This window comes from Buttiauxella massiliensis (genome assembly GCF_902500225.1).
Lineage (GTDB): Bacteria > Pseudomonadota > Gammaproteobacteria > Enterobacterales > Enterobacteriaceae > Buttiauxella > Buttiauxella massiliensis.
This window is the reverse complement of the sequence record NZ_LR722654.1, coordinates 168,905-226,575: the sequence shown is the minus strand read 5'-3', so window position 1 is coordinate 226,575 and position 57,671 is coordinate 168,905. Positions and strand designations below refer to the sequence as shown.

General features: G+C 49.3%; 52 protein-coding genes and 2 pseudogenes (2 of these 54 running past the window's edge). 40 read left to right on the top strand and 14 right to left on the bottom strand.

The features are described 5' to 3' along the window. Both GC128_RS13390 and GC128_RS13385 read left to right on the top strand, forming a co-directional pair. On the top strand, positions 1–51 hold the end of the coding sequence (locus GC128_RS13390) for a UPF0149 family protein (RefSeq protein WP_151994722.1). It extends 534 nt beyond the left edge of the window; the window shows 51 of its 585 coding nt (coding positions 535–585); its start codon lies beyond the left edge, outside the window; the stop codon is at positions 49–51. A gap of 53 nt (positions 52–104) precedes the next feature. Then, positions 105–1,060, top strand: a pseudogene (locus tag GC128_RS13385) (IS3 family transposase); the annotation flags it as partial. A gap of 196 nt (positions 1,061–1,256) precedes the next feature. On the opposite strand, the gene ftnA reads toward GC128_RS13385, so the two are convergent. Together ftnA and yecR are read right to left on the bottom strand one after the other, a co-directional pair. Next, complete coding sequence (gene ftnA / locus GC128_RS13380) at positions 1,257–1,754, bottom strand: non-heme ferritin (RefSeq protein WP_151994721.1); 498 nt, start codon at positions 1,752–1,754, stop codon at positions 1,257–1,259. Positions 1,755–1,981: 227 nt separating this feature from the next. Continuing rightward, on the bottom strand, positions 1,982–2,275 hold the full coding sequence (gene yecR / locus GC128_RS13375; protein ID WP_325063691.1) for a YecR family lipoprotein: 294 nt from the start codon (positions 2,273–2,275) through the stop codon (positions 1,982–1,984). Positions 2,276–2,667: 392 nt separating this feature from the next. On the opposite strand from yecR, the gene GC128_RS13370 reads away from it, so the two are divergent. Together GC128_RS13370 and GC128_RS13365 are read left to right on the top strand one after the other, a co-directional pair. Continuing rightward, positions 2,668–3,822, top strand: coding sequence for a methyl-accepting chemotaxis protein (locus GC128_RS13370; protein WP_151994719.1), 1,155 nt, complete (start codon positions 2,668–2,670; stop codon positions 3,820–3,822). 162 nt (positions 3,823–3,984) lie between these two features. After that, positions 3,985–4,623, top strand: a complete 639-nt coding sequence (locus GC128_RS13365; RefSeq protein ID WP_034455054.1) for an RpiB/LacA/LacB family sugar-phosphate isomerase — start codon at positions 3,985–3,987, stop codon at positions 4,621–4,623. A 77-nt stretch (positions 4,624–4,700) separates the two neighbouring features. Here GC128_RS13365 and GC128_RS13360 read toward each other — a convergent pair whose 3' ends face one another. Further along, positions 4,701–4,967 (bottom strand): hypothetical protein, encoded by a 267-nt coding sequence (locus tag GC128_RS13360; protein WP_151994718.1) that lies wholly within the window; start codon positions 4,965–4,967, stop codon positions 4,701–4,703. Between the two features lie 54 nt (positions 4,968–5,021). Next, positions 5,022–6,440: an MFS transporter gene (locus GC128_RS13355; RefSeq protein WP_151994717.1), complete on the bottom strand. Its 1,419-nt coding sequence runs from the start codon at positions 6,438–6,440 to the stop codon at positions 5,022–5,024. A 215-nt stretch (positions 6,441–6,655) separates the two neighbouring features. Between GC128_RS13355 and azuC the strand changes: the two genes are divergently transcribed. The 6 genes from azuC to GC128_RS13325 all read left to right on the top strand — a co-directional run bounded on the left by azuC (position 6,656) and on the right by GC128_RS13325 (position 12,372). Continuing rightward, the gene (azuC, locus tag GC128_RS13350) at positions 6,656–6,739 is read left to right on the top strand and encodes a stress response protein AzuC (RefSeq protein ID WP_115628089.1); all 84 of its coding nucleotides are present in this window, start codon (positions 6,656–6,658) and stop codon (positions 6,737–6,739) included. Positions 6,740–6,939: 200 nt separating this feature from the next. Beyond that, positions 6,940–8,532 carry an ABC transporter substrate-binding protein gene (locus GC128_RS13345; RefSeq protein ID WP_151994716.1) on the top strand — a complete coding sequence of 531 codons (1,593 nt, stop codon included), beginning with the start codon at positions 6,940–6,942 and terminating at the stop codon, positions 8,530–8,532. A 96-nt stretch (positions 8,533–8,628) separates the two neighbouring features. Continuing rightward, positions 8,629–9,582 carry an ABC transporter permease gene (locus GC128_RS13340; RefSeq protein WP_151994715.1) on the top strand — a complete coding sequence of 318 codons (954 nt, stop codon included), beginning with the start codon at positions 8,629–8,631 and terminating at the stop codon, positions 9,580–9,582. Positions 9,583–9,586: 4 nt separating this feature from the next. Then, positions 9,587–10,432, top strand: a complete 846-nt coding sequence (locus tag GC128_RS13335) for an ABC transporter permease (RefSeq protein WP_151994714.1) — start codon at positions 9,587–9,589, stop codon at positions 10,430–10,432. After that, complete coding sequence (locus GC128_RS13330; RefSeq protein WP_151994713.1) at positions 10,425–11,408, top strand: ABC transporter ATP-binding protein; 984 nt, start codon at positions 10,425–10,427, stop codon at positions 11,406–11,408. The genes GC128_RS13335 and GC128_RS13330 overlap by 8 nt, the downstream gene beginning before the upstream one ends. Next, the gene (locus GC128_RS13325; RefSeq protein WP_151994712.1) at positions 11,395–12,372 is read left to right on the top strand and encodes an ABC transporter ATP-binding protein; all 978 of its coding nucleotides are present in this window, start codon (positions 11,395–11,397) and stop codon (positions 12,370–12,372) included. The genes GC128_RS13330 and GC128_RS13325 overlap by 14 nt, the downstream gene beginning before the upstream one ends. A 14-nt stretch (positions 12,373–12,386) precedes the next feature. Here the strand turns inward: GC128_RS13325 and GC128_RS13320 are convergent, their stop codons facing one another. Continuing rightward, positions 12,387–12,959, bottom strand: a complete 573-nt coding sequence (locus GC128_RS13320) for a sugar O-acetyltransferase (protein WP_151994711.1) — start codon at positions 12,957–12,959, stop codon at positions 12,387–12,389. A 169-nt stretch (positions 12,960–13,128) separates the two neighbouring features. On the opposite strand from GC128_RS13320, the gene GC128_RS13315 reads away from it, so the two are divergent. Continuing rightward, entirely contained in the window at positions 13,129–13,380 is a 252-nt protein-coding gene (locus GC128_RS13315; protein WP_034496127.1) for a DUF2766 family protein, read from the top strand. Between the two features lie 42 nt (positions 13,381–13,422). Here GC128_RS13315 and GC128_RS13310 read toward each other — a convergent pair whose 3' ends face one another. Next, positions 13,423–14,766, bottom strand: a complete 1,344-nt coding sequence (locus GC128_RS13310; RefSeq protein WP_151994710.1) for an anaerobic C4-dicarboxylate transporter — start codon at positions 14,764–14,766, stop codon at positions 13,423–13,425. Positions 14,767–14,965: 199 nt separating this feature from the next. After that, positions 14,966–15,697, bottom strand: coding sequence for a hypothetical protein (locus GC128_RS13305; RefSeq protein WP_151994709.1), 732 nt, complete (start codon positions 15,695–15,697; stop codon positions 14,966–14,968). A gap of 42 nt (positions 15,698–15,739) precedes the next feature. Between GC128_RS13305 and GC128_RS13300 the strand changes: the two are divergent. Beyond that, positions 15,740–16,072: pseudogene (locus GC128_RS13300) on the top strand (alginate lyase family protein); the annotation flags it as partial. A 74-nt stretch (positions 16,073–16,146) separates the two neighbouring features. Here GC128_RS13300 and GC128_RS13295 read toward each other — a convergent pair. Further along, on the bottom strand, positions 16,147–16,650 hold the full coding sequence (locus GC128_RS13295) for a non-heme ferritin-like protein (RefSeq protein WP_151994707.1): 504 nt from the start codon (positions 16,648–16,650) through the stop codon (positions 16,147–16,149). A gap of 347 nt (positions 16,651–16,997) precedes the next feature. After that, complete coding sequence (locus GC128_RS13290) at positions 16,998–17,864, bottom strand: AraC family transcriptional regulator (protein WP_151994706.1); 867 nt, start codon at positions 17,862–17,864, stop codon at positions 16,998–17,000. Between the two features lie 228 nt (positions 17,865–18,092). Here GC128_RS13290 and GC128_RS13285 point away from each other — a divergent pair, with 228 nt between their 5' ends. From GC128_RS13285 to otsA, 10 genes are all read left to right on the top strand, one after another. Beyond that, the gene (locus tag GC128_RS13285; protein WP_151994705.1) at positions 18,093–19,928 is read left to right on the top strand and encodes a DUF2264 domain-containing protein; all 1,836 of its coding nucleotides are present in this window, start codon (positions 18,093–18,095) and stop codon (positions 19,926–19,928) included. Then, positions 19,925–21,205 (top strand): oligosaccharide MFS transporter, encoded by a 1,281-nt coding sequence (locus GC128_RS13280; protein WP_151994704.1) that lies wholly within the window; start codon positions 19,925–19,927, stop codon positions 21,203–21,205. The genes GC128_RS13285 and GC128_RS13280 overlap by 4 nt, the downstream gene beginning before the upstream one ends. A 13-nt stretch (positions 21,206–21,218) precedes the next feature. Then, positions 21,219–22,424 carry a glycoside hydrolase family 88 protein gene (locus GC128_RS13275; protein ID WP_151994703.1) on the top strand — a complete coding sequence of 402 codons (1,206 nt, stop codon included), beginning with the start codon at positions 21,219–21,221 and terminating at the stop codon, positions 22,422–22,424. Between the two features lie 45 nt (positions 22,425–22,469). Beyond that, entirely contained in the window at positions 22,470–23,027 is a 558-nt protein-coding gene (locus tag GC128_RS13270; protein ID WP_151994702.1) for a DJ-1 family glyoxalase III, read from the top strand. Positions 23,028–23,360: 333 nt separating this feature from the next. Beyond that, on the top strand, positions 23,361–24,350 hold the full coding sequence (locus GC128_RS13265; RefSeq protein WP_151994701.1) for an arabinose ABC transporter substrate-binding protein: 990 nt from the start codon (positions 23,361–23,363) through the stop codon (positions 24,348–24,350). Positions 24,351–24,404: 54 nt separating this feature from the next. After that, positions 24,405–25,919 carry an L-arabinose ABC transporter ATP-binding protein AraG gene (gene araG, locus GC128_RS13260; protein WP_151994700.1) on the top strand — a complete coding sequence of 505 codons (1,515 nt, stop codon included), beginning with the start codon at positions 24,405–24,407 and terminating at the stop codon, positions 25,917–25,919. Between the two features lie 14 nt (positions 25,920–25,933). Next, entirely contained in the window at positions 25,934–26,920 is a 987-nt protein-coding gene (araH, locus tag GC128_RS13255) for an L-arabinose ABC transporter permease AraH (RefSeq protein WP_151994699.1), read from the top strand. 274 nt (positions 26,921–27,194) lie between these two features. Then, a complete protein-coding gene (locus GC128_RS13250; protein ID WP_151994698.1) occupies positions 27,195–28,460 on the top strand; it encodes an HAAAP family serine/threonine permease in 1,266 nt (421 codons plus the stop codon). A 147-nt stretch (positions 28,461–28,607) separates the two neighbouring features. Next, the gene (gene otsB, locus GC128_RS13245; RefSeq protein WP_151994697.1) at positions 28,608–29,411 is read left to right on the top strand and encodes a trehalose-phosphatase; all 804 of its coding nucleotides are present in this window, start codon (positions 28,608–28,610) and stop codon (positions 29,409–29,411) included. Beyond that, positions 29,386–30,810 (top strand): alpha,alpha-trehalose-phosphate synthase, encoded by a 1,425-nt coding sequence (gene otsA / locus GC128_RS13240; RefSeq protein ID WP_151994696.1) that lies wholly within the window; start codon positions 29,386–29,388, stop codon positions 30,808–30,810. Before otsB ends, otsA begins: the two co-directional genes overlap by 26 nt. Positions 30,811–31,107: 297 nt before the next feature. Here the strand turns inward: otsA and uspC are convergent, their stop codons facing one another. Beyond that, positions 31,108–31,530: a universal stress protein UspC gene (uspC, locus tag GC128_RS13235; protein WP_151994695.1), complete on the bottom strand. Its 423-nt coding sequence runs from the start codon at positions 31,528–31,530 to the stop codon at positions 31,108–31,110. An 806-nt stretch (positions 31,531–32,336) separates the two neighbouring features. Between uspC and flhD the strand changes: the two genes are divergently transcribed. From flhD to cheW, 6 genes are all read left to right on the top strand, one after another. Next, on the top strand, positions 32,337–32,687 hold the full coding sequence (flhD, locus tag GC128_RS13230; protein WP_034455083.1) for a flagellar transcriptional regulator FlhD: 351 nt from the start codon (positions 32,337–32,339) through the stop codon (positions 32,685–32,687). A gap of 4 nt (positions 32,688–32,691) precedes the next feature. Further along, on the top strand, positions 32,692–33,270 hold the full coding sequence (gene flhC, locus GC128_RS13225) for a flagellar transcriptional regulator FlhC (RefSeq protein WP_151994694.1): 579 nt from the start codon (positions 32,692–32,694) through the stop codon (positions 33,268–33,270). A 127-nt stretch (positions 33,271–33,397) separates the two neighbouring features. Continuing rightward, positions 33,398–34,291, top strand: coding sequence for a flagellar motor stator protein MotA (gene motA / locus GC128_RS13220; protein ID WP_151994693.1), 894 nt, complete (start codon positions 33,398–33,400; stop codon positions 34,289–34,291). Continuing rightward, positions 34,288–35,217 (top strand): flagellar motor protein MotB, encoded by a 930-nt coding sequence (motB, locus tag GC128_RS13215; RefSeq protein WP_034455086.1) that lies wholly within the window; start codon positions 34,288–34,290, stop codon positions 35,215–35,217. The genes motA and motB overlap by 4 nt, the downstream gene beginning before the upstream one ends. A gap of 10 nt (positions 35,218–35,227) precedes the next feature. After that, positions 35,228–37,228: a chemotaxis protein CheA gene (cheA, locus tag GC128_RS13210; protein WP_151994736.1), complete on the top strand. Its 2,001-nt coding sequence runs from the start codon at positions 35,228–35,230 to the stop codon at positions 37,226–37,228. Positions 37,229–37,257: 29 nt separating this feature from the next. Further along, on the top strand, positions 37,258–37,758 hold the full coding sequence (cheW, locus tag GC128_RS13205; RefSeq protein WP_151994692.1) for a chemotaxis protein CheW: 501 nt from the start codon (positions 37,258–37,260) through the stop codon (positions 37,756–37,758). Between the two features lie 80 nt (positions 37,759–37,838). Here the strand turns inward: cheW and GC128_RS13200 are convergent, their stop codons facing one another. Then, positions 37,839–39,101, bottom strand: a complete 1,263-nt coding sequence (locus GC128_RS13200) for a dicarboxylate/amino acid:cation symporter (RefSeq protein WP_151994691.1) — start codon at positions 39,099–39,101, stop codon at positions 37,839–37,841. 349 nt (positions 39,102–39,450) lie between these two features. Here GC128_RS13200 and tar point away from each other — a divergent pair, with 349 nt between their 5' ends. The 6 genes from tar (at position 39,451) to cheZ (ending at position 45,905) form a co-directional block, all read left to right on the top strand. Further along, positions 39,451–41,112: a methyl-accepting chemotaxis protein II gene (tar, locus tag GC128_RS13195; RefSeq protein ID WP_151994690.1), complete on the top strand. Its 1,662-nt coding sequence runs from the start codon at positions 39,451–39,453 to the stop codon at positions 41,110–41,112. Positions 41,113–41,154: 42 nt separating this feature from the next. Further along, positions 41,155–42,759 carry a methyl-accepting chemotaxis protein gene (locus GC128_RS13190; protein ID WP_151994689.1) on the top strand — a complete coding sequence of 535 codons (1,605 nt, stop codon included), beginning with the start codon at positions 41,155–41,157 and terminating at the stop codon, positions 42,757–42,759. Between the two features lie 19 nt (positions 42,760–42,778). After that, on the top strand, positions 42,779–43,645 hold the full coding sequence (gene cheR / locus GC128_RS13185) for a protein-glutamate O-methyltransferase CheR (RefSeq protein WP_134186766.1): 867 nt from the start codon (positions 42,779–42,781) through the stop codon (positions 43,643–43,645). Continuing rightward, the gene (locus GC128_RS13180) at positions 43,642–44,691 is read left to right on the top strand and encodes a protein-glutamate methylesterase/protein-glutamine glutaminase (RefSeq protein ID WP_151994688.1); all 1,050 of its coding nucleotides are present in this window, start codon (positions 43,642–43,644) and stop codon (positions 44,689–44,691) included. The genes cheR and GC128_RS13180 overlap by 4 nt, the downstream gene beginning before the upstream one ends. A 169-nt stretch (positions 44,692–44,860) precedes the next feature. Continuing rightward, positions 44,861–45,250, top strand: a complete 390-nt coding sequence (gene cheY, locus GC128_RS13175) for a chemotaxis response regulator CheY (RefSeq protein ID WP_034455094.1) — start codon at positions 44,861–44,863, stop codon at positions 45,248–45,250. Between the two features lie 10 nt (positions 45,251–45,260). Continuing rightward, on the top strand, positions 45,261–45,905 hold the full coding sequence (gene cheZ / locus GC128_RS13170; RefSeq protein WP_151994687.1) for a protein phosphatase CheZ: 645 nt from the start codon (positions 45,261–45,263) through the stop codon (positions 45,903–45,905). A 220-nt stretch (positions 45,906–46,125) separates the two neighbouring features. Here cheZ and GC128_RS13165 read toward each other — a convergent pair whose 3' ends face one another. Together GC128_RS13165 and dgt are read right to left on the bottom strand one after the other, a co-directional pair. Beyond that, on the bottom strand, positions 46,126–46,716 hold the full coding sequence (locus tag GC128_RS13165) for a hypothetical protein (protein ID WP_151994686.1): 591 nt from the start codon (positions 46,714–46,716) through the stop codon (positions 46,126–46,128). Between the two features lie 152 nt (positions 46,717–46,868). Beyond that, positions 46,869–47,999, bottom strand: coding sequence for a dGTP triphosphohydrolase (gene dgt / locus GC128_RS13160; protein ID WP_226812106.1), 1,131 nt, complete (start codon positions 47,997–47,999; stop codon positions 46,869–46,871). Between the two features lie 261 nt (positions 48,000–48,260). On the opposite strand from dgt, the gene flhB reads away from it, so the two are divergent. From flhB to lpxA, 6 genes are all read left to right on the top strand, one after another. Then, positions 48,261–49,412 carry a flagellar biosynthesis protein FlhB gene (gene flhB, locus GC128_RS13155; protein WP_151994685.1) on the top strand — a complete coding sequence of 384 codons (1,152 nt, stop codon included), beginning with the start codon at positions 48,261–48,263 and terminating at the stop codon, positions 49,410–49,412. Beyond that, positions 49,405–51,486, top strand: coding sequence for a flagellar biosynthesis protein FlhA (gene flhA, locus GC128_RS13150; protein ID WP_151994684.1), 2,082 nt, complete (start codon positions 49,405–49,407; stop codon positions 51,484–51,486). The genes flhB and flhA overlap by 8 nt, the downstream gene beginning before the upstream one ends. Then, positions 51,486–51,878 (top strand): flagellar protein FlhE, encoded by a 393-nt coding sequence (gene flhE, locus GC128_RS13145; RefSeq protein WP_151994683.1) that lies wholly within the window; start codon positions 51,486–51,488, stop codon positions 51,876–51,878. The genes flhA and flhE overlap by 1 nt, the downstream gene beginning before the upstream one ends. Before the next feature lie 268 nt (positions 51,879–52,146). Then, positions 52,147–53,739 carry an MFS transporter gene (locus GC128_RS13140; RefSeq protein WP_151994682.1) on the top strand — a complete coding sequence of 531 codons (1,593 nt, stop codon included), beginning with the start codon at positions 52,147–52,149 and terminating at the stop codon, positions 53,737–53,739. Next, positions 53,739–54,878, top strand: a complete 1,140-nt coding sequence (gene bglB / locus GC128_RS13135; protein WP_151994681.1) for a beta-galactosidase BglB — start codon at positions 53,739–53,741, stop codon at positions 54,876–54,878. Before GC128_RS13140 ends, bglB begins: the two co-directional genes overlap by 1 nt. 295 nt (positions 54,879–55,173) lie before the next feature. Further along, positions 55,174–55,965 (top strand): acyl-ACP--UDP-N-acetylglucosamine O-acyltransferase, encoded by a 792-nt coding sequence (gene lpxA / locus GC128_RS13130; RefSeq protein ID WP_151994680.1) that lies wholly within the window; start codon positions 55,174–55,176, stop codon positions 55,963–55,965. A gap of 214 nt (positions 55,966–56,179) precedes the next feature. Here the strand turns inward: lpxA and argS are convergent, their stop codons facing one another. Then, positions 56,180–57,671, bottom strand: the 3' portion of a protein-coding gene (argS, locus tag GC128_RS13125; protein WP_151994679.1) for an arginine--tRNA ligase. It continues 242 nt past the right edge of the window; the window shows 1,492 of its 1,734 coding nt (coding positions 243–1,734); the start codon falls outside the window, past its right edge — the gene reads right to left on this strand; it ends in the stop codon at positions 56,180–56,182.

The window sequence follows — 57,671 nt, the reverse complement described above, 5'->3', positions numbered from 1 at the left end:
CATCATTACTGGCAAGAAATGCGTGAGGCTGGGTCGGAAGTTTTACATTAATTACTCGCCACAAAATCTTTCTTTTAATAACCAGGCAGCATTCGGCGTGCTGTCTGGCTACTGAAAATGCCCGCCTTAAGCAGTAACTGGCTGAACGGGACGAGGAGACGGCTATCCTCCAAAAGGCCGCGACATACTTCGCGAAGCGCCTGAAATGAAGTATGTCTTTATTGAAAAGCATTGGGCTCAATTCACCGTCAAAGCCATGTGTCGCGTATTGCGGGTTGTCCGCAGCGGCTGGTATGCCTTGCGTCTGCGTCATCAGCAGATAACACCACGTTAGCATTTCCGGCTCGTCTGTGATGCTGCTGTCCGTAAGGCATTCACTGAGGCAAAACAGCGTTATGGAGCTCCACTGCTTGCGGATGAACTTCCGGCGTACAACGTCAAAACCATTGCCGCCAGCCTGCGGCGTCAGGGACTTCGCGCAAAAGCTGCCCGTAAGTTCAGTCCGGTCAGCTACAGCGAGCACGGTATGCCAGTGTCTGACAATCTGCTGAAGCAGGTTTTTTACGCCAGAGGCCCGAACCAGAAATGGGCGGGTGACATCACGTATTTGCGCACGGACGAAGGCTGATTGTATCTGGCGGTGGTCATTGACCTGTGGTCCCGAGCCGTCATCGGCTGGTCGATGTCTTCACGGATGACGGCACAACTGGCCTGTGATGCACTGCAAATGGCACTCTGGCGGTGTAAACGACCAGATAATGTTATCGTTCACACCGACCGTAGCGGGCAGTACTGCTCAGCGGATTATCAGGCATTAATGAAACAGCATAATCTGCGTGGGAGTATGAGTGCGAAACGCTGCAGTTATGACAATGCCTGCGCGGAAAGCTTCTTTCATTCGCTGAAAGTGGAATGTATCCATGGGGAACACTTTATCAGCCGTGAAATAATGCGGACGACGGTGTTTAATTATATCGAGTGTGATTACAATCGGTGGCTTCGTCACAGTGCCTGTGGCGGCCTCAGCCCGGAACAGTTTGAAAACCAGAACCTCGCTTAGGGCCGAGTCCACATTACGTGGGTAGGATCAACTGACATAAGATGGTGCTGATTTGGAGTATAGACGCTTAACTTATATCCGCCACAGTGTAAGGTTTTTAGCAGAAAAGTGATTGTCAGGGATTACAGAAGGGAAAGGGAGAGTTTTAGTTAAGGAGAACCGGCAAGTGCAAAATATACTTGCCGGAAATATTTTATTAAGCTTGAGTATCGAGGGTAGAAAGCTCTTTATCTACGAAATACAGACCTTCACCGCTTTTTCCAACCAGACTTAATTTATCCAGTACGGACTTGAACAGCTTCTCTTCTTCATGCTGTTCAGAAACATACCACTGGAGGAAGTTGAAAGTTGGATAATCCTGAGATGTCATTGCAGCATGAGCCAATTCATTAATCTTGCGCGTAATTAACTGCTCATGTTCGTAAGTGGCGTTAAACAGGTTATCTAAAGATGAGTAATCATGGTCTGGTGCCGAGACCGCATTAATGCGTGGCAAGCTTCCAGTATCAGTCAGGTAAGCAAACAGACGCTGCATATGCTCCATCTCTTCCTGAGCATGGCGACGCAGGAAAGCGGCGGCCCCTTCAAAGCTATGGTAGCTGCACCAGGCACTCATTTGTTGATAAAGCAGGGAGGAATAAAGCTCAAGATTCATTTGTTCGTTAAGTTTTTCGATCATTTCAGCTTTTAGCATGGTGCGCTCCACAAGAATGTATATTTAACAATGTCGCTACTTTAATTTTATTATTTCTATAATGCAAAGGAATTGTTAATTATATTATTGTAATGAGAATGGTTGTTAATATTATTTCTCTTTATAATTAATTCGTTCTGGAAATAAGAATTATTACTGTTTGTTTGAGGGCCAGAAGATAAATCTCAACCAACCCTAATGTTAATGACGTAAAGATAATTGTTCTATTATTGAACGACACTCTCATCTTTCAGATACCGCTCCATTCCCACACCGCGACACTGGTACTCAAGCGTCACTTTTTGGCTCAGGCAGACGGAGCCGCTGGTCAGGGTACAGGTTTTGATTGGCTCTCCGTAAGGGTATGCGGCGATGTAACCCCACTGCTGGCACTGGTGGCTGGCTGCTGATTGCGAAACATAAGTATCCACTTTTGCCGTTTGTAATGGCGCGAGGTCAAATCCCAAACGAACCACGCCCACCACTTCACTACTTTTTACGGGCACAGGTGTTTTATTCACCGTACATCCAGCTAATAACGCCGTGGCTAAAAATAAATAAACAGTTTTCATTATGCTGATGCTCGAATGACTTTTTAATGATTTTAGCACGCACAAAAATGAAAAATGACCAACAGCATAATGCTGTTTAATTTCAATTAGGGCGAGGTAAATGAATTTTCCTAACATAAATTTTAGTGCTTTGTAATATTGAAAATGGGCATCACCAATATTTGTAGGGTGATTAAATTTTGATCACAACTGCCATCAAGTTTGGCTGAATCGTGCCGACAATACTGGTAATGCACGGTCTACTCTCAGTATTGGTATACAAAAACCGAATAAACGGAGCTGAGGTGACTACAGCTGGTGCAGGAAATACTTTTTATTATTTCACCAGGAAAATACAAAACATGAGGTTTATTCGTAATATCAAAATCCGCGTCATGGTGGTGCTGATACTGATCTTCTCGTCAGTGGCGTGGCTGGGTGTTTCCGGACTAGCGCTGTGGTTTTTACATGATTTGCAGCAAAACCTGGTACTGAATGCGCAACAAGAAAAGTGGATCGGTATCGTTCGTTTCTTGCTCGGGGCTTCGGTGTTAGCAAGCATTGCCATTACCTTGTTAACTGAACGCTATCTTTATTTCTGCCTGGTGAAGCCGGTCGAGAGCATTCGCGCACATATGCATATTCTTGCGCGTGGTGAACTCGAAACCCAATTACCTGATTTAGGCAGTAACTGCATTGGTTTGATGGTTTCACCGATCCAAAAAATGCAGTCGAATTGGGAAAAAGCCGTTTCCAACATTCGTTCCAGCGCTCACACCATTCGCGGGAATGCCACGGAAGTGGCTGGGGTGAACAACGAATTGTCTTCTCGTTCTGAGCAACTCTCCGCAGCGTTAGAAGAAACGACTGCCAGCATGGAACAATTGAGCAGCACCGTTACGCTGAATGCGGAAAATGCCAGCCACGCGAGCGTACTTGCAAAAAATGCGACTAAGACGGCAGTAAACGGCGGGGAGTCGGTGAAAAAAGTGATGTCCACGATGGAGACAATAACCAGTAGCTCTCACAAAATTGTCGATATCACGACCGTGATTAACAGCATCTCCTTCCAGACCAATATCCTTGCGTTGAATGCTGCCGTTGAAGCAGCACGGGCTGGTGAGCAAGGGCGAGGTTTTGCCGTTGTAGCGAGTGAAGTGCGTAATCTCGCGCAACGTAGTGCAGTGGCGGCGAAAGAGATAGAAACCTTGCTCAAAGAGTCGGTTGATAACATTCATACTGGTTCTGAACAGGTGAAGAAGGCGGGGGAAGCGATGGGGGAGATTCTCAATGCGGTCACTCAAGTGAACAATATTATGGGCGATATTGCCAATGCTTCGGGTGAGCAGAGTCAGGGTATTGGGCAGGTGGGGGTTGCAGTAAGACAGATGGATGCGGTCACTCAGCAAAACGTCAATCTGGTTCATCAATCTGCACTGTCGTCAGTGGAGCTGGAAAAACAAGCGCACCAGCTTAACGATATTGTGGCGATGTTCCGCATCGCTAAACCCGCCTGAAAATGTGGGAATGCTCTCAGTCGAATGCAGAAGTGTGAGCGCACCTTAATTTTTTAAAACAAAATTTCATTAAATTTGAAAGTGTGTTTGTGAGCTAGTATCGTTAGTACATACCAAAGCTATTCACCGCGGGAAATCCCGTGACCCAATCAGGAGACGGAAATGAAAATAGCACTGATGATGGAAAACAGTCAGGCTGGCAAAAATGCAATCATTCTTAATGAGTTGCAAGCGGTTGCTGCTGAGAAAGAGTACCCGGTTTACAACGTAGGTATGAGCGATGAGCAGGATCACCACCTGACCTACATCCACCTCGGTATTATGGCCAGTATCCTGTTGAACTCTAAAGCTGTAGATTTCGTTGTGACCGGTTGCGGCACAGGTCAGGGCGCAATGATGTCTCTGAACATCCACCCGGGTGTGGTTTGCGGCTACTGCCTGGATCCTGCTGATGCTTTCCTGTTCTCACAAATCAACAACGGTAACGCGTTGTCATTGGCATTCGCTAAAGGCTTCGGCTGGGGTGCTGAGCTCAACGTTCGTTACATGTTTGAAAAAGCATTTACTGGCCGTAAAGGCGAAGGCTACCCGATTGAGCGTAAAGAGCCACAGGTTCGTAACGCCGGTATCCTGAACCAGGTTAAAGCTGCAGTTGTTAAAGAAAACTACCTGGATACCCTGCGTTCTATCGACCGTGAACTGGTGAAAACCGCGGTGACCGGCGAACGCTTCCAGAAATGTTTCTTCGAAAACTGCCAGAACAAAGAGATTGAAGCGTTCGTACGCGAAATCCTTGCTTAATCTCTTTTAGTCATGCTTACGGCCAGCCTTTGCTGGCCGTATTTTTTGTGCCAACACCGCTTTAACTCGTGGCGCTTTTAGCGCCATCCTTCGATTCGCCCGCTAAAATGTGGAACTGGCTCTTGTGGCCATCTTTGATGTTCGGCAGCCATATGCTGCTCATCCCAATGCTTACTGTTTATTCCTTGCTCCGGCATCAGCTCCGGCCAGTCTCGCTGCACAGCACTGGTTTTTGGATAAGGGTTATGCAAAGAAGGGTTGTTAAGAGGTTGGATCTCAACAGCAAAAGCTTGAGACCCTATCAGTGACAACATCATAAGTAAGTATATCGATAAGCGTTTCATAGTGGCCTCACACACCTGACCTATCGTTAAGTGTAATTGAGGCCAGCGACCGGGTTAGTGTTTTTTCGACACACTGCTGCCCGCATTGTGTGGTAAACGCAGCAGGTCAAACAAACCTGCCAGGCAAATGAGCGTAATCATCACAAACGAAATCTTAATAGAAATGCCAGGGATTGCGGTTAAATCGAGCCACTGACTGACTTTCTCCCCCAGACGAATCCCTATCGCACCAAGCGTAATCCCAAGCCCTACAGAAAGCTGCGTTGCGGTACTAAATAGCGTGTTGGCGTAGCTCATTTGCGTGGATGGCACATCTGAAAAGGCGAGGGTGCTTATGCCTGTAAACTGCATCGAACGGAACATCCCGCCAAAGAAGAGTATCGCTATGGTCACCCATATTGCGGTGTGCGGGGTAAGAAACGCACAAGCCAGCAGAGAAGCGACGTTCAGAAGGCCGTTAATAATGAGTAATTTCTTGAACCCTAATGCGCGAATTAATGATGTCGTTGCAGGTTTCATCGCGAGATTTCCGGCGAAGACTGCCAGCACCAGTAAACCCGAATGAAAAGCATCCATTCCGAAACCGACCTGGAATAGTAACGGCAATAAAAAAGGCACTGCGCTGATGGATGTACGAAATAAAGAGCCTCCATACATTGTCACACCAAAGGTCTGCACCTTTAAAGCATCAAGGCGAATCATCGGGTGCTTAGCGTGTTTAAAGTGCCACAGTGAGAACCACAGCGCCGCTGCACCTAATACCAGCAAGCTCACAGTTGGCAGCACATTAATTTGCGATTGCCCAAGCATTTCCAGGCCGTACACCAGGCTAATCATTGCCACTGCAGTGCCGGTAAAACCAATGCCGTCAAATGGACGACGGTCGTCGTCATGAATATCGGGAATCAATCGCCACGCCAGCGCCATGGCAATTAACCCAAGTGGCAAATTGATATAGAAAATCCAACGCCACGAGGCGTAGCTGGTGATAAACCCGCCCAATGGTGGGCCAATAATGGGGGCAACCAGGGCGGGCCAGGTGAGAGTGGCAATCGCGGTGATCAGTAAATGTTTAGGGGTTGTACGCAGCACAGCCAACCGCCCGACAGGCACCATTAGCGCTCCACCGACTCCCTGTAAAATGCGCATCGCGACAAACTGCTCAATCGTATTGGCAATGCCGCACAGTACCGAGGCGAAAGTGAAGATCCCGAGCGCCAGGGTGAAAACTTTACGTGCGCCAAATCGGTCTGCAATCCAGCCGCTGGCGGGTATTAATACCGCAAGAGTCAACAAGTAGGCACTCATACCGATATTCAGATCAACGGCATCAACACCAAAAGTTCGGGCCATTTCCGGCAGCGCGGTGGCAATGACCGTCCCGTCGAGAAATTCCATAAAAAAAGCGCCAGCGACCAGGAGTGCCATTCCTGAAATGCCACGTTTTGCTGCTGGAGAAGGGGAGTTAGTCATGAGTGAAATTCAAAATTAAAATAATGTTTTAAAAAATTGTTGAGCCAATTAACCAGTTAAGTCGTGGATATGCAAGCCATTTTGTGTGAAGAAGATGTAAAATCCACAAGAAAAATGTGTGATGTGCATCACAAAACTATTGATTTGTGTGACGGATGTCATATTATTAGTCGCATAACGAGCAACACCTGCAAAACAAAAAACTGGAGCACACAATGAAAATGCGCAAAATCCTGAAAAGCATGTTCGAGCAATACTGCAAGACTTTTAAAGATGTACCACCGGCTGGCATGTTTTAATCTGCCCGCTTGAAAAAAACCTGCTGCGGCAGGTTTTTTTATGTCTGAAATTTGCCTTTTTAACCACGATATTAATCTTTATATCCACAATTTCTTCTTTAGCACTTTTTCGCATAACGTTATGCGTTTTACACTTATTTACATTGTGGGTATGGCTGGTGCACTATGCGGTCTCTAATTGAGACGGAGTCCGTGAATAAATGCGTAAACCCCTGTTGTTATCTGCGCTGTTTGCCTCTTTGGCCCTGGCCCTTTCTGGCTGTGATAATGCAAAAACTGAAACTGCGGCTGCTCCTGCACCGGCTAAACAAGCAGCCCAGGATGGCGGCAATTTAATTGTTGGCGTGACCACTGGCGATCCGCTAGCGATGAACCCACTGTATGCCAGCGACCGTACTACGCTGACTATCATGCAGACGCTATACGCACCGCTTTATAGCTTCAATGGCGATAAAATTGAATGGGCTCTGGCTGAGAGTCTGACGCCTTCAGAAGATAACCTCTCATACATCTTAAAACTCAAACCGAATCTGAAATGGCAAGATGGCAAGCCTATTACCGCAGGCGACGTGGTGTTCACTTTCAACAAGTTGCTTGATGAGAAACAGCACAGCTTCTTCCGCAGCATGTTTGTGTACGGCGACAAGCCAATTCAGGTCAGCAAAGTTGATGACCTGACAGTGAAATTTACTCTGCCACAGGTGAGTGCTGCGTTTGTAGGTACGCTGGTACAGATTTACCCAATACCAGAACATGTGTTTGCTGATGACAGTGGCGATCTTGAAAAGAGCACCAAAAACGATACTCCAGTTGGTTCTGGCCCGTTCAAATTCAAAGAATATCGCGCCGGGCAATATTACTCGCTGACACGTTTTGATGATTACTGGAACGGCAAGCCGAAGCTGGACACGGTGACTTACCGTTTCGCTAAAGACAGCAACTCTGCCAATCTTGCGCTGCAAAATGGCGAAATCAATATGAAGATGATTGACCCACAGGATGTCAATCGTTTGAAAAGTAGCGGTAAATTTGACTTCGTTATCTACCCGGAAGGGCGTCTGGCGTATATGACGTTTAACCAGAATATTGACAGTATGAAGAACAAGGCGCTGCGCCAGGCCATTGCTTATGCCATCAATAAAGATGAACTGGTTCAGGCGGCATTCTCTTCACTGGAATATGCGCAACCTGCCGCATCTATTCTGACGCCAGATACGCTGTATCAGACTAACGATGTTGAAACCTACAAGTACGATGTGGAAAAAGCGAAAGCATTGCTGAAAGAAGCGGGCACTCCTGCGGATCTGAAACTGCGCCTCGCCTACATCAATAGCAATAAAACTCAGGAAAGCATGGGGCTGTATATTCAGCAGCAGCTGAAAAACGTGGGTATTGCTGTTGAGCTGATGCCACTGGATGCCAACGCCATGTCGCAACGCAGCCTGGATATGAAAAATACCTCTTATGAGCTGAGTCTGGGTGGCTACATCATGGGTATGGAACCTGATGGCTATAAGTCTTTGTACCTGAGCAACGAAGCTTATAACTATGCCCACTACAAGAACCCAGCGTTCGATGCGTTGTGGAACCAGGGCGCCACTGAAACTGACAAAACCAAACGTGCTGAAATCTATAAGCAAATCCAGCAGACCGTTGCAAACGACATGGCATGGTACCCAATTGCTTATACCAATGCGGTGGTTGCGGTAGATAAACGTTTTGCCGGAACCAAAGAGGCTGAACCTAAGCCTGTTTATATGTTCCAGGATTGGTCGAAGATCTATCAACAATAATTAGCACACTGCCCTGAGGTAGTCGTAGGGCGGGTAACGTAAGCTGCCCGCCCTACAGTTTTCCCCCTTCCGGGGGCTTATTTTTTGGAAAGCAGTATGAACAATGTGTTAGTACGACGCCTGGCCCAACTGGTGCCGATGCTGTTCTTCATCTCGCTGGTGTCGTTTCTGCTGGTCAAACTGGCACCCGGCGACCCGGTGCAGGCTTATATTACTCCGCGTATGAGCCCGGAGGATATCGAGCGTATCCGCCATAGCATGGGGCTCGATAAGCCCATGTTTATGCAATACCTGTTGTGGCTAAAAAACGTGCTGCAAGGGGATTTGGGTTACTCACTAATTTACCATCGCCCGGTGTTAACTATGATTGCCGAGCGCATTCCCGCAACTCTTGGCCTGATGGGGGCATCACTAGTTCTGGCTATGGTGTTGGCTATCCCGCTGGGTTTAGTGGCAGGTGCTTTCAAACACCGCTGGCTTGATCACTTCCTGAATATGTTTGCTTATATCGGTATTTCAGTGCCTATCTTCTGGTTTGGAATTCTGCTAATAACCGTGTTTTCGGTGCAGCTAAACTGGTTGCCGAGTATGGGCATGCGAACAATTGGTATGGAAGACTCGTGGCTTGATGTGGTTCGTCACGGTATTTTGCCGTGCATTGCACTGAGTTTTTATAACCTTTCCAATTACGTGCGTTATATCCGCTCCAACACCATTACGCAGTTGTCGGCTGATTATGTGCAAACGCAACTGGCGTACGGTGCGACACGTCGTTCAATCCTTTTCCGTCATGTCCTTAAAAACGTACTGCTGCCAGTTATTACACTCTTTGGTATCTCTTTTGGCGAGCTGGTGGTGGGGGCGTATGTGACTGAGAGCGTCTTCTCATGGCCAGGCATGGGGCTGTTGGGGATCCAGTCGATAACCTCCCTGGATTACCCGTTAATCATGGCGATGATCATGCTCTCTTCAACGATGCTTATCGTCGGCAATTTATTGGCTGACATGTTATATCGCGTGGCAGACCCGCGCATTAAGGCGTTGAGGTAAGACGATGAGTAGACGTTGGCAACAAGTTAAACATGGCCTGAAACGTAATCGTCCGGCTCAATTATCACTTCTGGTTCTGGTCATTTTCAGCATTGCAGCATTACTGGCAACATTCAGTCCCTGGGACCCAAACCAGATGTCACTGACCGCAAGGCTCACACCGCCAGATGCGCAACACTGGTTCGGAACTGATGACTACGGACGTGACTATTTCACTCGCGCTTTATATGGCGGCCAGATTTCGTTAATGGTCGGTTTTCTGGCAATGATATTTTCAACGTTGATTGGCACGCTGGTAGGCACTGTCAGTGGCTATTTTGGCGGGCGAATCGATAACCTGATGATGCGTGTGGTCGATATTTTGATGTCGATCCCAGCCTTCTTCCTACTGTTGGTATTGAACGCATACCTCAAGCCCGGTATTGCCAATATCATCCTGATTATCAGTGCATTGACCTGGATGAATATGTCGCGCCTGGTGCGTGCTGAAACTTTATCGGTGAAAGAGCGTGAGTATGTGGTGTACGCCCGTGCGTGTGGTGAGCATCCGTTAATCATCATTGCGCGCCATATCATCCCGAATATTTTGCCGACCATTATGGTTGCGGCAACGCTGAATATCGCCTCTGCAATCCTGATGGAGTCGACGTTGAGCTTCCTCGGACTTGGTGTGCAGCAGCCAAATGCCTCATGGGGAAGCATGCTCAACAATGCGCAATCCTTTATTGGTGAAGCAACATGGCTTGCGATGTTCCCGGGTGTCCTTATTTTGCTGACGGTGCTGAGTTTTAACGTATTGGGGGATGTATTACGTACTGCCTTTGAGCCCGGAGCTAACCGCGATGAATAACTTACTGGAACTCGATAACCTGCAAACGTCCTTCTTCACCCGTGAAGGGGAAGTTAAGGCGGTGCGCGGTGTAAGCTTTGCAGTCAAACGCGGTGAAGTGGTAGGGATTGTGGGTGAATCAGGCTGCGGCAAGAGTGTTACCTGTAAATCAGTGCTCAAACTGCTGGGTAGCAACGGTAAAGTCGTAGGCGGCCATGTCCATTTTAAGGGCGAAGATTTAGCCCGTAAAACACCCGAGCAAATGCGCCAAATCCGTGGCAACGATATTGCCATGATCTTCCAGGATCCCATGACGGCACTTAACCCGGTGTTGACCATTGGCAAGCAGATGAGCGAAATCCTGATTCGCAATCAGAACCTCAGCAAAAAAGCGGCCAAAGAAAAGTCGATTGCCATGCTGCAACAGGTGGGGATTGGTAATGCGGAGCAGCGTTACAACCAGTATCCGCACGAGTTCAGTGGTGGTATGCGCCAGCGCGTGATGATTGCTATTGCACTCTCATGCCACCCGGCGTTACTGATTGCCGATGAGCCAACAACCGCACTGGATGTCACCATTCAGGCGCAGATTTTACGCCTGCTAAAACAACTACAACAGCAAACCGACACCGCAATTATGCTCATCACACACGATCTTGGGGTTGTAGCCCAGGTTTGTTCACGTGTGGTAGTGATGTACGGTGGGCTTGTGATGGAGCAGGGGAGCGTGGAGGATATTTTCTACCGTCCAGCGCACCCTTATACCCGCGGGCTTTTGGCATCATTGCCGCGGCCAGGCGAGGCAAGCGCTCGTTTGTCACCTATCGAAGGCTCGCCACCAGGGCTACTCAACCCACCACCTGGTTGCCCATTTGCAGAACGTTGCCCGCAGCGCATGGAGCGTTGTAGCAGCCTGCCTCCGATGTACCAAGCCGGAGAGGGTCATCAGGCAATGTGCTGGTTATGGAATTCGGAGGTGAATAATGCAGGACGTTAAGCCATTAGTCCGTGTAAAGGGCTTACGCAAATATTTCCATAGCCAACAGGGATGGTTTAATAAAACGCCACCGGTGAAAGCTGTTGATGGCGTGAGTTTCGATATCTATCCAGGTGAAACCTACGGGCTGGTTGGCGAGTCTGGGTGTGGGAAATCAACACTTGGGCGCAGCGTACTTCGCCTGTTTGATATTACCGATGGCGAAATTGAGTTTGCAGGCCAGGACATTGCAAAGATGAGCGACAAACAACTTAAACCGTTGCGCCGCCGCATGCAGGCAATTTTTCAGGACCCATACTCATCGCTTAACCCGGGCATGACTGTCGCGCAGTTAATTGCCGAGCCGATGAAAATCCACGGTTATGGTAAACAACAGCGCGCAACCCGCACACTTGAATTGCTCGAAAAAGTGGGGTTAAAAGCGGAACACTTAAACCGTTTCCCGCATGAGTTTAGCGGTGGCCAGCGGCAGCGTATAAGTATTGCCCGAGCCCTGTCAGTAAACCCTGAGTTCGTGCTTTGCGACGAACCACTGTCGGCACTGGATGTATCCGTACAGGCGCAGGTGGTCAATATCTTGCAGGATTTGCAGCAGGCATTGGGGCTGACATATCTGTTTATTGCACACGACCTGTCGATGGTGCGCCATATTTCAGACCGAATTGGTGTGATGTATCTTGGCACTCTGGTTGAGGAAGCACCGGCTGAAACTCTATATACAGAGCCGGCGCATCCCTATACCAGGGCACTGCTTGCCTCAATCCCGGTGGCCGATCCGCATGTGCAAATGCTTGATCAAGGTGGCATTAAAGGCGAATTACCAGGTGCTATGAGCGACTGGCCAGGCTGCAAATTCTGCAATCGCTGCCCAAGAGCGATGGATAAATGCCAAAGCCAAATCCCGGTGATGCAAGAGATTTCACCCGGCCATCGCGTGGCTTGCTGGTTATTTGAAGATAAGTGATTAATCGCGGGGGCTTATTCAAGCTCCCGCACTACTTTGCATGGTTGCCCCATTGCCAGCACACCCGCAGGGATATCTTTGCTGACAATGCTTCCCGCGCCAATGGTGGTGTTATCACCAATTGTCACACCGGGTAAAATAACCACATTGCCGCCAATCCAGACATTGCTGCCAACAACAATCGGTTTGGCGCTGGTCAGAAAAGGATAATCGGGATTTCCGGTCAGGCGCTCTTTCGCCGACAGCGGATGTACAGGGGTGTAGAACTGAACATTTGGCCCCACCAACGTGTTATCGCCAATTGTCACGGTATTGCAGTCAAGAAACACCACATTGGTATTAATAAAACAATTACGGCCAATGGTGACGTGCTTTCCGTAGTCACACCAGAACGGTAATTCAATCCAACTTTCATCACCAAAACCACCCAGCATTTCACGCAGCAGCGTAAGTTTGGTTTCAAAATCATGAGAATCCAGCAGTGCCAATTGTTTGGTTACCGCCCGTGCGTTGTGATACATCCCGAGCAATTCAGGATCCCGGGTGTTGTATTGCAAACCCGCCAGCAATTTTTCATGTTCAGTCATTGTTCTGCCCTTATGTCTATTGGCAGCATTCTAATCTTGTGACCATAAAAATACTGTTGTAAAAGCCACAAAATTCTCTGCGCGAATAAAGTAATGAATGTCGATTACCGATACCGTTTCAGCGTACAGAAATGTACTATGTTGCCCATTGCGAAACAGGAGAGAAATGATGTCTGAACAATTATCTGCCGACCAGGAACTGGTTTCCGATGTGGTGGCATGCCAGCTGGTGATTAAGCAAATTCTGGATGTAATTGATGTGATTGCACCGGTAGAAGTGCGCGAAAAAATGGCTAATCAATTGAAGACCATTGATTTCGCCACTCATCCGGCAGCGGCAGATCCGGTGACCCGCCGCGCAATTCAGAAAGCGATTAGCTTGATTGAGTTGAAGTTTACGCCCCAGAACGAAGCGCATTAATTCCATCCGTTAAATCGCCCATTTATAATGGGTGATTTACGCTTAAAAGAACGTCATCACCAGCAAATAACTCGCCGCGCACGCACAGCTCACGCCAATCAACCCAGGTAAAATGAAGCTATGGTTGATGATGAATTTGCCAATCTTCGTGGTGCCAGAACGGTCAAAGCCGATACACGCCAAATCGCTAGGGTAAGTCGGTAATACGAAGTAGCCGTAAGACGCTGGGAAGAAGGCAATCAGCATTTTCGGCTCAACACCCAGCATCAATCCCATCGGTGCCACAGCTGTTAATGCAGCCGCCTGGCTATTTACCAGTTTAGAAACCAAAAACAGTACGATGGCATAAGTCCACGGGTGGCTTTTCACCACGCCTTCCAGTGCCATTTTCAGCTCTTCAAGGTGTGCTTGAAAGAAGGTATCACTCATCCATGCGACACCAAACACCGAGAAAATCGCCACCATCCCGGCTTTAAATACCGCGCCATTAGAGATAGCGGATGCATTTACTTTGCAGACGATCAGCATCACTGCGCCCGCAATCAACATCATCATCTGAATAACCAGATTCATTGATAGTGGCTTTAGCGCACCTTTAATTTCAAACGCTGGACGCAGTGTCGGAATAGCGCCCAATAAGACCACCACCAGGATCCCAGCAAAGAAAATCCACGTAGACCAGTAGGCTTGTTTTGGGAACACCTGGTCCATCAGCGTTTCGCTACTGCCGTAAATAAATTCACGCTGTTTAGGGTCTTTGAGCTTCTCCTGAAACTCTTTATCGTCTTGCAAATCTTTACCGCGACGCAAACTCCAAAGCGCAGCAATTAACACGCCAAATAAAGATGCCGGCACAGAAACGCAGAGAATATCGAGAATGCTCCACGCCTGACCCACGCCGTGATTAGCCCCAATAATGGAAATCAGCGAAACCACCGCCACCGAAACCGGAGAGGCCGTAATCGCCATCTGCGAAGCAATAGATGCCACCGCCATTGGGCGCTCCGGGCGAATCCCTTTTTTAAGCGCAATATCGGCGATAATCGGGAACATGGTGTAGACCACATGCCCGGTTCCACACAGGAACGTCAGCATCCAGGTAGTGAAAGGAGCAAGCAGTGTGATGTGTTGCGGGTGTTTACGCAGTAGGCGTTCAGCAAACTGCATCATGACATTCAGGCCGCCCGCAGTTTGCAATGTAGCTGCACAACCGATTACGGCAAGAATGGTGAGCATTACATCAACGGGCGGCTTTCCTGGCTCAAGGCCAAAAATGAAAGTCAGGATAAACAACCCAATTCCACTGATTAAACCAAGCCCCATCCCGCCAAAGCGAGTCCCGACCAGCAGGCATAAAATAATGACAATAAATTCAATAGTAATCATGACAATCCCTTTTAAAATTCCATCGCATAAAGCATTGCAGATTGTAAGGATTACCATTGAGACGCAGATCGGATTTGTTAAAACTCAATGAAAACAATTGATTATAACAAAAAATTAACAATTTAATGGACGAGGTTTATGCCGACTGAGCAAATTAAGCGATTAATTGAGTTGGGCGGAGAAGCATCCGCCCAAAGATTTAAAAGGGAATATGCGAGGTTTTAAGTTGCGGGAGCACTGCATATTCTTCGCAAAGATCAACTAGTACCGTTCTTTCTCCACGCCTGAGTTGGATAGTCATACCGTTAGAATCCGGCGTGACGTGCATATCGGTTATCGGTTGTTGATGGTCAAAATCCCAAACGCAAATGAACTGAGAAGATTGTTCTTTGTTACGCAGAACCAGATAGCTCAGATCTTGAACCGCCGGGTTATCCGGAGCATTTCCTTGCCATAACTCAGCATGGCCGTACAGCCATAACGCTTGCCCATTATGAGGGGTGGCAAAGTGACGTGGCTGGCTATTGGTTAACTGTACGCAACGGGCATCCTTCATAATCACCAGCGGGCCTTGAGAGCTAAATTGCGCACATTCTCCCTCGCTATCCAGCGCTTTTCCCTGAAGATGCAACGTCCAGTCGATTTGTTGGCTATGCGGGTTTTGCACATTGCTGATATCAATAATCGCGTTATCCAGCCAAAGTAAACGACGGCGAAAACGCACATCGCGCCAGGCCTCACTATCCCACTGCACACGCGTGTGGCTATCGAGAACCGGGGGAATTTGCCGCCAGTCTACTCCGGTATCCAGCCAGCAAAATGCATCACTTTCGTAATAATGATGCACCATAGGGACAGCAGGCGGTTGGTTGGTTTGATTTACCGTGATCGTATTGTGGGTGGCGCTATTTTTGTAATACGCGTAATGCATGGGCGCGCCGTAACCAGTGTCCCCAGATCGGGGAGGATCTCTGAACGTCCGGTGCCATTCCATTACTCCTTATTTAACCTTGAAGCCCATCTGCTACTTAATCGTTATGCGGAACATGTCGAATTTGACCGCTGGAATGCCGTACAAGATGGCAGGAGCGTGAAGCTTGGTATCGATTATCTGATGCCATTTATCGCAGACCCCGATTTGTGGCCTTACAGTGATTTGCAGGGTATCGTCTGGGACAGCGCGTTGCGGCTGTTACTGCAATCCATGAGGGGATATCCAAAGGATATGGCACGTTATAAAGTCGTGCTGGCTAGTTTCCCGGAAGACACGCTCAGTTTACGTGAACAGTTGATGTGGTGTGCATGACTAAGGCGGATTAGCGCCAGCAACATTTATTGTCGCTCGGGTAATCAACGCTGTATTACCCGATACAATGAGACTTAGTGTTGTTGATGATTCACTAAATTTGTCAGGTGCTCATCTGTTTGGCTCATACACAATCCGGCTTTATGAGCACTACGTACTTCTTCAAGAATAGTGTTGAGCAACAGGCCTTCGTCTTGTTGTTCCTGATCCATAGTTTTCAGGAAAGTGAGGGTTGAATAATCTTTCAATGCTGTTGCTTCATTGGTCAATTTAGTCAGTGTGGCGCAGCGCTGCTGATAATCTTCAACTGTTTTTTCAAATAGTGTTTCTAAAGAGTCACATTCGCTTTGTGGCGCTTCAATCGCCCTTACAATGGGAGTGCCGCCTGCTTGTTTCATAAAATTAAATATACGCATCATCTGCGTAACATTACATTGAGCCTGGTTTCTTAAAAAATTAGCCGTGCCCGTTAAACTGTTTTCTGAGCACCAGTGACTCAACTGTAAATACAGATTTGAGGAATAAAAATCACGATTTATCTGTAAGTTGAGACTTTGAACCATGCCGGAAGTTGCCATGATAATTTCCTTATTTAACCGGAACATCGGGTTAGGATTAGAATTTTGTATTACATGAAATATGACGGGTATAGAGATAAAACATTAAAACCGTATCCATGTCATGTCCTGTGAATCCGCGTCCTGACTGCGTTGTAAAAAATAATACCCCTTTAGAGTTACCAATAAAACAGTTGATTCTCGCGTTTCATTCTTATTTACAAAGTTATTCAACAGGAAATATTAAAAAAGACTAATTAAATAATTGCCTCCTGATTTGTCTATTTTAAATAATTTAAATGAAATGACCAAAACTGTGATTCAACACGGAATAATTAATCCACTATGAGGTGGTTTATTGTGTCAGATCATATTTTTAGCCCTTCAGTTGAATGAGCCCGTGACCGTTTACGATACTGCAATGGTGTCTGGGACATCATTTTTTTAAAACAGGTGATGAAGTAGGTAACTTCTATAAAGCCTACCTCCAGGGCGATAGCTTCAATGCTTAATGGTGAAGTGCGCAATAGATCACAACTTTTCTTTATGCGCCGCGTCAGCAAATACTCATGAATACTGCCGCCGGTTTGTTGACGAAAAATCCTGGAGGTATAGCTGCGTGATAAACCAATGGATTGCGCTAACTCATCCAGTGAAAACTTCTCACTATAGTTACTCTCAACCCACTGCATGATACGTGATGCAACAGTCTGTTGTTGCGGGATAAATAGCTGCGGTTGAGCGGGCAGGAAGGCCATAATTTGCATCACCATAAACGCAACATCGCTGGCGGTGGAGTGCTCCGTGGGGTCGAGTTTGTCGAACTGCTCGAGAATCACTTCCATGTAGCCGGCCTGCTCACTTAAATCGTAAATTTGTGCTGGGACGTTGCTTGCAGCCAGGGCTGAAAATTGAGCTTGTTGGCGGGGAAAGCCATGCAATGTACTGATAACAGAAGAGTGTTCAATGTGCATGGTTGTGCGGTGATACTGGTTTTTGTCATTGGCATCGACATGAACCTTATGCAAACGGAAGGGCGGGAAGATAAATAAGCGCCCGGGCCGTGCGGTGTAATGCTGATTATCGACCACCACAATGCCATATCCTTTTGAAATATATAAAAACTCAACGCACTGATGCCAGTGATAATATTGCGCGCTGGAGGCTCGCAAACGATGAAATGAGATAACCTGGCTATCAAGCGTAATCCGCTCCATAAATTGCTGTTCGCTCATTTCCCCTCCAGGACAATAAATTTAAGTTTTTACGCCATGATTTGTAATTTATTGCCCCCGCCAATAGAAAAATCCAGTGAAATTGAAATAACGGTTTAGTTTTGTGATGCGGCTCACTCTGAGCCAGGAATAAAAGCGACTACTCTTTGCATCAACGCGCTGAACTAGCGTGCACAAATTATTAATAACAATAACTTAGATTATTCTCGTGTCTGGCGGGAGGACATTGTGCAACCTGAACATATTACCCTCAACAACCCTCTAAAATGCAGGGGTGATCTGCATAAACTGGTGAATGAATTATTGAATGCCGTTTCGCCATTCTTTAAAAAAGAGGCCAGTGGTGTCGACCTGGCAAATTTCACCGCTCATTACGGGCAACAAATTGCCAATATGGAAACTTTCTCGCGCTTGTTGTGGGGCGTGACGCCACTTTTGGCGGGAGGGTACGAGCCTGAGCAACTCTCTTTTTATATCCAGGCCATAAAAAACGGTACTAATCCTGACCACGCAGAATATTGGGGCGAAGTGGCTCCTTACGATCAGCGCATTGTGGAAATGGCGGCCTACGGATTGATGCTGGCGGTGGCGCATAAACCGCTGTTGGCGCACTTTAACGAACAGGAGAAACACCATCTCTGGCAATGGTTAAAGCAGAGTGAAAACCACGATATCCCGGATAACAACTGGCATTTCTTCCCGATTCTGGTGCAGGTCGGCTTCCATCATTGCGGTATGCCAAACAATGCCGATGCGCTGGATAAGCATTTTGCTGCAATGGAGCCTTATTACCTCGGCGACGGCTGGTATTCCGATGGTCCAGGTCGCCCACGTGATTACTATATTTCGATGGGCTTCCATTTCTACGGGCTTATCTATTCCAAATTAATGGCCGATGTTGACCCGCAGCGCTGCAAAATATTGCGCCAGCGTGCCACGGAATTTGCCGCTGATTTTATTCATTTCTTCGCGGATGACGGTGCCGCGATTCCGTTCGGTCGCAGCCTGACTTATCGCTTTGCCCAGGCCGCCTTCTGGAGTGCCGCCGCCTTTGCGGGCCTCGAAGTCTACGAACCAGGTGTGGTGAAAGGCATTGTGCTGCGCCATTTGCGCTGGTGGTTGCAACAACCGCTGTTTGACCGCGATGGCGTATTGAGTGTGGGTTACAGCTATCCGAACCTGATTATGGCGGAAGATTACAACGCACCTGGCTCGCCATACTGGGGGCTGAAAACCATGCTGGTGCTGGCATTAGGCGAAAACGATACGTTCTGGCAGGCGCAAGAATTACCGTTACCGACCCGTGAAGCTGAACACAGCATTCCTCACGCTGCGCAAATTTTGGTTCACCAGGATAACCATTTGTGGATGCTGACATCCGGGCAACTCGAGCTGAATAACTTCGTTAATACCGAAGCCAAATACTGCAAATTCGCCTATTCCACACGCTACGGTTTCACTATTGAACGTGGGCGCTACGGGCTGAACCATGCGGCACCTGACTCGATGTTGCTGTTATCCGAGAAAGATAACTATTGGCGTGGACGTCGCGAATGCCAGCACGTCACCACCGTCGACGGCATGATTTTCAGCCGTTGGCTGCCGTGGAATGACGTCATTATCGACACCTGGCTGGTGCCGCTTGGCGACTGGCAGGTACGGGTGCATCACATCAAAACCGCGCGGGAACTCGATTGTGCCGAAGGCGGTTTTAGTTTGCCCAATCGCCCGCTGCCGCACGCCGATCTCTCGTTGGCAAACAGCGTTCTCAAAACGGCTACCGATACCAGCGCTATCACCTGTTTAAGCCCGCAATCCCGGAACGGAGAGCAGGTTTTAACTCCACCAAACAGCAACTTATTGTTCGCCGAACGCGCAGCCATTCCGCTGCTGCGCGGTGAATTAAACGCAGGAACGCATCTCTTAATCAGCGCCGTTTGGGCAGGGGATTCTGAAGGATTTGATGAACACGCTTGCCCGCAAGCCATTATCAGCGAGGGCGCAGTACGCCTGGTGATGGGCCACCACCAAAAGCATGTATTGTTTCTGGAGAACCATGAATGAATAGTTCAACACCAACGCGTACCGCTCAAATAAAAATGAGCACCTTTATCTTCCTCTACTTTTTCACCTGGTCTTCGAGCTTCGGGTTATATGCCCTGTGGTTGAGCCAAAAAGTAGGATTAGACAGCATAACCATCGGCAGCGTTTTTGCGATTAACGGCGTTTTTGCCGTGGTGATGAAACCGGTCTACGGCTACATCATGGACAAAATCGGCATGAGCAAATGGCTGCTCTATTTTGTCTGCGCCATCTCGGCATTAATGGCCCCGTTTTTCGTCACGGTTTATCAACCGCTGCTGCTTTCGCATACCACCATTGGCATTGTGATTGGCGCGTTTTATCTGAGCCTCGGCTGGTATGCAGGCGTTGCGGCGTCAGAATCTTATGCCGACAGATTCAGCCGCTTATATGGCCTGGAATTTGGCCGTATCCGCATGTGGGGTTCGCTCGGTTGGGCGATGGCTGCATCGGTTTCCGGTTTGCTGTTTAACTACACGCCGCTGGCAAACTTCCTCGTCAGCAGCACGACCTCCGTATTGATGTTGCTGGTGCTGATCAGCCTGAAAATTGGCGATGAACAACTGCGCAATAACAATGTGATTTCAGCGAATAAAATCGTCTTTTCCGATGTTCTGATGCTGCTGAAAAACCGTAAGTTCTGGATGTTCAGCCTGTATGTCGCAGGCGTGGCATGGATGATGTTTGTTGCTGAACAGCAATTCCCACGCTACTTCGTCTCTTTCTTCGATACCAAAGAGCAGGGCAACGCCTGGTACGGCTACCTCAGCACGCTGCAGTCCGGCATGGAATTCGTAATGATGATGTTCATCCCGGTGCTGGTAAACCATTACGGTGCCAAAAAAGGGTTGTTGCTCTGCGGCTGCGTCGTCGGTTTGCGCCTGATAGCGTCCGGCCTGACCACCGATCCGCTGGTGATTTCCATTATCAAACCGTTCTACGGCGTCGAAATTGCCCTGCTGCTGATCTCTGTGTTCAAGTACATCGCCGAGCATTTCCACCAGAAGGTCAACGCCACCATGTATCTGCTGGGTTATCAGGCGATGATTTATGTCGGCTCGGTAGTAGTGGCACCGCCTGCAGGCTATCTGTACGACAAAATCGGCTTCGCACACACCTACTTAATGATGGGCTGCTGCGCGCTGGTCTTCACCCTGATTTCCGCTTTCACACTCTCGCGTTGCCAGTCAAAACGCGCTGAATCTCAGACATTCTCACCCGCTTTAGACACTTCACCGGTCGAACCGGTAAAACATTAATTAAGGAGACGTTATGACCCGTTCTGTAGTCACTGAAAAAGTTGTGACCGAGCCACTGCGCCCTATTGAATTGCATCAAGTAGACCGCCTGGCCCTGAAACGCAAGCTGGATGCGGCTTTGCAAAGTGTCACTAAAAAGCTGGATAAGACCATTGTTGCCATCGGAGACAAATTCCCTAACGAAGCCTGTGAAGGCGGCAAATGGAAACCTTCGGAGAATAATGAGTGGACCACCAGTTTCTGGCCAGGGCAACTGTGGCTGGCATGGGAGATGACCGGCGATGAAAAATATCGCCAGGCGGCAGAGCGTTATCTGCCTTCTTTTAAAGAGCGTTTAGACAAGCGCATCGAAACCGCGACCCACGATTTGGGCTTCCTTTACACGTTGTCGTGCGTTAACGCCTGGCGTTTAACCGGCAATGAAACCGCTCGCCAGACCGCGCTGCAAGCGGCGGATATTCTGATGGAGCGTTTTAACCCGGTGGCAAAAATCATTCAGGCGTGGGGCGATTTGAATGATCCAGAACAACAGGGGCGGATGATTATTGACTGTAATATGAACCTTCCGCTGCTTTATTGGGCAAGCCAGCAAACGGGCGACGAACGCTACGCGCAGGCTGCCACGGCACATGCGGAACAGGCGGCGAAGTACATTGTTCGCCCGGACGCTTCGACATTCCATACTTACTATATGGATGTAAAAACCGGCGAGCCGCGGTTTGGCAATACGCATCAGGGTTACAGCGACAGCTCATGCTGGTCGCGCGGGCAGGCGTGGGGCATCTACGGTTTTTTGCTAACGTATTTGTATACCGGCGACAAGAGCATGGTGGATCTCACCCGCAGCCTGGCGCATTACTTTATCAACCGCCTCCCGGAAGATGACGTGTGCCACTGGGATCTGGCGTTGCTGGGCACCGATGCGGTGCGCGACAGTTCAGCCGCGGCGATCACCGCTTGTGGATTGCTGGAACTGGTGAAAGTACTGCCGGTGCTGGACGAACATCGCGCCCACTACGAAGAGATGGCGCTGCGTATTATCCAGTCGCTGACCGATAACTATCTGGCGCGTGACGATGAGCCATGTGAAGGTCTGCTGAAACACTCGGTCTACCACATGGCGAGCGGCAAAGGGGTGGATGAATGTTGCAGTTGGGGAGACTATTTCTACCTGGAAGCGCTGGCACGTGTGCGCCAGGTGTGGAGTCTCTACTGGTAAGTTTCTCGCCCCCGTAATGTTGCGGGGGCAACATGGAGAGTGATGATGAAAACCGTTGCAGTGTTACTGGCACCAGGTTTTGAAGAAGCTGAAGCCATTGTTACTATTGATATTCTGCGTCGCCTTAAAATAGAAGTGCGCACACTTTCTTGCGTCGATACCCGTGCGGTGGTGAGTTACCACGATATTCCGATGGTGGCAGACGCTACGCTGAGTGAATGTTTTGATGAAACATTCGATGCCGTTGTGCTGCCTGGCGGCCCAGACGGCAGTGTCTTTCTGGCCCAAAGCGCTAACGTGATTGCTTTCGTGCGTCGTCATGACGATCTTGGCAAGTTTATCTGCCCGATTTGCTCTGCTGCAGCACGCGTCCTGGGTGGTAACGGTTTGCTTAAAGGCCGCCGCTATGTCTGTTCTGGTGATTTGTGGCAACAGGTGACGGACGGTGAATATGTTGATGCTGACGTAGTCGAAGATGGCAATCTGATAAGCGGTAAAGGGTTAGGGAAAGTATTTGATTTTGCCCTGACCATTGCCGCGCGACTCGAAGGCGACGAAGCCCCAGCGCGAGATCACGCGGAGCATATCTATTATCAATGGTAATAGGTCAGGAATAGCGGTGGGTGAGCGCAATACTTACCCGCCTTCTTCAATCTGTATTTCTATAAATCAGCTTATCCACCTTAGCGCTGAATTTATGGATAAATCTGCTAGTCCATATTTCATTTGTCCGACATAACGCCCTATTTTTATGTCTTTTATTGCTGAATACATGCACGGTCTTACTGTATTTCTGCCATGTGATTGCGCTCTCCTATGGACTATTAATTTCCCGCTACAACTATCTCCAGCCCAGAAGCAAAAAGCTCATACGGCTAATGGCTTGTTTTAACTAAACCTTACCCTACAGAAAATAAAATCGAGCTGGAGAATACCATGCACAAATTTACTAAAGCGCTAGCGGCAATTGGCATTGCTGCAATTATGTCACAATCCGCTATCGCAGAAACAATGAAGCTGGGTTTCCTGGTGAAGCAACCAGAAGAACCATGGTTCCAGACCGAATGGAAATTTGCTGATAAAGCCGGGAAAGATCTTGGCTTTGAAGTGATTAAAATTGCCGTTCCCGACGGCGAAAAAACTCTTAATGCTATCGATAGCCTGGCCGCCAGCGGCGCGAAAGGCTTTGTGATTTGTACTCCCGATCCAAAACTGGGTTCGGCAATTGTGGCGAAAGCCAAAAGCTACGACATGAAAGTCATTGCCGTTGATGACCAGTTCGTCAACGCGAAAGGCAAGCCAATGGATACCGTGCCATTAGTGATGATGGCGGCGACCAAAATCGGTGAACGCCAGGGGCAAGAGCTGTACAAAGAGATGCAAAAACGCGGTTGGGACGTGAAAGAATCCGCGGTAATGGCGATTACGTCTGACGAGCTCGATACTGCCCGCCGCCGTACTTCTGGTTCAATGGAAGCTCTGAAAGCGGCTGGTTTCCCGGAAAAACAAATCTATAAAGTACCGACCAAATCTAACGACATCCCAGGGGCTTTCGATGCCGCTAACTCCATGTTGGTTCAACACCCTGAAGTGAAACACTGGCTCATTGTTGGCATGAACGACAACACCGTGCTGGGTGGTGTGCGCGCCACTGAAGGGCAGGGCTTTAAAGCCCCGGATGTTATTGGTGTAGGGATTAATGGTGTGGATGCCGTCAGTGAACTGTCGAAAGCGCAGGCCACTGGCTTCTACGGTTCACTGCTCCCAAGCCCGGATGTACACGGTTATAAAAGTAGCGAAATGCTCTACAACTGGGTCACCAAGGGTGCAGAGCCACCGAAGTTCACTGAAGTTACCGACGTGGTGCTGATCACTCGCGACAACTTTAAAGAAGAGCTGGCTAAAAAAGGCCTCGGCGGCAAGTAATCTCTTTGGCGGATGAGGTTTATGCCCATCCGCCCTTCAACATTGGGGTATGTCATGCAACATAAGACACCGTATCTCTCTTTTCGTGGTATAGGCAAAACTTTCCCCGGCGTGAAAGCCTTACAGGACATCAGTTTCGACTGTTATGCCGGGCAAGTTCACGCACTAATGGGGGAGAATGGCGCAGGGAAATCAACGCTCCTGAAAATTTTAAGCGGCAATTATGCTCCAACCCAAGGCTGTATTGCCCTGCGCGGTGAGGAAGTGGCTTTTGCCGACACTCCCGCAGCGCTTAATGCCGGAGTCGCGATTATTTATCAGGAGCTTCATCTGGTGCCGGAAATGTCGGTCGCAGAGAATATTTACCTCGGACAGCTACCTCATAAAGCGGGGTTTGTGAACCGCTCCTTACTGAATTACGAAGCAAAGTTACAGCTTGAGCATCTCGGGCTGGATATTGACCCAAGCACGCCGCTCAAATATTTATCCATCGGCCAATGGCAGATGGTCGAAATTGCTAAGGCACTGGCACGTAATGCGAAAGTGATCGCCTTTGATGAGCCGACCAGTTCTCTCTCCCGTCGTGAAATCGACAACCTGTTTCGCGTCATCCGTGAGTTACGCGCCGAAGGCCGCGTGATCCTCTACGTCTCGCATCGTATGGAAGAAATCTTTGCTCTCAGTGATGCCATCACCGTGTTTAAAGATGGGCGCTACGTTCGCACCTTTGACGATATGAAGCAGGTCAGTCATGACTCGCTGGTGCAGGCGATGGTTGGGCGCGATCTTGGTGATGTCTATGGCTGGAAACCTCGTGAACATGGGGCTGAGCGTTTACGCCTAGATGGTGTAAAAGCCCCTGGTGTACGAACACCTATTTCGCTTTCAGTGCGTAGTGGTGAAATTGTCGGTCTGTTTGGTCTGGTCGGTGCCGGTCGGAGTGAACTGATGAAAGGCATGTTTGGCGGTACGCGCATCACCGATGGCAAAGTGTTTATTGATGGTGAAGTTATCAATATCAATAAGCCCGCCGATGCGATTCGTGCCGGCATGATGCTGTGCCCGGAAGATCGCAAGGCTGACGGTATTATTCCGGTGCATTCGGTGCGTGACAATATCAATATTAGTGCGCGGCGTAAGCATATTAGCGCCGGTTGCCTGATAAACAACCGCTGGGAAACAGACAATGCCGCCTCGCATATCCGTTCGCTGAACATTAAAACACCTTCTGCTGAGCAGCTGATCATGAACCTCTCCGGTGGCAACCAGCAAAAAGCGATTTTAGGACGCTGGCTGTCGGAGGAGATGAAAGTGATTTTACTTGATGAGCCAACGCGCGGCATTGATGTTGGGGCAAAACACGAAATCTATAACGTGATTTATGCCCTTGCTGCACAAGGTGTAGCTGTGCTGTTTGCATCAAGCGATCTGCCCGAAGTGCTTGGCCTTGCGGACCGCATTATCGTGATGCGCGAAGGGGAAATAGCCGGTGAATTGCTGCATGGCGAAACCAATGAGCAACAAGCATTAAGTCTGGCAATGCCAAAAACCAGTGCGTCTGCCGCATGAGTAAGGAGATAAAAATGTCTGCATTAACTACATCAGGTGACAGCAATAAGAAGTCGTCCCTGAGTCTTGGGCGTATCTGGGATAACTACGGCATGCTGGTGGTGTTCGCCGTTCTATTTATTGCCTGCGCTATTTTCGTACCGAATTTCTCTTCTTTCGTGAATATGAAGGGATTAGGGCTTGCCATCTCAATGTCGGGAATGGTGGCTTGTGGCATGTTGTTCTGCCTGGCATCTGGTGATTTCGATTTGTCCGTTGCGTCGGTGATTGCATGTGCCGGGGTCACCACGGCGGTAGTCATCAACATGACAGAAAGCCTGTGGATTGGTGTGGCGGCAGGGCTGTTGCTCGGTGTGTTATGCGGCCTGGTGAACGGTTTTGTTATTGCAAAACTAAAAATCAACGCACTTATCACCACTCTTGCCACCATGCAAATTGTACGCGGCCTCGCATACATTATTTCTGATGGTAAAGCGGTGGGTATCGAGGATGAACGCTTCTTTGCACTGGGTTATGCCAACTGGTTAGGGCTGCCTGCACCCATCTGGCTGACAGTTGCGTGTCTGATAATCTTTGGTTTCCTGCTCAACAAAACAACCTTTGGCCGTAACACATTGGCGATTGGTGGCAACGAAGAAGCGGCACGTCTGGCGGGTGTGCCAGTGGTGCGCACTAAAATCATCATCTTTATTCTCTCCGGATTAGTGTCGGCAGCAGCAGGGATTATCCTTGCTTCGCGTATGACCAGTGGCCAGCCAATGACGTCTATTGGTTACGAGTTGATTGTAATTTCAGCCTGCGTGTTGGGTGGGGTATCACTCAAAGGTGGGATTGGCAAAATTTCCTACGTGATTGCCGGGATTTTGATTCTTGGCACCGTGGAAAATGCCATGAACCTGCTGAATATTTCGCCTTTCTCGCAATATGTGGTGCGCGGCTTGATTCTGCTTGCTGCTGTCATCTTCGACCGCTACAAACAGAAAGCAAAACGCACGGTTTAACGGCTTGATTCTGGGTCGTGGGAGTACATTGTAGCGGTAAAGGGTGTGAGTCCTTTTTTGGGGGTGGATTAGCGAAAGCGACATCCACCATTTTTTTGTTATTAACATCGTTTAATTTTGCACAGATAAGATATCCAGCGTTTAAATGTGATATTGATTAGATTGTTAGTATTTCCCGCCATAAACTAATTCAAACCAGGATATAAATCACTGTAACAATCACCTGGCTAAAGTAGAGTCGGCAGCCTGAATTCGGCCTCAAGGAGATGAGCCAATGAGCAGTGATGTTAATTACACCAGTAGTAAAGTGCATGTTCCCGGGAATCGTAAGTTTGATACTACCTGGGTTCTTAGCCTTTTTGGTACGGCGGTCGGGGCAGGGGTGTTATTTCTCCCGATCAACGCAGGGATGGGCGGATTCTGGCCGTTAGTGGCGCTGGCGGTTATCGTTGGGCCAATGACCTGGCTTGCTCACCGGGGGCTTGCTCGTTTTGTCTTATCATCACGTAATCCTGGCAGCGATATCACCGAAGTGGTGGAAGAACATTTCGGAGCTAAAGCGGGCATCTTAATTACTCTGCTGTACTTCTGCGCTATCTACCCGATTTTGCTTATCTACGGCGTCGGCATCACTAACACCATCGACTCGTTGATGGTCAACCAACTCGGCATGGCTTCACCGCCGCGCGTGATTTTGTCGATTGTGCTGATTGTCGCGCTGATGGCGGTGATGCTGACGAGTGAACGTGTGATGCTGAAAATTACCGAGCTAATGGTTTACCCGTTAGTCGGCATCCTGCTGTTCCTTTCTTTATATTTGATTCCACACTGGAACACGGCCGCTCTTTCCCAAGTACCTACTGCGCTAGATTTCACTACAACTATGTGGCTGACTATTCCGGTGTTGGTCTTTGCTTTTAACCACTCTCCGGCTATCTCCTCATTTGCGTTGTCTCAGCGTCGTGAATATGGCAACCAGGCAGATGAAAAAGCCAGCCAGACGCTGCGCAAAACATCCACCATTCTGCTGGCGTTTGTTATGTTGTTTGTCTTCAGCTGCGTGCTAAGTGTAACGCCGGCAGATTTGATGGCAGCGAAACAGCAAAATATTTCAATGTTGAGCTTCCTTGCTAACAAATTCGATAATCCGCTGATCTCCATCTTTGGCCCACTGGTAGCAATTCTGGCAATTTCCAGCTCCTTCTTCGGTCACTACCTGGGAGCACGCGAAGGTCTGCATGGACTGGTGAAAAAAATTGCCCGCCACAACGGCAAGCGTTTTGATGACCGCAAGCTGAATAAAGCTATCGCTCTGTTCTTCCTGCTGAGCCTGTGGTTAGTGGCAACGCTTAATCCAAGCATCCTTGGCATGATTGAATCGCTGGGCGGCCCAATCATCGCGATGATCCTGTTTATCATGCCGATGTATGCTATCCACAAAATTCCTGCGCTGGCGAAATTCCGTGGCAAAGTGAGCAATATCTTCGTTACGGTTATGGGTCTTGTGGCTATTTCAGGACTTATCGCAAGCTTCTTCTGACACCTGCCATACCGAAACGCCAGGCCATATGCGGCCTGGCGATTTATCCTGGAAAATTGCGACACCCGTCACCCTGTCTATACTTACATGGCTAATCATAATCTACCGTTACGGTAGTAATACTAACTATGTAAGGAGGAGCCGCTGGTGGCTGAAGTTGCATCTGTACCGCCTCTACTTTCAGGAAACCTTGCCTTTTTCTTCGACCTCGATGGCACGCTTGCAGAAATCAAACCGCACCCGGATCAGGTTTATATTCCCGCTGCGGTGCGCACATTGCTGCAAAAAATGTCGGTCATGAGTGGTGGGGCGTTGGCATTGATTTCAGGGCGCTCAATGACTGAGCTAGATAAGCTCGCCACTCCATTTCACTTCCCGCTTGCGGGTGTGCATGGGGCAGAACGCCGTGATATCAATGATAAAACCCATGTAGTAACGCTCCCTGAACCGGTAGTAACCGCATTACATCAGCATTTAAGCAATGCGCTTTTACAGCTTCCGGGTACTGAACTTGAAGCTAAAGGGATGGCTTTTGCGCTGCATTACCGCCAGGCACCCGAAGCAGAAGAGGCTATTTTTGAATTGGCACAGCAAATGACACTGCGCTTTCCTGAACTGGCGTTGCAACCGGGGAAATGTGTCGTGGAGTTGAAACCTTTGGGCATCGATAAAGGTGCTGCTATTCGCGCATTTATGCAGGAGGCACCCTTTGCGGGCCGCACACCGATTTTTATTGGTGATGATTTAACAGATGAAGCAGGGTTTAAACAGGTTAACGCCCTTGGAGGGGTGACCATTAAAGTGGGAAATGGCGACACGATTGCTAACTTCCGACTGGCAAACGTGCGCATGGTTTATCACTGGCTTGGCAAATTAACGCATCACATAGAACAACAAAAGTCAGATATTTTACGGGGAGAAGATTATGAGTCGCTTAGTGGTAGTCTCTAATCGCATTGCACCACCGGACGATAAGAAAGGTGGTGCAGGTGGCTTGGCTGTGGGGATTTTGGGTGCTTTAAAGACGGCCGGAGGGCTGTGGTTTGGCTGGAGTGGAGAGGTCGGTGACCCCGATGCTGCATTACAAAAGACTAAACGGGGAAACATTACCTGGGCTTCTTTCAATCTCAGCAAAGAAGACTACGAAAGCTATTATCTGCAATTTTCCAACGCTGTCCTTTGGCCGGCCTTTCACTATCGCCTGGATCTGGTTGATTATCAGCGTGAAGCTTGGGAAGGCTATCAACGGGTTAATACCATGCTTGCGAGCAAGCTTAAGCCATTGTTGGAAAAAGACGATGTCTTATGGGTACATGACTACCATTTGCTGCCCTTCGCAGCAGATTGCCGCAAACAAGGGCTAAATCACCGCATCGGTTTCTTCTTACATATCCCATTCCCAACGCCTGAAGTATTTAACGCGCTCCCGCCGCATGAGGAGTTACTCGAAGCGTTGTGTGAATACGATTTACTGGGTTTTCAGACGGAAAACGATCGCCAGGCATTCCTGGATTGTGTGGCAAGTCAGACGCGGCTTGATAGCCTGGATAAAAACCAGCATCAGGCGTATGGCAATACTTTCCGCACTGAAGTGTATCCGATAGGTATCGAACCAGAAGAAATCAAAAAGAGCGCTCAGGGTCCGCTGCCGCCGAAGTTGGCGCAGCTTAAAGCGGAATTGGGGAGTATCAAAAACATCTTCTCGGTTGAGCGACTGGATTATTCCAAAGGATTGCCTGAACGTTTTCTCGCTTTTGAAGCGCTACTGGAAAATTATCCCCAGCACCACGGGAAAATCCGTTACACGCAAATTGCACCCACTTCGCGTGGCGATGTGCAGGCGTATCAGGATATTCGTCATCAGTTGGAAACTGAAGCGGGGCGCATCAATGGTAAGTACGGTCAGCTGGGCTGGACACCGCTGTACTATTTGAATCAACATTTTGACCGCAAGCTGGTAATGAAAGTATTCCGCCATGCGGATGTTGGCTTAGTAACTCCACTGCGTGATGGGATGAATCTGGTGGCAAAAGAGTATGTCGCGGCCCAAGACCCTGCTAATCCGGGTGTGCTGGTGTTGTCGAAATTCGCCGGTGCCGCAAACGAATTATCCTCCGCACTCATTGTTAATCCTTACGACCGTGACGACGTTGCCGCAGCCCTGGATCGTGCATTAACTATGCCTTTAGCCGAACGGATATCACGCCATAGCGAAATGATGACGGTGATTGAGAAGAATGATATTCACCACTGGCAGAAGCGGTTTATAGAGGACTTGAAGCAGGTTGCTCCACGGAATGAGGCGTTTGAAATGGGAAAGAAGGTGGCGACATTTCCTAAGTTGGCGTGACGCTATTCCACCGCCTATGGCCGGGCGGTGATTATTCCGTTCGCATAGATGATTTACCTGCATTGCAAACCCGCTAACGGTGAACGTACCAAGGGGATATCTTCCCCCTGACATCCCTCGTCAGATCATTAAATTACCATTTCACGGTAAGGCTTGGGCTATTTAAATCCGGAGCCAGGTCAAAATCGAATAAGCTTATGAAATTTTGTTTTGAAGTTAGCTTTGAGTGACATCAATTTTAAGATCAATACCCCTCTTACTTCTGATGATATAAGCCAAATTTAACTTAAATACTGCTTATCTCAGCGGAACGAGCAAAACATCAACCTGACTGGATGCTACCACTGCTTTCGCGGAGCAAATTATCTTGCTGAAAAAGGATTGATTGTGGTTACCACAAATCACTAAATCCACAGAACCCTTATTACATATTGCCAGAATGTGCTCACTTAATTCGCCGGTAGCAATAACCGTTTCTGAAATAGGGTAATTTGCCTTTTTAGCTAGCTCATCAATAAAAAGCTGAGTCTCTTCAAGCATTAATTCCCGCAGGTTTTCCATCATTGGTGCGGCAAATTGATTATAAAGTTCGGGGTCGGATGCGAGTGTAATCAGCGAAATTTCCCCATTCACCGGCCGGGCGATTGAAACCGCCTTTTCTACCAGGATCTGGCTTTCTGGACTGATGGCGACAGCAACCAATACATGTTGGTAACTCATAACAATCTCCTGCTTGTTGATAACAAATTACTTACATTTTCCTTACTACAACTCACATTCTTACGCAAGAATAGTACCCATGGAAAATGTGAGTCTGCTCATGGAAAATGATTAATAACTCTAATGTAAACAACTTGTGAAGCAGCCTGGATGCCTGGATAGCTCATTTTTCCATCAAACTTTAGTATTAATTTATATTGATACTGCGGCTGTCATCCTGGTGTAAGAATTTATCGCCATTCTTACACGAAATAGAAAACTTCAAGGCGTAATGTGCTAAAAACAAGCATTATCACAGCGCATTAAATTGCTTGGTAAAAAATGCGATATAAATCACATAGCTAACCAGGTCTTAAGACACGTTATTGATGGTAAGTCATCAGATTGTTAGGCAAACGAAAAGGTTTTACCAGATTAACGTAACGGTTATTTTGAGTTTGATTGTTTAATGAGCAAATGAAAAGTCTTGCTGATGTTTTAAGGTGAGTCATAAAGTAAATATATGTGATCTGTGTCACATATAATTCAAAATTCGCAGGCATCCGCATTGTATGTCTAAAGGGCTACGAGTAGAGTTTGCCCGGAATTAGGAAAAATCTTAATTTAATGTCAGAAATTTAAGCTCGGATAAGAACGTACCCACAAGGAAGTCTCCACTGCATTTTCGTGTCGGTGGATTCAGTGCGTGTTATCAGTCAAATGAATTTGTCTTTTTTGGTTGTTTTAATTTTAACCGGGATTTCTCGGCGACTCACGGGGTGCGGTAATACCGCATGTATAAAAGTAAGTTTTTCAGGATGAACAAAATGCATACATCCGAGTTGTTGAAACATATATACGATATTAATTTATCGTATTTGTTGCTTGCGCAGCGTCTTATTAGTAGCGACAAAGCCTCAGCAATGTTTCGTTTGGGAGTGACCGAGGATATGGCCAATTCCCTGAGTGAATTAACATTGCCGCAAATGGTGAAATTGGCGGAAACTAACCAGCTGATTTGCCAATTCCGCTTTAACGATAACCAAACCATTACCCGCCTGACACAAGACTCTCGTGTGGATGATTTACAGCAAATTCATACTGGCATTTTGTTATCCACCCGCTTATTAAATGAGGTCTCCGCAATAGACGAGGCACCTCGCAAAAAAAGGGCGTAACAAAATGAGCGAAAAAAGTATTGTTCAGGAAGCCCGTGATATACAACTGGCGATGGAGTTAATCACGCTCGGCGCAAGATTGCAGATGCTGGAGAGCGAAACGCAATTAAGCCGTGGCCGACTGATCAAACTATATAAAGAGCTCCGTGGTAGCCCACCACCGAAAGGAATGCTGCCTTTTTCTACCGACTGGTTTATGACGTGGGAGCAGAATATTCATGCTTCTATGTTTTGCAACGCCTGGCAGTTCTTGCTGCGCACCGGATTATGTACTGGTGTCGATGCAGTCATTAAGGCATACCGCTTGTATCTGGAGCAATGCCCGGCACAAGAAAGCGGGCCGCTGTTGGCGCTGACTCGCGCCTGGACACTGGTGCGTTTTGTTGAAAGTAACATGCTTGAATTGAACTGTTGCAACTGCTGTGGCGGTAACTTTATTACTCACGCACATCAGCCCGCAGGTAGCTTTGCTTGCAGTTTATGCCAGCCGCCGTCGAGAGCGGTAAAAAGACGTAAACTTTCTACGAATACTGCCGATATTATTCCACAACTGCTGGATGAACAGGTCAAACAGGCCGTTTAACAGTTCGGTGTGGTAAACACTCCAGCAGCGATAAGCCATTATCGCTGCTTTTTTTTGCCCCGCATCCGACTGTTTGCCCCTCTGATTTGTGATTCCTCGTCACATTTAACAGCAGAAGGATGTACTCGTGCTGATTGTAATAGGTTATCTGGTCGTAATTGCGACAGTATTCGGCGGCTATATGATGACCGGCGGTCATCTTGGCGCACTCTATCAGCCAGCTGAATTTGTCATCATTGGCGGAGCGGGGATCGGGGCCTTTATCGTCGGTAATAACGGTAAGGCAATAAAGGCGACGGTAAAAGCGTTGCCATTACTGTTTCGCCGCTCGAAATACACCAAAAGCATGTATATGGATCTCATGGCGCTGCTTTATCGCCTGATGGCGAAATCGCGCCAACAGGGGATGTTTTCGCTCGAACGTGATATCGAAAATCCAAAAGAAAGTGAAATCTTCGCCAGTTACCCGCGTATTCTTGCCGACACTCTGATGCTGGAATTCATTATTGATTACCTGCGCCTGATTATTAGCGGGAATATGAACTCATTTGAAATTGAAGCGCTGATGGATGAGGAAATTGAAACCCATGAAAGTGAGGCTGAAATACCGGCAAATAGCCTTGCCATCATGGGGGATTCACTCCCGGCTTTCGGTATTGTTGCCGCAGTTATGGGCGTGGTTCACGCGCTGGCATCAGCCGACAGACCCGCAGCAGAACTCGGTTCTTTAATTGCCCACGCAATGGTCGGCACCTTCCTCGGTATTTTGTTGGCCTACGGATTTATTTCACCGCTGGCGACCGTTTTACGCCAAAAAAGCGCTGAAACGACCAAAATGATGCAGTGCGTAAAAGTCACATTGCTCTCAAGCCTGAATGGTTATGCGCCGCCGATTGCTGTCGAATTTGGTCGTAAAACCCTTTACTCCAGCGAGCGCCCATCCTTTGTTGAGCTGGAAGAACATGTTCGTGCAGTTCGCTCTCCGAACGCGCAATCGCGTGCCACGGAAGAAGAAGTATGAAGCACAACGCGCGCCCGATTATTGTCGTAAAACGCCGTAAGCATAAAGGCCACGGCGGCGGCGCGCACGGTTCGTGGAAAATTGCCTACGCTGACTTCATGACCGCAATGATGGCTTTTTTTCTGGTGATGTGGCTGATTTCCATATCCAGCCCTAAAGAACTGGCGCAAATTGCCGACTATTTCCGTACGCCACTATCTGCTGCCATTACCGGTGGGCAACGCATCGCCGACAGCCAAAGTCCAATTCCTGGCGGTGGCGATGATGTGACACAGCAACAAGGCGAAGTGAAAAGACAGCCGAATATCGAAGATCTCAGAAAACGGATGGAAGCCAACCGCCTCAAGCGGCTGGGCGACAAACTGGATCAATTGATTGAGGCTGACCCTAAGCTGCGTGCGCTGCGCCCACATCTGCAAATTGATCTGGTTCAGGAGGGACTGCGGATACAAATAATCGACAGTCAGAACCGCCCGATGTTTAAAAACGGCAGTGCAGAAGTTGAGCCTTACATGCGCGATATTCTGCGCAGCATTGCGCCGTTACTGAATGATTTTCCAAATAAAATTAGTTTATCCGGCCACACTGATGACTTGCCTTATGCCATGGGCGAGCACGGTTATAGCAACTGGGAACTTTCCGCTGACCGGGCCAACGCCTCGCGGCGTGAATTAATGGCAGGCGGTTTAATCGACGGCAAAGTCCTGCGCGTCGTAGGTATGTCATCAACCATGCGCCTGACTAATCGCGGACCAGGTGATGCTATTAACCGGCGCATTAGTTTGCTGGTGCTCAACAAACAAGCTGAGGATGCCATCGTGCATGAAAACGCAGAAAGCGATAACCAGCCAATAAGCATTCTCCAACAACCTGCTGCCGCGGAACCGGCGCAGAACACATTACCGCCACAACCAGGTACGAGGTGATAGCGTGAGTATGGATATCAGCGATTTTTACCAGACATTTTTTGACGAGGCCGACGAGCTACTGGCCGATATGGAACAGCACCTGCTGAATCTGCTTCCTGAAGCGCCAGATTCAGAACTGCTGAATGCCATATTCCGCGCGGCACATTCGATTAAAGGGGGCGCCGGGACTTTCGGTTTCACCGTTTTGCAGGAAACCACGCATTTAATGGAAAACCTGCTCGACGATGCCCGGCGCGGTGAGATGCACCTCAACACCGATATCATCAACCTGTTTTTGGAAACCAAAGATATTATGCAGGAACAGTTGGACGCTTATAAAAACTCACAGGTCCCAGATGCTGAGAGTTTCGATTATATCTGCAAAGCGCTGCGCCAACTGGCTCTGGAAGCCAAAGGCGAAATGTCTGCGCCGCCTGCAAAATTGACCGTCGTAGAAAAAGAGTCAGTCGAAGCGCTGCCAACAAACGATGGCAATTTGCGCATTGCGATTACCGGGCTTAAATCCACTGAACTGGATTTACTGCTCGAAGAGCTGGGTAATCTCGGTACCTTAAGTGAAGTGGAAAAGGGTGAAAACTCTGTCACTGCAACTATTGAGACGACAGTCAGCGCTGATGATATTAGTGCGGTGCTCTGCTTTGTCATCGAGCCTGAACAAATCGAATTTCTTCCGTTAACGGCAAGTGCGCCAGCCGTGGCTGTTGAGCCAGAAGAAGTGCCGATGGCACTTGCAGTTAACGCTTTGCAGCCGATGGTTGCCGCACCTGTAGCTTCTGTCGCGCCACGTACGGAAAGAGAAAGCAAACCTGCGCGTGTCAGCGAATCAAGCAGTATTCGCGTAGCGGTTGAGAAGGTTGATCAGTTGATCAACCTGGTTGGCGAACTGGTGATTACCCAGTCGATGCTGGCACAGCGATCCAATGAATTAGATCCGGTTGAACACGGCGAACTGATTACCAGTATGGGTCAGTTACAACGTAACGCCCGTGACTTGCAAGAGTCGGTAATGTCTATCCGTATGATGCCAATGGAGTATGTATTCAGTCGCTTCCCGCGTCTGGTGCGAGATTTGGCCAGCAAACTGGATAAACAGGTTGAACTGACTCTGCAAGGTAGCTCCACCGAACTGGATAAAAGTCTGATTGAACGCATTATCGACCCACTGACTCACCTGGTGCGTAATAGCCTCGATCACGGTATCGAAACTCCAGAAAAACGCCTGACCGCGGGGAAATCAGCAGTTGGTAACTTAATTCTTTCTGCCGAACACCAGGGTGGGAACATCTGCATTGAAGTTTCTGATGATGGTGCGGGCCTGAACCGTGAGCGCATTCTTGCTAAAGCGTTATCGCAGGGGATGCCAGTGCATGAAAACATGTCGGACGACGAAGTAGGCATGCTGATTTTTGCTCCTGGATTCTCTACCGCCGAGCAGGTTACGGACGTTTCCGGGCGCGGTGTAGGCATGGACGTGGTGAAGCGTAACATCCAGGAAATGGGTGGCCATGTTGAAATTAAATCGCAGGCCAATGTCGGCACCACCATCCGTATTATGCTGCCGCTAACCCTCGCTATTCTTGATGGGATGTCGGTAAAAGTATGCGACGAAGTGTTTATCCTGCCGCTCAACGCAGTGATGGAGTCGCTACAGCCGAAAGAAGATGATCTGCATCCTCTTGCCGGTGGTGAGCGCGTACTTGAAGTACGTGGCGAATACCTGCCGCTGGTTGAATTGTGGAAAGTATTTGATGTTGCCGGTGCGAAAACTGAAGCGACGCAAGGCATTGTGGTGATTTTGCAAAGCGCTGGTCGGCGCTACGCGCTACTGGTGGATCAGCTGATTGGTCAACATCAGGTGGTCGTGAAAAACCTCGAAAGCAACTATCGCAAAGTGCCGGGTATTTCCGCAGCAACCATCCTCGGTGATGGCAGTGTGGCGCTAATTGTTGATGTCTCTGCGCTGCAAGGTTTGAACCGTGAACAACGTATGGCCGGCACCGCCGCCTGATTCTCCGGGTTTTGAGTAAGGATAAGAAAATGAGTGGATTAAGCAATGTGACAAAACTGACCGGGGAAACGGTAGGGCAAGAGTTCCTGGTCTTTACTCTTGGTGATGAAGAGTACGGTATCGATATTTTAAAAGTGCAGGAAATTCGCGGTTACGATCAAGTAACGCGTATTGCCAATACTCCGGCATTTATCAAGGGAGTCACTAACCTGCGTGGTGTGATTGTGCCGATCCTCGACCTGCGTATTAAGTTTGACCAGGATGGCGTGGAATATAACGAAAACACCGTGGTCATTGTGCTGAATTTTGGTCAGCGCGTGGTGGGTATTGTGGTCGATGGTGTATCTGACGTGTTATCTCTGACCGCTGAGCAAATTCGCCCGGCACCTGAGTTTGCAGTGACGCTTTCAACTGAGTATCTGACTGGTCTCGGTGCATTAGGCGACCGCATGCTGATTCTGGTGAATATTGAGAAGCTGCTTAACAGCGAAGAGATGGCTTTGGTCGATAGCGCGGCGCGCGTGGCTTAATAGCTACTTCTTTATAGGGCGGATTGGCGTAAACGCCATCCGCCACTACTCGATTTACAGATACAGCAAATACAGGAAAATTACGCTTCTACGCGCTCACCTGCTTCCGTTTGTTCTTCCAGCTCACCTTCATTTTTCGACAGCATTGCTGTTGCAACACCATTACCCAATACGTTGATGGCAGAACGGCCCATATCCAGGAAGTGGTCGACACCCATCAGCAGTAAAATACCTGCTACCGGAATATTGAAGCTTGGGATGGTGGCTGCCAGTACAACCAACGCAGAACGCGGTACACCTGCAATCCCTTTTGACGCCAGCATTAATGTCAGCATCAGCACCACAATCTCAGAGAAAGTGAGGTGGATGTTGTAAGCCTGCGCGATAAACATAGAAGCAAAAGAGCAATACACCATTGAACCGACCAGGTTGAACGAATAACCAATCGGTAGAACAAATGATGCAATGTTACGAGAACAACCAAAGCGTGTTAGCTGGTCCAGGGTTTTCGGATAAGCCGCTTCAGAGCTGCTGGTGGTAAACGCGACCAGAACCGGGTCTTTCAGCATGGCAATCAGGCGGAAAACATCACGCTTGAGAACCATATAGCCAACGCCCACAAGCACCATGCAAGTCAGGATAATTGCGAGGTAGTAACCACCAATGAAGGATGCGTAGTTAAGCAAAATCCCCAGGCCTTCCGTCGCAATTACAGAAGAAATTGCCGCGAAGATAGCCAGTGGTGCCACATACATCACATAGCCTGTGACTTTCAGCATGATGTGAGAAACCACATCCAGAGCCGCGACTAACGGGGTGTTAAATTTCTCGCCCAGCGACGCACCAGCAATACCGAAGAACAGAGAGAACACGACGATTTGCAGGATTTCGTTGTTCGACATTGCGCCTGCAATGCTGGTGGGAATGGTGTGCGAGATAAACGCTTTCAGGTTCATGCCGCTTACAGCAAGACCGGTTTGCACATCTCCCGCAGGCACTTGAAGGTTCATGCCAGCACCCGGCTGCTGGAGGGTGACAATGAACAAACCAACCAAAATAGAAAGCACAGAAGATGAAACAAACCACACCATTGCTTTACCACCCACGCGGCCAATGGTGGACGTCTCGCCCATCTTCATAATGCCCACGGTCAGGGTGCTGAAGACCAATGGAGCAATAACCATTTTGATCAGGCGTAAAAAGATGTCGGTAAACAGCGTGATGTTTTCGGCATAGCTTTTGATGTTTTCTGCGGCTGCGTACTCATGGATTGCAGCACCGGAGAGGATCCCGGCAAACATGAACAGAAGAATGAATAGCGTAAGTTTGTTTGAACTAGACAATTACGTAATAACCCCGTCGATTAGTAACAATTAATTAACTTATTGAGCCATATGTAATTTTTATGATTGGCCAATATATATTCGGCCCATAAATTGAAGCAAAGCGCGGCAGGATTCAACTATTTTTTACTTTTTGTCGCAATTGTTAATGTGGCGTCTTTTATGTAACGATCTGATAGCAATCGCGAAAGTAATATTAATTATTCCGCCATCTTCTGTGACATCTCAACCAAAGCTCTTGTAGGTCGTGTAAGCGCAGCGCCCCCGACAAATCCACCCCAAAGTTTCACGTAAAGTTTCAATACCACATGCCGATAACACCCATAAGAAATCATTAAAAGGGTGTTATATGTTGAACCGTATTCGCGTTGTCACCATGCTAATGATGGTGCTGGTGGTGTTCGCGCTGCTCCAGCTCATCTCTGGCGGAATGTTTTTTAACTCACTCAAACATAATAACGACAGCTTTAAAGTTTCCAGGGAGTTACGCGTTCAGCAGTCAGAACTGGCCAATACCTGGGAATTGATGCTGCAAACACGCATCAACCTGAGCCGTTCTGCGGCGCGGATGATGATGGATGCCAGCAATGGGCAAAGTGCAGCAAAAACGGACCTGCTGAATAACGCCAAAAAATCTCTCGTTGAAGCGCAAAAACATTACGCAGCTTTCAAACAAATCCCCGCGATTACGCCAGAACTTGAAGCGCTGGTGCAGGGCATTGATGACGATTACCGCAACTACAACCAGGCGCTGAGCGAGCTGGTTGGGTATCTGGAAACCGGCAACATGGACGCCTATTTTGCGCAGTCCACCCAAAGCCTGCAAAACGCCCTCGAAAAAGAATACGGCGACTACATTGCGCTCAACGATCGCATGTACGAGCAATCCTGGATTGCCAGCACTCACGACTATAACTTTGCCAAGTGGCAGATTGCGGGGCTTGCACTCGCGCTGTTCGCGGTGATTGTGCTGGTGTGGTTCGGTATGCGCCGCATCCTGCTGCAACCGCTGGCAGTGGTGATTGGGCATATTCGTGAAATTGCCAACGGCAACCTGACTGAAAATATCGTCTCAAATGGCCGCAATGAGATTAGCGAACTGACTTCCAGTGTGCGCCATATGCAGCAAGAACTGATCATAACCGTCGGCAGCGTGCGTGATGGTTCTGATGCCATCTACAGCGGTGCGACGGAAATTGCCGCCGGAAATAACGACCTCTCTTCCCGTACCGAACAGCAGGCGGCATCGCTTGAAGAAACTGCCGCTAGCATGGAACAGCTCACAGCGACCGTGAAACAAAACGCGGAAAACGCCCGTCAGGCATCTCAATTAGCGTTAAGCGCCTCCGAAACCGCTCAGCGCGGCGGCAAAGTTGTGGATGGTGTAGTGAAGACCATGCACGACATCGCCGGTTCATCGAAGAAAATTGCTGATATTACCGGCGTGATTGACGGCATCGCTTTCCAGACCAACATTCTGGCGCTGAACGCCGCAGTAGAAGCGGCGCGTGCCGGTGAACAGGGGCGTGGTTTTGCCGTCGTTGCGGGCGAAGTGCGCAACCTTGCACAGCGTAGCGCCCAGGCGGCGAAAGAGATTAAAGGGCTGATCGAAGATTCTGTTTCCCGCGTGGATACCGGCTCTGTGCTGGTTGAAAGCGCCGGAGAAACCATGAGTGACATCGTGAATGCCGTTACGCGTGTCACCGACATCATGGGCGAAATTGCCTCCGCCTCTGATGAGCAAAGCCGTGGTATCGACCAGGTTGCGCTGGCGGTTTCAGAAATGGACCGCGTCACTCAGCAGAACGCCTCTTTGGTTGAGGAATCAGCCTCTGCGGCTGCCGCACTTGAAGAGCAAGCCAGCATGCTAAGTCAACTGGTTGCGGCCTTCCGTTTAACGACTGAAACGACTGTTACGCCGTCCGTTAGCGCCACAGTATCGTCAGCTCCGGTTATCAAAACGAGTAAGCCGACAACAAGCGGGCACGACGATAACTGGGAAACTTTCTAAGAAACATTAATGGCCGGCAGACGTGCCGGCTGAGGGGCTGTGATGTTCAACCGTATCCGAATTTCGACCACTCTGTTGTTAATCTTGATCGTCTGCGGCGTGCTGCAGATTGGCAGTAATGGATTGTCTTTTTGGGCATTCAGGGATGATTTTCAGAATCTTAAAATGGTTGAAGTCGGAAACCAGCAACGTGACACCTTAACGCAAAGCCGCGCGGCTTTGTTACAGGCCAGCACTGCCTTGAGCCGTGCCGGAACGTTAACGGCGTTGAGCTACCCGCCGGAAGATATCAAACGCCTGATGGCGAACGCACGCGGCAGCCTGAAACAGGCCGATATGCTGTTTAACCAGTTCCTCGAAATCCCGCCTTTAAATAAAGAAGGTGAGGATATGGTGGTATCGACAAAGCAGAGTTACGCCGCTTATCGCGATGATTTACAGCATCAGGCGACCTGGCTTGAAAGCAATCAGCTTTCTGACTTCCTGAGTGCGCCGATTCAGAAATCACAGGATATTTTTGACGCTTACTTTAACGCCTGGCAGCAGAGCATCAATGACACCGTGGCAGCGTCGAGTGCTGACAGCAAAATGAACTACCAGATCTCGGCGATTATTTTCGCCAGCGTGACGGTGATCGCCATCGTGATGCTGATTGGTTCAATTATCTGGTCGCGCAGAATGCTGGTGCAACCGCTGGATATTGTGCGTAGCCACTTTGAACACATTGCCGCAGGCGATTTAGCACGCCCTATAAGCGTGTATGGGCGTAACGAAATCTCCGAGATTTTCCGTAGCCTGAAAAACATGCAGCAAGCGCTGAAAGAGACCGTGCAACAAGTGCGTCAGGGCAGTGGAGCGATGCACACCGGGATCGCTGAAATTGCCGCGGGCAACAACGATCTCTCTTCCCGAACCGAACAACAGGCCGCATCACTTGCTGAAACTGCCGCCAGCATGGAGCAACTGACCGCAACGGTGGGCCAGAACGCCGATAACGCACGTCAGGCTGCACAGCTTTCCCGTACTGCGGCAGACACCGCACAACAGGGCGGCAAACAGGCTGCAAACGTTGCGCGCACCATGCACGACATTGCGGGCAGTTCGAAGAAAATTGGCGACATCACCAGCGTGATTGATGGTATCGCCTTCCAGACCAACATTCTGGCGCTGAACGCCGCCGTTGAAGCTGCGCGTGCCGGTGAGCAAGGGCGTGGGTTTGCCGTGGTGGCCGGTGAAGTACGCAACCTGGCACAACGCAGTGCGCAGGCTGCCAAAGAGATCAAAGTGCTTATTGAAGAATCGGTCGACCGCGTGCAGCACGGTTCACAACTGGTTGATACGGCAGCCACGACGATGGCGGAAATCGTGCGTTCGGTTACGCAGGTTAACGACATCATGGGCGAAATTGCTTCGGCATCCGACGAACAGCGCCGTGGTATCGAGCAGGTAGCACTCGCGGTAAGCCAGATGGATCAAGTGACACAGCAAAACGCCGCGCTGGTAGAAGAAGCGGCAGCAGCAACCGATGCTCTGGCAAACCAGGCCGAACACCTTAGCGGTGTGGTATCGGTGTTTAATCTGGAAACTGTCGGCAATGAAGACGTCACCAGAGATTTAGTCACCAACGGGGTGCTCGCCACCTCCTGAAAGTAATTGAGAAGACGCTATGACATCACCACTGTCCACTGGACAATCGTCATTAATGTTACAGATGACACAGCGTCTACCGCTGTCCGACACGCACTTTCGCCGGATATGCCAGTTGATTTACCAGCGTGCAGGAATTGTGCTGGCCGATCACAAGCGAGACATGGTTTACAACCGCCTGGTGCGACGTTTACGTACCCTGGGACTGGAGGATTTTGGGCACTATCTGAGCATGCTGGAGGCCAACGGCAGTAATGCCGAGTGGCAGGCGTTCATTAACTCCCTGACCACTAACCTGACGGCTTTTTTTCGCGAAGGTCACCACTTTCCGATTCTCGCAGAACATGCGCGTAAACGTAGTGGGGAGTACAAAGTCTGGAGTGCGGCAGCCTCAACCGGTGAAGAGCCGTATTCCATCGCTATAACGCTTGCAGATGTGCTGGGTATGGCACCTGGGCGCTGGAAAGTCTTCGCCAGTGATATCGACACCCAGGTGCTGGAGAAAGCCCAGAGTGCCATTTATCGCCAGGATGAACTGAAAACACTGGCTCCGCTCCAGATGCAGCGCTACTTCATGCGTGGCACCGGGCCACATGATGGGCTGGTACGGGTGCGTAGCGATCTGGCCAGCCACATGGAGTTTGCGCCAATCAATCTTTTGGACAAGCAAGCACCAATTCCTGGACCGTTTGACGCCATTTTTTGTCGCAATGTGATGATTTATTTTGATAAAGCGACACAGCAGCAAATTTTGCAGCGTTTTGTACCGCTGCTAAAACCGGGCGGATTGCTGTTTGCCGGGCATTCGGAAAATTTCAGTAACCTCAGCCGCGAGTTTTTACTGCGTGGGCAGACCGTGTACGGACTGAGTAAGGAAAGATCATGACAAAAATAACCGTGCTGTGCGTCGATGACTCCGCCCTGATGCGCCAGATCATGACAGAAATTGTCAATAGCCACGATGACATGGAAATGGTGGCAACCGCACCAGACCCGCTTGTAGCTCGCGATTTGATTAAGAAATTCAACCCTGACGTGCTGACGCTGGATGTAGAAATGCCGCGCATGGACGGTCTGGATTTCCTTGAGAAATTAATGCGCCTGCGCCCGATGCCGGTGGTGATGGTTTCATCGCTCACCGGGAAAGGTTCGGAAGTGACATTACGAGCGCTGGAGTTGGGCGCGATTGATTTTGTCACCAAGCCGCAGTTAGGCATTCGTGAAGGGATGCTGGCCTATAGCGAAACTATTGCTGAGAAAGTGCGTACTGCTGCGAAGGCAAAACTGGCGGCGCGAGCGCCCGTTGCAGCGCCTGCTGCGTTGAAAGCGGGGCCATTACTCAGTTCAGAAAAATTGATAGCTATTGGTGCATCAACCGGTGGTACCGAGGCGATTCGCCATGTCCTGCAACCGCTGCCGCTATCAAGCCCGGCGGTACTAATTACGCAGCATATGCCGCCAGGTTTTACTCGCTCGTTTGCTGACCGGCTTAACAAGTTATGCCAGATAGCGGTGAAAGAGGCAGAGGATGGCGAGCGTGTGTTACCGGGGCACGCCTACATCGCACCGGGCGATAAACATATGGAGCTTGCTCGTAGCGGGGCGAACTACCAAATCAAAATTCATGATGGCCCACCCGTGAACCGGCATCGTCCGGCCGTGGATGTGCTGTTCCACTCTGTCGCGAAATTCGCCGGGCGTAACGCCGTGGGCGTCATTTTGACGGGAATGGGGAATGACGGCGCCGCAGGGATGTTGGCAATGCATAAAGCCGGGGCATGGACTATCGCCCAAAACGAAGCAAGTTGTGTGGTGTTCGGCATGCCGCGTGAGGCCATCAACAGTGGTGGTGTCAGCGAAGTGGTCGATTTAAGCGTAATCAGTCAACAGATGTTGGCAAAAATTAGTGCCGGACAGGCAATACGTATCTGAGATAAGGCTATTTTATTTGCCATTTTGAACCCGGGCAGTGCTCCTTTTTTTGGAAAAGAATTGGCTCACGTACTTCATGTACGCTCCGGTTCTTCCGCGCTGGCCGTGTCCAAACTGGCTGCAACAATTACGCCTTCTTGAATAGGCAAAAACCGAAGGAAACCAATAAATGGCAGATAAAGAACTCAAATTTTTGGTGGTGGATGACTTCTCTACCATGCGTCGCATTGTCCGTAACCTACTAAAAGAGCTGGGTTTCAACAACGTCGAAGAAGCAGAAGATGGTGTCGATGCGCTCAATAAACTCAACGGTGGCGGTTTTGGTTTTGTTATCTCTGACTGGAACATGCCGAACATGGACGGTCTGGAGTTGCTGAAAACCATTCGTGGCAACGGCGCAATGTCGGCTCTGCCGGTATTGATGGTGACCGCTGAGGCGAAGAAAGAGAACATCATTGCCGCAGCACAGGCGGGGGCGAGTGGCTATGTGGTAAAACCGTTTACCGCCGCGACACTGGAAGAGAAGTTAAACAAAATCTTCGAAAAGCTCGGCATGTAAGGAGAGGCTCATGCACTCATCTACCAATCCCGCGTCAGAGTTACATTCAACCGGCGATATTATCGTTCGGATAGGCAGCCTGACCCGAATGCTGCGCGACAGCCTACGCGAGCTGGGCCTTGACCAGGCGATTGCCGAAGCGGCGGAAGCGATTCCCGATGCTCGTGACCGCCTGGACTACGTGGTGCAGATGACCGCGCAGGCCGCAGAGCGCGCGCTGAACTGTGTGGAGCTGGCTCAGCCTCATCAGAACAAACTGGAATCCGACGCCAAAGCACTTAATGGCCGTTGGGATGCCTGGTTTGAAAACCCAATCGAGCTGGGTGATGCCCGTGAACTGGTTACCGATACGCGCAGCTACTTGTCTGGCGTCCCGAGTCACACCAGCTTTACCAATGCTCAGCTTCTGGAAATCATGATGGCGCAAGACTTCCAGGATTTAACCGGTCAGGTCATCAAGCGCATGATGGATGTTATCCAGGAAATTGAACGCCAGTTGTTGATGGTGTTAATGGAGAACATGCCAGAACTGGATGCGCGTACGAAACGCCCAGCCGACAGTCTCCTCAACGGCCCGCAAATGAACACGACCGCAGCGGGTGTGGTTGCAAGCCAGGATCAGGTTGATGATTTACTGGATAGTTTAGGGTTTTAATATTGGGTGCTGTGTCTAAGTGGCACAGCGTCATTTTTTCTTAATGACGTTATATATCCATCATCCTTCGAGCTGCAGGGGTGTTGGCTGCGCTCACTTACCCAAACTACTTACCTTAGTAAGCTCATTGGGATAAGCTCCCTGGCCGCCTATCTGTAACTCGAATGCTAATGGGTATATACCCAAAAGATTACGGGTATAATTTGAGAGTGAAAATACATCAGGGAAATACATTACCTTTTTCGGCAATGCATTTATAGTGAATGGTTTTTGGTTTTTGTTGAACATTGATAATAATGTCCTCACCTTTCTGCCATTGTTCAAGTAAAATAAGTAACTTGTCAATTCGAACTGCGGTGATTAAATTTTTGTCAAAATTGGCGCGTTCGTATTGTATTAACTCGGTGCTGCTATAGCAGGACAAATGACTTTGAAGGAAGGCGCAAAGTTTTCCTCCTAATGTAGCAGCATTTTTCCCGTAAATAGTCCGGATGATTTTTACTACGGAACCTTTTTCGTTAGGGGTTTTTTCTAATACCAGATCTAAACGTCTGTTAATTAAGTCCTGTAAATAATTTGGCTGAGTGATTATTTTCTTTGCTTTAATATCATAAATTACAGCATCCCAGGTCATTAACGTGGTATGTAGTAAACTATCGATATTATGTAGTGAAATAACATCCTCTCTGAACGCCCAGGTATCTTCCAGACTCCAGATATCATAATCCATGCGTGAGTGAGTCAGCCGGACACCACCAAATTTATTCTCGGTAAAGTTTGGGATGTTTAATGATTCTAACGCCTCATACAACTTATGACGGCTTCCGTGGAAGACCAGATCGATGTCTGAACTGAAGCGAAAAATCCTTTAACTCTTCGCTTCAGATTTCGCTTACTTTGAACGATTTTCATACTCATATAAGGATTTTAGCTCATCGTGTAGGGCAATCAAATAACTATCTGTCATGCCAGAAATAGCATCGGCGAGAAGCTGCGCTTCTTTGTAAAGCACGGGCAGGTCGTTTTCAGGGCTTCACATAAAGCATGTCCTTTGCTTATTGAAATGAGATCTTTTTCCTGACAATTAATGTCAAGAAAGTTGTCTTTGTTTTCTTTGAATGAAATGACAACAGCATCAACTAATTCAGCTATGGCATAAACCCTGAACATTTGCATGCTCATGTCATTCAGCTCTGCTGGGGATAACTCTGCTTTGGCATACTCTTTATTGTCTTCTTTGCTTTTAGTAATGACATTACGCATTATTTCATCGGATGAGGCCTTATTCTGACAAGAGAGGAAGTCCATTAAATCATGGAATGAAGCTAAACCCTTTTTAACCGTATCTTCTGCATCAAGTACTGAATAAGCAATATCATCACACGCTTCCATAAGATAAGTGAAAGGATGACGGATACCTTCTCTGAGACCGGTTTTCTCCCAGATGTCTTTGACGACGGGTTCTTCGGAGTAGAAGAAACCATGCTTTTTCCACTGCTTTGAACTTGAAAATGAGGTTCGTGGGTACTTGAGCATTGAGGCCAGTGTGGCGTAGGTAAGATTAAGGCCAAACTCATCATTGAGAATTTGAAGTTTGGTTACCAGCCTGAAGGTTTGTGAATTCCCATCAAACTGGCGGAAATCATTGTAAATTTTATCCATGGGGCAACTGGTACAAACGGGAATTTCTTTCCTGAACCATTCACCCATCGCCCGTTCCCCTTGATGGCCGAAAGGGGGGGTGCCAAGATCATGTACTAAACCTATAGCAGCGAGCAGTGCCGGGACATCACGTTCAACACAAACGTCAGATAGCTTTGTGCCGAAAATATCCTCTTTCATTTCGAACGCCAACCGAACCCCAATTCCTCGTGCCAGATTGGCTACTTCATGTGAGTGGGTCAGACGCGTTCTCACACTATCATTTTTATCCAGGGGAAAAACCTGGGTCTTATCTGCCAGGCGGCGGGTGGGGGCCGCAAATAAAATTCGGTCGAAATCTCGTTCTATCTGAAGCCGACCCTTGGCGGTTCCTACAGAATTGGTTTTTTTAGGTTTACGCCGATTAGCGTTAAGTAATTCAGTCCATTGCATCGTTTGCTCCTTATTTAATCATGATTGATAAAACGGTGGAAAAGTAGCAAACGGATCTTTGGATGAGAAGATGGCAGGGCGTTGATTTTTTAATCTTTAGGCCATGCTCGCAAATCCAGATGCAAGAAAATGAAATCCTATCGTTGCGCACACAAACTACTTAACCCACAAACAAACCTACAAATTCCCCCGTTTTCCTCCCATTAGCGTTCCCCCTTTCTGACATGCTGTGCTGGTAATTGTGGCCACGAGATTGTTGCAGTGTCAGAAGAAAGCGACGACGACAAAACAGAAGCCCCCACACCCCACCGACTTGAAAAAGCGCGCGAAGATGGGCAGATTCCCCGATCCCGTGAGTTGACCTCACTGCTTATGTTATTGGTGGGAATCAGCATTATCTGGATGGGAGGGGAGCCGTTGGCGCGACAGCTAGCGGCAATGTTGTCTACAGGGCTCCATTTTGATCACAGCATTATTAACGACCCCAATCTTATCGTTAAACAAATCAGCCAACTGATAAAACAGGCCGTCTGGGCACTGTTGCCGCTGATTTTCGGGCTGGTGATTGTAGCAATTGCAGCCCCCATGCTGTTGGGTGGCATCCTGTTCAGCGGGAAGTCGATACAGTTTAAATTTAGCAAAATGAATCCAATTTCCGGACTCGGGCGGATGTTCTCAGCCCAGGCAGGCGCTGAACTGCTAAAAGCCTTCCTCAAAGCCATTTTGGTCGGCTGCGTAACGGCCTGGTATCTGCTGCACAAATGGCCAGAGATGATGCGCCTGATGAGTGAACCGCCATTGGCTGCTTTGGGGCACGCATTAAATATGGTGGCGGTGTGTGGTTTGTTGATTGTGCTGGGGCTGACACCAATGGTCGGCTTCGACGTGTTCTTCCAGATTTTCAGCAACATTAAAAAGCTACGCATGAGCCGCCAGGATATTCGCGACGAATTCAAGCAACAAGAAGGCGACCCACATGTTAAAGGCCGTATTCGCCAGCAACAGCGTGCCGCCGCGCGTCGCCGCATGATGTCAGATGTGCCGAAGGCCGATGTGATTGTGACCAACCCGACGCACTATTCGGTGGCCTTACAGTACGACGAAAACAAAATGAGTGCGCCAAAAGTGCTGGCGAAAGGGGCCGGCCTGGTTGCGCTGCGTATCCGTGAAATCGGCAATGAGCACCGTATTCCAATGCTCGAAGCTCCACCGCTTGCGCGTGCGTTATACCGTCATGCTGAAATAGGACAACAAATTCCTGGGCAGTTGTATTCCGCCGTAGCAGAAGTGCTGGCATGGGTATGGCAACTGCGGCGCTGGCGTGTCGCTGGCGGTTTAATCCCGAAAAAACCTGAAAACCTTCCAGTGCCTGAAGCGCTGGACTTTGCAAACGAGAAGGACTCCGATGGCTAATTTGCTCGCAACACTGCGTCTGCCTGCCAGTATGAAATCCGGGCAATGGCAAATTCTTGCCGGACCGATACTGATCTTGATGATCTTGTCGATGATGGTACTGCCGCTCCCGGCGTTTATACTGGATTTGTTGTTCACCTTTAACATCGCGCTGTCGATCATGGTCCTGCTGGTGGCGATGTTCACCCAGAAAACCCTCGAGTTCGCGGCTTTCCCAACCATTCTGCTGTTTACCACGTTGCTGCGCCTGGCGCTGAACGTGGCCTCGACACGTATCATTTTGATGGATGGTCATACCGGTGGTGCGGCTGCGGGTAAAGTGGTTGAAGCCTTCGGTCACTTTCTTGTTGGCGGTAACTTTGCCATCGGTATCGTGGTGTTTATCATCCTCGTTATCATCAACTTTATGGTTATCACCAAAGGTGCGGGGCGTATTGCTGAAGTCGGTGCGCGCTTTGTGCTGGACGGTATGCCGGGTAAACAGATGGCGATTGATGCCGATCTTAACGCCGGCTTGATTGGTGAAGACGAAGCGAAAAAACGCCGTTCAGAAGTCACACAAGAAGCTGATTTTTACGGCTCGATGGACGGGGCCAGTAAATTCGTGCGTGGCGATGCGGTCGCCGGTCTGATGATCATGGTGATTAACGTGGTGGGCGGCCTGTTGGTCGGTATGCTTCAGCACGACATGCCCTTTGGCGCAGCAGCAGAAACTTATACGTTATTGACCATCGGTGATGGCCTGGTCGCGCAGATCCCGGCGCTGGTCATCTCGACCGCTGCGGGTGTTATCGTTACCCGTGTTGCAACCGACCAGGATGTTGGCGAGCAGATGGTCACCCAGCTGTTCAACAACCCGCGCGTTATGCTGCTGAGTGCCGGTGTTCTTGGTTTACTTGGCATGGTGCCGGGGATGCCAAACTTTGTCTTCCTGCTGTTTACTGCCGCATTGCTTGGGCTGGCATGGTGGATGCGTGGCCGCCAGATGGAGCAGCCCGCGGCCCCATCAGCCCCGGTCAAACCCCAGGAAAACCCGCAGGCGGTTGAGGCCACCTGGAATGATGTGCAACTGGAAGATTCGCTGGGAATGGAAGTAGGTTACCGCCTGATTCCGATGGTGGATTTCCAGCAAGACGGCGAGCTGTTAGGGCGAATCCGCAGTATCCGTAAGAAATTCGCGCAGGATATGGGTTTCCTACCGCCGGTAGTCCATATTCGCGACAACATGGACTTGCCGCCGGCACGTTATCGTATCCTGATGAAGGGCGTCGAGATTGGCAGTGGCGATGCTTATCCGGGGCGCTGGCTTGCTATTAACCCTGGGACTGCGGCAGGCAGCTTACCAGGCGAAGCGACAATTGACCCAGCGTTTGGCCTTGCCGCCACCTGGATTGAAAGCGCACTTAAAGAGCAGGCGCAAATTCAGGGCTTTACCGTGGTCGAAGCCAGTACCGTGGTCGCCACGCATCTTAACCATCTGATTGGCCAGTTTGCGCCAGAACTGTTTGGCCGCCAGGAAGCACAACAGTTACTCGACCGTGTAACCCAGGAGATGCCGAAACTCACGGAGGACCTGGTGCCGGGTGTGGTGACGTTAACCACACTGCATAAAGTTCTGCAAAACCTGCTGGCTGAGAAAGTGACGATTCGTGATATGCGCACGATTCTTGAAACTCTGGCAGAACATGCACCGATACAAAATGACCCGCATGAATTAACAGCGGTAGTGCGTGTGGCGCTGGGCAGGGCGATTACTCAGCAATGGTTCCCTGGCAATGGTGAAGTGCAGGTGATTGGTCTCGATGCGGCACTTGAGCGTTTGTTATTGCAGGCATTGCAAGGTGGCGGTGGGCTCGAGCCCGGCCTTGCCGATCGCTTGCTGGAGCAGGCTCAGGAGGCGCTGAAACGCCAGGAAATGCTCGGTGCACCGCCGGTGTTGTTGGTTAACCATGCGCTGCGACCACTGCTGGCGCGTTTCTTACGCCGCAGCCTGCCGCAACTCATGGTGCTTTCTAGCCTCGAGCTTTCTGAAAACCGTAACATCCGTATGACTGCGACCATTGGAGCGAAATAATGAGCCGCCTGTTATTGCTGATTCTCTTCCCTTTAATGACCCATGCCGCAGGTGAGGGAGCATGGCAGGCCAGTGGCGTGGGTGCCACGCTTAGCCACCGTGGTGTTGCAGCATCGTCCCGCGCTTTAGCACCTGCGCAACCTGTCAGTGGCGTGATGACATTAGTTTCTTGGCGCTATGAGCTGATTGGTCCAACCCCAGCCGGACTTAACGTCAGATTATGTTCGATAACGCGCTGTGTTGAGATAGAAGGGCAGAGCGGTACGACGCGTGGATTGACCAATGTGGCGGCAAATGAGCCGCTGCGTTTTGTCTGGGAAGTTCCCGGTGGTGGAGTGCTTTTCCCAGCATTAAAAGTCCGCAGTAATCAGGTAATAGTTAATTATCAGTAATCCTCAAAGCCGCAATCCCCATGCGGCTTTTACTTGTTTACCTCTCATTTTTAGTCTGCGCTTTTGATAAAAACAAACCCCTGTTTTATAAATCGGTGATGCGAGTGCTGAGACACTTTGTATTTTTGCCACCATTCATCAAACGATGGCAAAAATGGAAAGGTTTCAATTACCCCGTCCTTCTACCTTAGCAAGGTAAGGTTCTCGCAAGCCCGACAAGTACCGGGACGTGCAATCTCCATAAAAAAATTAACGGGGTTTGACGGCAATGAAAACACGCAAAATTGGATTGGCAAATTATCTTGCCTATGGCTCCGGGGATTTTCTCGGGGCGGGGACGACGGCTCTCACCGCCGCCTGGTTGCTCTACTTTTATACTACCTTCTGTGGCCTTTCACCGATTGAAGCGACGTTTATCTTTGCGATGGCCAGGGTGTTGGATGCCGTTGTCAGTCCGCTGATGGGCTTCCTGACCGATAACTTTGGTTCTACCTGGCTTGGTAAGCGTTTTGGACGCCGTAAATTCTTTATATTGCTGGGTATCCCATTAGTCTTCAGCTACAGCTTTATGTGGGTTGGGGAGATGAGTTATTGGTATTACCTGGTGACCTATCTGATTTTTGATGTGGTCTACACCATGATTCTGGTGCCGTACGAAACACTGGTGCCGGAAATGACCGATGACTTCAAACAGAAAACCAAGTTCTCTGGCGCGCGTATTTCTATGGCGCAACTTTCTGCGATCCTTGCCGCATTCCTGCCGGGCATTCTGTTAAACCACTTCGGTAAAGACAACGCGGTTTCCTTCTTTTACGCAAGCCTGGTCTTCGCCACGATATGCGCCATCGTGCTGACGTTGGTCTGGTTCTTCACCTGGGAGCGCCCTCGTTCAGACTGGACAGAAGCGGCACTGCGTGCAGAAGAAGAGAAGAAAACCCTGACGTTTGCGCAGAGTATGAAGCGCCTGAACGTTGAACTGACTTCTACGCTGCGCGTTAAGATCTTCCGCCAACACTTGGGCATGTATTTGGGCGGTTATATTGCTCAGGATGTGTTCAACGCCGTGTTTACCTACTATGTGGTGTTTGTGCTGATGCAAAGTGCAAGCATGGCTTCCAGCTTGCTCGGCACTATGGCGATTCTGCAATTTATCGCGGTTATCGGCATGATTCCTCTGTGTATCAAATATGGCCCGGCTCCGTCCTACCGTATGGTTGTAGTGCTCTTTGGCCTGAGTTCCATCTCTTACGCATTGTTGTATTACGCGGGATTAAGCGATGTCTTCTCGCTGCTGATGCTGGTTTCAGCCATAGCTGGCCTGGGCCGCGGCGGTATCAACTATGTGCCGTGGAATACTTACACCTACATTGCTGACGTGGATGAAGTGATTACCGGGCAGCGCCGTGAAGGGATCTTCGCAGGCATTATGACGCTGACGCGTAAAGCCTCGCAGGCCGGTGCGGTAATGTTAGTGGGTATCGTGATGCAGCTTTCCGGCTTTGTTTCCGGCCAGACCGTACAGCCGCCAGCGGTAAGCCACACCATTCTGATGATCCTGAGCTTTGGCACAGTCGCTGTTTTGGCGTGCGGTTTCTTAGTCTCCCTGCGCTTTAAACTCAATTTGCAAACTCACAGCGTGTTACGTGAAGAAACCGCGAAGATGCGTGCGGCGGGTCGTCCGGTTCCGGAAGCAACCACGCCACAAGCTCGCGCCACAGTCGAAATGTTGGCTGGTATGCCTTACGACACGCTTTGGGGCAACAACAATATTGGCTATCTCAACCGTAATAAACCTGCGGCTCCGTCATTGAAAGAGGCTGCTGCAATGCGTTCGAATACATCATCACAGAGGTTAAGTTAATGATTATTTATCCCGTCAAACACAGCCCTTTACTGTGCCAGCCGGAGCATTTTATTGCCCGGGATGAGCTGAAAACCCTGATCCACAAGGTGACGGATAATCTGGTTAGTATTAAGGATGAAACGGGCCAATACTTGCTGCGACTAGATGACGGACGAGTCATTGATACCAAAGGTTGGGCAGGTTGGGAGTGGACGCACGGCGTCGGTTTGTACGGCATGTATCAGTATTATCGTCAGACCGGTGAAAAGAAGATGTGCGAAATTATTGATAGCTGGTTTGCAGACCGCTTCGCAGAAGGTGCTACCACCAAAAACGTCAATACCATGGCACCGTTCCTGACGCTTGCCTATCGCTACGAAGAAACGCGCGACCCGTCGTATTTGCCGTGGCTCGAAAGCTGGGCTGAGTGGGCAATGTATGAAATGCCGCGTACCGAACACGGCGGAATGCAGCACATTACGCTTGCGGAAGAGAACCATCAGCAGATGTGGGACGACACGCTGATGATGACCGTATTGCCACTGGCAAAAATTGGCAAATTGCTGAATCGCCCGGAGTATGTGGAAGAGGCGACGTATCAGTTCCTGCTGCATGTGCAGAATTTGATGGATCGCGAAACCGGCCTGTGGTTCCACGGCTGGAGTTACGAAGGCAATCATAACTTTGCCAATGCGCGTTGGGCGCGTGGCAACAGTTGGTTGACTATCGTGATCCCTGATTTCCTTGAACTGGTGGACTTACCTGAGAACAACGCGGTGCGTCGCTATCTGGTACAGGTGCTGGAAAATCAGGTTGCCGCGTTGGCAAAATGCCAGGACGACAGTGGTTTATGGCACACCTTGCTTGACGACCCACATTCGTATCTGGAGGCATCCGCGACTGCCGGTTTTGCCTACGGCATTTTGAAAGGCATTCGTAAGCGCTATATCGGCAAAGAGTATGCAGAGGTGGCAGAAAAGGCGATGAAAGGTATCGTCAAAAATATCTCCCCGGAAGGTGAGTTGTTGCAGGTTTCGTTTGGCACGGGAATGGGCAGTAACCTGGAGTTTTATCGCCAAATCCCGCTGACCTCAATGCCGTACGGACAGGCGATGGCGATCCTCTGTATGGGTGAGTATTTGAGAATTTATTTGTAAGCGCATACAACAGGCCTGGGGAACCAGGCCTGCAAATTACTGCTAAATCAAACCTGCGGGCAAACCCCATAAAGTTCCTCCAATTTAAAAATAAATAAATGGCGTAATGTGTGACGCAATTCATTATGCTGCCGCTGTCGATAAGCCCTTCACTGGTTTTCACCTCCTTAACGATAATGCGAATGGCGAAGCGGAGCTTCTCTTTCGTCCCTCCTTTCTTGTTGATCCCTGGTCTGGATTAATAACTAAACGATGACAGGCGTTCTCCGTTTCGTGCCGTCATCAGGATAAATTGATGTCTATTTCCCCGTTAGCCCGGGTTGCCAGTAATAGTATTGTGGAGCCGGGTGTGGTGCTCGGTGCGCATGTAAGTATTGGCCCGTTTTGTGTTATTTCCGCAGGTGTAGTGATAGGCGAAGGAACTGTTGTCGGTGCTTATTCGGTGATTAATGGCCTGACAACAATCGGCTGTAACAATACTTTCGGCCAGTTTTCATCCATAGGTGATGCGAATCAGGACCTTAAATATGCCGGTGAACCCACGACGGTCGTTATTGGTGACCGGAATCAGATTGCCAAAAATGCCACTATTCATCGTGGAACAGTTCAGGGGCTTAGCACCACTATTATCGGTAATGACAATCGCTTTTTGAATTGTGTCCATATTGGTCATGATTGTGTGGTCGGTAATGGCACATTGATTGCGGATAACAGTGGGCTTGCCGGGCACGTTGAGCTTGATGATGATGCGCAGATAGGCTTTATGTGTGCTATCCATCAATTTTGCATATTGGCGAGTGGGGTTAAGATCCTCGACCAATCAGCAGTGGTTCAGGATGTTCCGCCGTTTGTGACGGCTGGTGGTAACCGCGCTGTGCCGCTGGGTATCAACACAAGCTCGAATGCGTTCCAGGCGTTAGAGCCAGAACAGCAGGATTTGATTCATACATTGTATGAGCGGTTTTACAACCAGGCGCTGGCGATAGAAGAAGTGAAGAGGTCTTTGAAAATACTGGAAAGTGATTTCCCGGTGATTGGCCTTTATGACCGGTTTTTTGCGCGGTCAGCGCGGGGAATTGTTCGCTAACAAGTACCCGTCATACTTCAAGTTGCAGGTGTGTTGGCTGCTTTCGTTCACCCGACAAATCTGCCGGGAGCAGATTTGAATGCTGCGAGCAGCATCCCGAAGGGCGAAGCCCACGGATGGGCCGAGTAATCACTTACTAGTGTAAGCTCGTCGGGATTCTCTCAATTGCCGCCTTCCTGCAACTCGAATTATTTAGGGTACTGAAATTAGGAACTTACATACGTTCTACAGTTTCGATACCCAGGGTATCCAGACCAAGTTTCAGCGTTTTCGCGGTTAACAGAGCCAGTTTCAGGCGGCTGTTACGCGCTTCTTCGGAGTCGGCGGCCAGAATTGGGCAGTGCTCGTAGAAACCAGAGAACAGACCCGCCACATCGTAAAGATAAGTACACATCACATGCGGTGTACCATCACGCGCAACCACGTTCAGCGTTTCTTCAAATTGCAGCAGGCGCGCAGCCAACTGTGCTTCGCGGTCTTCACGAATCACTACTGGTGCTTTCAGCAGCTCAGCTTCATCAATCTCAGCTTTGCGGAACACAGACAGCACGCGAGTGTATGCATATTGCATATACGGTGCGGTGTTGCCCTCGAAGGCCAACATGTTGTCCCAGTCAAAGATGTAATCGGTGGTGCGGCTTTTCGACAGGTCGGCGTATTTCACTGCGCCAATACCGACGGATTTCGCTAACGCTTCCAGTTCATCCGCAGGCATGTTCGGGTTTTTCTCTGCAACCAGATTACGCGCACGTTCCATGGCTTCGTCGAGCAGGTCGGTCAGTTTTACCGTGCCGCCAGAACGGGTTTTGAACGGCTTGCCGTCTTTGCCCAGCATCATGCCGAACATCTGGTGCTCCAGGGTGACAGATTCTGGAACGTAACCGGCTTTACGCACGATGGTCCATGCTTGCATCAGGTGTTGATGCTGGCGGGAGTCGATAAAGTAAAGCACGCGGTCTGCATGCAGGGTTTCATAGCGATATTTCGCACAGGCAATATCGGTGGTGGTGTAGAGATAGCCGCCATCTTTTTTCTGGATGATAACGCCCATTGGGTCGCCGTCTTTGTTCTTGAACTCATCCAGGTAAACCACGGTTGCGCCTTCGCTCTCGACCGCAAGACCTTTCGCCTTAAGATCGGCCACGATGCCCGGAAGCATTGGGTTATAAAGACTTTCACCCATTACGTCGTCACGGGTCAGCGTCACGTTAAGGCGATCGTAGGTTTGCTGGTTCTGCGTCATGGTGATATCGACCAGCTTACGCCACATTTCACGGCAGTATTCGTCGCCGCCTTGCAGCTTCACAACGTACGCACGAGCACGTTCAGCAAATTCTGCGTCTTCGTCGTAGTGTTTCTTGGCTGCACGATAGAACTCTTCCAGGTCGGCCAGCGCCATTTCACCTGCGTTTTCTTGCTGCTGCTTTTCAAGATAGGCGATCAGCATCCCGAACTGTGTGCCCCAGTCACCAACGTGGTTGGCGCGGATAACTTTATGACCAAGGAATTCCAGCGTGCGCACCGCAGCATCACCAATGATAGTGGAGCGGATATGACCCACGTGCATCTCTTTCGCGACGTTTGGTGCGGAATAGTCGACCACGATGGTTTGCGGCGCAACGGTATTCACGCCAACGCGGTCAGAAGCAACAGCTTCGTCGACATGTTTAGCAAGGAATGCTGGGTCGAGGAAAATATTGATAAAG

What these genes read in the sequence shown, in the direction of transcription:
- ftnA (WP_151994721.1), bottom strand. Translation starts at nt 1,754, where the DNA reads ATGCTAAAAGCTGAAATGATCGAAAAACTTAACGAACAAATGAATCTT.
- GC128_RS13370 (WP_151994719.1), top strand. Translation starts at nt 2,668, where the DNA reads ATGAGGTTTATTCGTAATATCAAAATCCGCGTCATGGTGGTGCTGATA.
- GC128_RS13365 (WP_034455054.1), top strand. Translation starts at nt 3,985, where the DNA reads ATGAAAATAGCACTGATGATGGAAAACAGTCAGGCTGGCAAAAATGCA.
- GC128_RS13360 (WP_151994718.1), bottom strand. Translation starts at nt 4,967, where the DNA reads ATGAAACGCTTATCGATATACTTACTTATGATGTTGTCACTGATAGGG.
- GC128_RS13355 (WP_151994717.1), bottom strand. Translation starts at nt 6,440, where the DNA reads ATGACTAACTCCCCTTCTCCAGCAGCAAAACGTGGCATTTCAGGAATG.
- azuC (WP_115628089.1), top strand. Translation starts at nt 6,656, where the DNA reads ATGAAAATGCGCAAAATCCTGAAAAGCATGTTCGAGCAATACTGCAAG.
- GC128_RS13345 (WP_151994716.1), top strand. Translation starts at nt 6,940, where the DNA reads ATGCGTAAACCCCTGTTGTTATCTGCGCTGTTTGCCTCTTTGGCCCTG.
- GC128_RS13340 (WP_151994715.1), top strand. Translation starts at nt 8,629, where the DNA reads ATGAACAATGTGTTAGTACGACGCCTGGCCCAACTGGTGCCGATGCTG.
- GC128_RS13335 (WP_151994714.1), top strand. Translation starts at nt 9,587, where the DNA reads ATGAGTAGACGTTGGCAACAAGTTAAACATGGCCTGAAACGTAATCGT.
- GC128_RS13330 (WP_151994713.1), top strand. Translation starts at nt 10,425, where the DNA reads ATGAATAACTTACTGGAACTCGATAACCTGCAAACGTCCTTCTTCACC.
- GC128_RS13325 (WP_151994712.1), top strand. Translation starts at nt 11,395, where the DNA reads ATGCAGGACGTTAAGCCATTAGTCCGTGTAAAGGGCTTACGCAAATAT.
- GC128_RS13320 (WP_151994711.1), bottom strand. Translation starts at nt 12,959, where the DNA reads ATGACTGAACATGAAAAATTGCTGGCGGGTTTGCAATACAACACCCGG.
- GC128_RS13315 (WP_034496127.1), top strand. Translation starts at nt 13,129, where the DNA reads ATGTCTGAACAATTATCTGCCGACCAGGAACTGGTTTCCGATGTGGTG.
- GC128_RS13310 (WP_151994710.1), bottom strand. Translation starts at nt 14,766, where the DNA reads ATGATTACTATTGAATTTATTGTCATTATTTTATGCCTGCTGGTCGGG.
- GC128_RS13305 (WP_151994709.1), bottom strand. Translation starts at nt 15,697, where the DNA reads ATGCATTACGCGTATTACAAAAATAGCGCCACCCACAATACGATCACG.
- GC128_RS13295 (WP_151994707.1), bottom strand. Translation starts at nt 16,650, where the DNA reads ATGGCAACTTCCGGCATGGTTCAAAGTCTCAACTTACAGATAAATCGT.
- GC128_RS13290 (WP_151994706.1), bottom strand. Translation starts at nt 17,864, where the DNA reads ATGAGCGAACAGCAATTTATGGAGCGGATTACGCTTGATAGCCAGGTT.
- GC128_RS13280 (WP_151994704.1), top strand. Translation starts at nt 19,925, where the DNA reads ATGAATAGTTCAACACCAACGCGTACCGCTCAAATAAAAATGAGCACC.
- GC128_RS13275 (WP_151994703.1), top strand. Translation starts at nt 21,219, where the DNA reads ATGACCCGTTCTGTAGTCACTGAAAAAGTTGTGACCGAGCCACTGCGC.
- GC128_RS13270 (WP_151994702.1), top strand. Translation starts at nt 22,470, where the DNA reads ATGAAAACCGTTGCAGTGTTACTGGCACCAGGTTTTGAAGAAGCTGAA.
- GC128_RS13265 (WP_151994701.1), top strand. Translation starts at nt 23,361, where the DNA reads ATGCACAAATTTACTAAAGCGCTAGCGGCAATTGGCATTGCTGCAATT.
- araG (WP_151994700.1), top strand. Translation starts at nt 24,405, where the DNA reads ATGCAACATAAGACACCGTATCTCTCTTTTCGTGGTATAGGCAAAACT.
- araH (WP_151994699.1), top strand. Translation starts at nt 25,934, where the DNA reads ATGTCTGCATTAACTACATCAGGTGACAGCAATAAGAAGTCGTCCCTG.
- GC128_RS13250 (WP_151994698.1), top strand. Translation starts at nt 27,195, where the DNA reads ATGAGCAGTGATGTTAATTACACCAGTAGTAAAGTGCATGTTCCCGGG.
- otsA (WP_151994696.1), top strand. Translation starts at nt 29,386, where the DNA reads ATGAGTCGCTTAGTGGTAGTCTCTAATCGCATTGCACCACCGGACGAT.
- uspC (WP_151994695.1), bottom strand. Translation starts at nt 31,530, where the DNA reads ATGAGTTACCAACATGTATTGGTTGCTGTCGCCATCAGTCCAGAAAGC.
- flhD (WP_034455083.1), top strand. Translation starts at nt 32,337, where the DNA reads ATGCATACATCCGAGTTGTTGAAACATATATACGATATTAATTTATCG.
- flhC (WP_151994694.1), top strand. Translation starts at nt 32,692, where the DNA reads ATGAGCGAAAAAAGTATTGTTCAGGAAGCCCGTGATATACAACTGGCG.
- motB (WP_034455086.1), top strand. Translation starts at nt 34,288, where the DNA reads ATGAAGCACAACGCGCGCCCGATTATTGTCGTAAAACGCCGTAAGCAT.
- cheA (WP_151994736.1), top strand. Translation starts at nt 35,228, where the DNA reads ATGGATATCAGCGATTTTTACCAGACATTTTTTGACGAGGCCGACGAG.
- cheW (WP_151994692.1), top strand. Translation starts at nt 37,258, where the DNA reads ATGAGTGGATTAAGCAATGTGACAAAACTGACCGGGGAAACGGTAGGG.
- tar (WP_151994690.1), top strand. Translation starts at nt 39,451, where the DNA reads ATGTTGAACCGTATTCGCGTTGTCACCATGCTAATGATGGTGCTGGTG.
- GC128_RS13190 (WP_151994689.1), top strand. Translation starts at nt 41,155, where the DNA reads ATGTTCAACCGTATCCGAATTTCGACCACTCTGTTGTTAATCTTGATC.
- cheR (WP_134186766.1), top strand. Translation starts at nt 42,779, where the DNA reads ATGACATCACCACTGTCCACTGGACAATCGTCATTAATGTTACAGATG.
- GC128_RS13180 (WP_151994688.1), top strand. Translation starts at nt 43,642, where the DNA reads ATGACAAAAATAACCGTGCTGTGCGTCGATGACTCCGCCCTGATGCGC.
- cheY (WP_034455094.1), top strand. Translation starts at nt 44,861, where the DNA reads ATGGCAGATAAAGAACTCAAATTTTTGGTGGTGGATGACTTCTCTACC.
- cheZ (WP_151994687.1), top strand. Translation starts at nt 45,261, where the DNA reads ATGCACTCATCTACCAATCCCGCGTCAGAGTTACATTCAACCGGCGAT.
- dgt (WP_226812106.1), bottom strand. Translation starts at nt 47,999, where the DNA reads ATGCAATGGACTGAATTACTTAACGCTAATCGGCGTAAACCTAAAAAA.
- flhA (WP_151994684.1), top strand. Translation starts at nt 49,405, where the DNA reads ATGGCTAATTTGCTCGCAACACTGCGTCTGCCTGCCAGTATGAAATCC.
- flhE (WP_151994683.1), top strand. Translation starts at nt 51,486, where the DNA reads ATGAGCCGCCTGTTATTGCTGATTCTCTTCCCTTTAATGACCCATGCC.
- GC128_RS13140 (WP_151994682.1), top strand. Translation starts at nt 52,147, where the DNA reads ATGAAAACACGCAAAATTGGATTGGCAAATTATCTTGCCTATGGCTCC.
- bglB (WP_151994681.1), top strand. Translation starts at nt 53,739, where the DNA reads ATGATTATTTATCCCGTCAAACACAGCCCTTTACTGTGCCAGCCGGAG.
- lpxA (WP_151994680.1), top strand. Translation starts at nt 55,174, where the DNA reads ATGTCTATTTCCCCGTTAGCCCGGGTTGCCAGTAATAGTATTGTGGAG.